Origin of the sequence: Pseudoalteromonas mucoides, from assembly GCF_049257175.1 — a bacterium.
Lineage (GTDB): Bacteria > Pseudomonadota > Gammaproteobacteria > Enterobacterales > Alteromonadaceae > Pseudoalteromonas.
This window is the reverse complement of sequence record NZ_JBMMUC010000002.1, coordinates 1-57,671: the sequence shown is the minus strand read 5'-3', so window position 1 is coordinate 57,671 and position 57,671 is coordinate 1. Positions and strand designations below refer to the sequence as shown.

General features: G+C 40.3%; 40 protein-coding genes (1 of these 40 running past the window's edge). 29 read left to right on the top strand and 11 right to left on the bottom strand.

The features are described 5' to 3' along the window. The 6 genes from AAEU30_RS01980 to AAEU30_RS01955 form a co-directional block, all read left to right on the top strand. Window positions 1–152 carry the 3' portion of a restriction endonuclease subunit S gene (locus AAEU30_RS01980; protein WP_421959075.1) on the top strand. The gene continues 1,162 nt to the left of window position 1, outside the view, so only the last 152 of its 1,314 coding nucleotides appear in the window; the start codon falls outside the window, past its left edge; it ends in the stop codon at window positions 150–152. Beyond that, window positions 153–1,391, top strand: coding sequence for an SIR2 family protein (locus AAEU30_RS01975; RefSeq protein WP_421959074.1), 1,239 nt, complete (start codon window positions 153–155; stop codon window positions 1,389–1,391). It abuts the gene before it with no gap. Window position 1,392: 1 nt separating this feature from the next. Beyond that, window positions 1,393–4,566: a type I restriction endonuclease subunit R gene (locus AAEU30_RS01970; protein WP_421959073.1), complete on the top strand. Its 3,174-nt coding sequence runs from the start codon at window positions 1,393–1,395 to the stop codon at window positions 4,564–4,566. Continuing rightward, window positions 4,566–5,126: a hypothetical protein gene (locus AAEU30_RS01965; protein ID WP_421959072.1), complete on the top strand. Its 561-nt coding sequence runs from the start codon at window positions 4,566–4,568 to the stop codon at window positions 5,124–5,126. The genes AAEU30_RS01970 and AAEU30_RS01965 overlap by 1 nt, the downstream gene beginning before the upstream one ends. Window positions 5,127–5,190: 64 nt before the next feature. After that, window positions 5,191–5,325 (top strand): hypothetical protein, encoded by a 135-nt coding sequence (locus tag AAEU30_RS01960; protein ID WP_421959071.1) that lies wholly within the window; start codon window positions 5,191–5,193, stop codon window positions 5,323–5,325. Between the two features lie 197 nt (window positions 5,326–5,522). Then, entirely contained in the window at window positions 5,523–6,470 is a 948-nt protein-coding gene (locus AAEU30_RS01955; protein ID WP_421959070.1) for a hypothetical protein, read from the top strand. Between the two features lie 368 nt (window positions 6,471–6,838). On the opposite strand, the gene AAEU30_RS01950 is transcribed toward AAEU30_RS01955, so the two are convergent. Further along, a complete protein-coding gene (locus AAEU30_RS01950) occupies window positions 6,839–7,366 on the bottom strand; it encodes a hypothetical protein (RefSeq protein WP_421959069.1) in 528 nt (175 codons plus the stop codon). Window positions 7,367–7,470: 104 nt separating this feature from the next. Here AAEU30_RS01950 and AAEU30_RS01945 point away from each other — a divergent pair, with 104 nt between their 5' ends. Together AAEU30_RS01945 and AAEU30_RS01940 are read left to right on the top strand one after the other, a co-directional pair. Beyond that, window positions 7,471–7,872: a hypothetical protein gene (locus tag AAEU30_RS01945; RefSeq protein WP_421959068.1), complete on the top strand. Its 402-nt coding sequence runs from the start codon at window positions 7,471–7,473 to the stop codon at window positions 7,870–7,872. Window positions 7,873–8,074: 202 nt separating this feature from the next. Beyond that, window positions 8,075–12,424 carry an SUMF1/EgtB/PvdO family nonheme iron enzyme gene (locus AAEU30_RS01940; RefSeq protein WP_421959067.1) on the top strand — a complete coding sequence of 1,450 codons (4,350 nt, stop codon included), beginning with the start codon at window positions 8,075–8,077 and terminating at the stop codon, window positions 12,422–12,424. 164 nt (window positions 12,425–12,588) lie between these two features. Here the strand turns inward: AAEU30_RS01940 and AAEU30_RS01935 are convergent, their stop codons facing one another. The 7 genes from AAEU30_RS01935 to AAEU30_RS01905 all read right to left on the bottom strand — a co-directional run bounded on the left by AAEU30_RS01935 (window position 12,589) and on the right by AAEU30_RS01905 (window position 20,391). Then, on the bottom strand, window positions 12,589–13,026 hold the full coding sequence (locus tag AAEU30_RS01935) for a hypothetical protein (RefSeq protein ID WP_421959066.1): 438 nt from the start codon (window positions 13,024–13,026) through the stop codon (window positions 12,589–12,591). Between the two features lie 53 nt (window positions 13,027–13,079). Beyond that, complete coding sequence (locus AAEU30_RS01930) at window positions 13,080–14,210, bottom strand: hypothetical protein (protein WP_421959065.1); 1,131 nt, start codon at window positions 14,208–14,210, stop codon at window positions 13,080–13,082. 23 nt (window positions 14,211–14,233) lie between these two features. Beyond that, window positions 14,234–14,755 (bottom strand): hypothetical protein, encoded by a 522-nt coding sequence (locus AAEU30_RS01925; RefSeq protein ID WP_421959064.1) that lies wholly within the window; start codon window positions 14,753–14,755, stop codon window positions 14,234–14,236. Between the two features lie 86 nt (window positions 14,756–14,841). Then, window positions 14,842–16,356: a hypothetical protein gene (locus AAEU30_RS01920; RefSeq protein WP_421959063.1), complete on the bottom strand. Its 1,515-nt coding sequence runs from the start codon at window positions 16,354–16,356 to the stop codon at window positions 14,842–14,844. Between the two features lie 249 nt (window positions 16,357–16,605). Further along, window positions 16,606–19,173 (bottom strand): AAA domain-containing protein, encoded by a 2,568-nt coding sequence (locus AAEU30_RS01915; protein WP_421959062.1) that lies wholly within the window; start codon window positions 19,171–19,173, stop codon window positions 16,606–16,608. Between the two features lie 2 nt (window positions 19,174–19,175). Beyond that, on the bottom strand, window positions 19,176–19,430 hold the full coding sequence (locus tag AAEU30_RS01910) for a hypothetical protein (protein ID WP_421959061.1): 255 nt from the start codon (window positions 19,428–19,430) through the stop codon (window positions 19,176–19,178). Between the two features lie 166 nt (window positions 19,431–19,596). Then, window positions 19,597–20,391, bottom strand: coding sequence for a hypothetical protein (locus tag AAEU30_RS01905; protein ID WP_421959060.1), 795 nt, complete (start codon window positions 20,389–20,391; stop codon window positions 19,597–19,599). 152 nt (window positions 20,392–20,543) lie between these two features. Here AAEU30_RS01905 and AAEU30_RS01900 point away from each other — a divergent pair, with 152 nt between their 5' ends. The 14 genes from AAEU30_RS01900 to AAEU30_RS01835 all read left to right on the top strand — a co-directional run bounded on the left by AAEU30_RS01900 (window position 20,544) and on the right by AAEU30_RS01835 (window position 40,469). Beyond that, a complete protein-coding gene (locus tag AAEU30_RS01900; protein WP_421959059.1) occupies window positions 20,544–24,506 on the top strand; it encodes an SUMF1/EgtB/PvdO family nonheme iron enzyme in 3,963 nt (1,320 codons plus the stop codon). Window positions 24,507–24,573: 67 nt separating this feature from the next. After that, window positions 24,574–25,530 carry a phospho-N-acetylmuramoyl-pentapeptide-transferase gene (gene mraY, locus AAEU30_RS01895; RefSeq protein ID WP_421959058.1) on the top strand — a complete coding sequence of 319 codons (957 nt, stop codon included), beginning with the start codon at window positions 24,574–24,576 and terminating at the stop codon, window positions 25,528–25,530. A gap of 80 nt (window positions 25,531–25,610) precedes the next feature. Continuing rightward, entirely contained in the window at window positions 25,611–26,738 is a 1,128-nt protein-coding gene (gene mltA / locus AAEU30_RS01890; protein WP_421959057.1) for a murein transglycosylase A, read from the top strand. Beyond that, the gene (locus AAEU30_RS01885) at window positions 26,735–28,552 is read left to right on the top strand and encodes a hypothetical protein (RefSeq protein ID WP_421959056.1); all 1,818 of its coding nucleotides are present in this window, start codon (window positions 26,735–26,737) and stop codon (window positions 28,550–28,552) included. Before mltA ends, AAEU30_RS01885 begins: the two co-directional genes overlap by 4 nt. A gap of 10 nt (window positions 28,553–28,562) precedes the next feature. Next, a complete protein-coding gene (locus AAEU30_RS01880; RefSeq protein ID WP_421959055.1) occupies window positions 28,563–29,081 on the top strand; it encodes a hypothetical protein in 519 nt (172 codons plus the stop codon). A gap of 1 nt (window position 29,082) precedes the next feature. Beyond that, window positions 29,083–29,673, top strand: a complete 591-nt coding sequence (locus AAEU30_RS01875; RefSeq protein ID WP_421959054.1) for a hypothetical protein — start codon at window positions 29,083–29,085, stop codon at window positions 29,671–29,673. Further along, window positions 29,670–30,785 (top strand): hypothetical protein, encoded by a 1,116-nt coding sequence (locus tag AAEU30_RS01870; protein ID WP_421959053.1) that lies wholly within the window; start codon window positions 29,670–29,672, stop codon window positions 30,783–30,785. The genes AAEU30_RS01875 and AAEU30_RS01870 overlap by 4 nt, the downstream gene beginning before the upstream one ends. A gap of 53 nt (window positions 30,786–30,838) precedes the next feature. Further along, on the top strand, window positions 30,839–33,562 hold the full coding sequence (locus tag AAEU30_RS01865; protein ID WP_421959052.1) for a penicillin-binding transpeptidase domain-containing protein: 2,724 nt from the start codon (window positions 30,839–30,841) through the stop codon (window positions 33,560–33,562). Window positions 33,563–33,608: 46 nt separating this feature from the next. Further along, a complete protein-coding gene (locus tag AAEU30_RS01860; protein ID WP_421959051.1) occupies window positions 33,609–35,870 on the top strand; it encodes a hypothetical protein in 2,262 nt (753 codons plus the stop codon). Then, a complete protein-coding gene (locus AAEU30_RS01855; protein WP_421959050.1) occupies window positions 35,863–36,324 on the top strand; it encodes an SH3 domain-containing protein in 462 nt (153 codons plus the stop codon). The genes AAEU30_RS01860 and AAEU30_RS01855 overlap by 8 nt, the downstream gene beginning before the upstream one ends. Window positions 36,325–36,506: 182 nt before the next feature. Further along, window positions 36,507–37,379: a protein kinase domain-containing protein gene (locus tag AAEU30_RS01850; protein ID WP_421959049.1), complete on the top strand. Its 873-nt coding sequence runs from the start codon at window positions 36,507–36,509 to the stop codon at window positions 37,377–37,379. A gap of 4 nt (window positions 37,380–37,383) precedes the next feature. Next, entirely contained in the window at window positions 37,384–38,295 is a 912-nt protein-coding gene (locus AAEU30_RS01845; protein ID WP_421959048.1) for a metallophosphoesterase, read from the top strand. Then, entirely contained in the window at window positions 38,270–40,051 is a 1,782-nt protein-coding gene (locus AAEU30_RS01840) for a hypothetical protein (RefSeq protein ID WP_421959047.1), read from the top strand. The genes AAEU30_RS01845 and AAEU30_RS01840 overlap by 26 nt, the downstream gene beginning before the upstream one ends. After that, on the top strand, window positions 40,041–40,469 hold the full coding sequence (locus AAEU30_RS01835) for a DUF1810 domain-containing protein (RefSeq protein WP_421959046.1): 429 nt from the start codon (window positions 40,041–40,043) through the stop codon (window positions 40,467–40,469). The genes AAEU30_RS01840 and AAEU30_RS01835 overlap by 11 nt, the downstream gene beginning before the upstream one ends. Window positions 40,470–40,770: 301 nt before the next feature. Here the strand turns inward: AAEU30_RS01835 and AAEU30_RS01830 are convergent, their stop codons facing one another. Next, entirely contained in the window at window positions 40,771–41,595 is an 825-nt protein-coding gene (locus AAEU30_RS01830) for a hypothetical protein (protein WP_421959045.1), read from the bottom strand. A gap of 497 nt (window positions 41,596–42,092) precedes the next feature. On the opposite strand from AAEU30_RS01830, the gene AAEU30_RS01825 reads away from it, so the two are divergent. Next, entirely contained in the window at window positions 42,093–42,845 is a 753-nt protein-coding gene (locus AAEU30_RS01825) for a sulfite exporter TauE/SafE family protein (RefSeq protein ID WP_421959044.1), read from the top strand. Window positions 42,846–43,051: 206 nt separating this feature from the next. Here AAEU30_RS01825 and AAEU30_RS01820 read toward each other — a convergent pair whose 3' ends face one another. Both AAEU30_RS01820 and AAEU30_RS01815 read right to left on the bottom strand, forming a co-directional pair. Beyond that, entirely contained in the window at window positions 43,052–43,396 is a 345-nt protein-coding gene (locus AAEU30_RS01820) for a mannan-binding lectin (protein WP_087532112.1), read from the bottom strand. Window positions 43,397–43,519: 123 nt separating this feature from the next. Beyond that, window positions 43,520–44,347, bottom strand: a complete 828-nt coding sequence (locus AAEU30_RS01815) for a hypothetical protein (protein ID WP_421959043.1) — start codon at window positions 44,345–44,347, stop codon at window positions 43,520–43,522. A gap of 120 nt (window positions 44,348–44,467) precedes the next feature. Between AAEU30_RS01815 and AAEU30_RS01810 the strand changes: the two genes are divergently transcribed. From AAEU30_RS01810 to AAEU30_RS01785, 6 genes are all read left to right on the top strand, one after another. After that, a complete protein-coding gene (locus tag AAEU30_RS01810) occupies window positions 44,468–45,112 on the top strand; it encodes an aspartyl/asparaginyl beta-hydroxylase domain-containing protein (protein WP_421959042.1) in 645 nt (214 codons plus the stop codon). After that, window positions 45,090–46,343 (top strand): hypothetical protein, encoded by a 1,254-nt coding sequence (locus AAEU30_RS01805; RefSeq protein ID WP_421959041.1) that lies wholly within the window; start codon window positions 45,090–45,092, stop codon window positions 46,341–46,343. Before AAEU30_RS01810 ends, AAEU30_RS01805 begins: the two co-directional genes overlap by 23 nt. Beyond that, window positions 46,330–47,250: a hypothetical protein gene (locus tag AAEU30_RS01800; RefSeq protein ID WP_421959040.1), complete on the top strand. Its 921-nt coding sequence runs from the start codon at window positions 46,330–46,332 to the stop codon at window positions 47,248–47,250. The genes AAEU30_RS01805 and AAEU30_RS01800 overlap by 14 nt, the downstream gene beginning before the upstream one ends. Before the next feature lie 227 nt (window positions 47,251–47,477). After that, complete coding sequence (locus AAEU30_RS01795) at window positions 47,478–48,176, top strand: phage tail protein (protein WP_421959039.1); 699 nt, start codon at window positions 47,478–47,480, stop codon at window positions 48,174–48,176. A 6-nt stretch (window positions 48,177–48,182) separates the two neighbouring features. After that, the gene (locus AAEU30_RS01790; RefSeq protein WP_421959038.1) at window positions 48,183–49,007 is read left to right on the top strand and encodes a sulfotransferase; all 825 of its coding nucleotides are present in this window, start codon (window positions 48,183–48,185) and stop codon (window positions 49,005–49,007) included. Window positions 49,008–49,067: 60 nt separating this feature from the next. Next, the coding region (locus AAEU30_RS01785) for a tandem-95 repeat protein (protein WP_421959037.1) at window positions 49,068–57,671 on the top strand (8,604 nt) is incomplete at its 3' end.

Sequence of the window (57,671 nt, the reverse complement as noted above, 5' to 3'; positions counted from 1 at the left end):
CTTTACAAAATGAGTTTGAAAAACTAATTCTTCCCTTCATTGAAATACTGCAAAGTAATCAGTCAATAGAGTTAGCTAGCACAAGAGATGCTCTTCTCCCGAAGCTGCTTTCAGGCGAACTTAGTATAGACACCAGCGAAACGGAATTTTAAATGGCGATTGAAAAAATAAAGCAAAGTGCTGACTTAATTGAAAAAGTCGAGCAGTATTTACAAAATGGTTTGAACTCAAATTCCTTGTTTAATGACGCATTAGATGAAGGGGATTTACTAAGCATTCGTAGCATAAAAGATACTGAACATACCCACCAATACAAAGCCAGTGAGGTGTTGTATTGGGTTGATCGCAACGCCTATTTAGATGAGTTTGATAATTGGAATGGCGAGCAATTGCGAGATAAACACCGAGAGGCGATTGAGTATGTTGATGCGACTCAACAAGACTCAGTTGTGTCAGACTTGATTGCCCTAATTAAAAAAAAGAAAGTGGCGCCTTTTGTTGGTGCTGGGGTTTCAGCTGCTGCAGGCTACCCAAGTTGGGATACGGTACTTAAAGAGCTGGGTAAAAAGCTGACTAATGTTGATAATTTACAAGTTGAAGAACTCTTAGCTAACGAGCGCTATTTAGAGTTAGCACAGCTATTAGCAGATGCATCATCTTCGCAACTCAATAATCATATTCGTACCACATTTAGAATTAAATCGACGATTGAACAAGATAAAACTCTTGTGCCGGACGTGATTAAATTACTGCCGCGCTTGTGTGCAGGCGCTATGGTTACCACTAATTTTGATACTTTAATTGAGAGTTGGTTTAAAGCGCATAAAACGGCCTCTGAATTTGATGGAATTTTATGTGGTTTACAAGAGAATCATAATTTTGTTACTAAACTACTCAAGGGTGAGCGTTGTTTATTAAAGTTGCATGGTGACGCTTCACAGCCGGAATCTTATATTTTCACTCAAACACAATATGAGCAAGGTTATGGAAGTGGTGGTATTGATTATCGTAAGCAACTCCCTAAAGCACTGCGCCAAATATATATCAGTCATTCATTATTGTTTTTAGGTTGTTCATTACAGCAAGATAAAACCATGGAGCTGTTTGAACAGGTGCGCAACGATGGTGAGTTTGTCATTCCTGAGCATTTTGCTCTATTGGCATTACCCGTTAAACCTATTGAGCAGCCACCAACAGTAGCTGAAAATAGTGGACAGGTTGTTCCCGCCTTTGAAGCGGATGATGATAAGCGCCAAGAAATGGAAGATAGATTGTTTGAATTAGGTATTCGGCCTATTTGGTATCCAGCAACAGATAACCATAAAATGTTAATTCAACTGATTGAGCTGATGGTCGATGTGGCCGATGGTCGCTTAATGCTAAGGGGATAAAATGATCACGGAAGACCAACTAGAACAACTTTGTCTTAACTGGTTTCAAGGCATCGGCTATCAATATATTTGTGGTTATGATATTGCCCCTAATGAACCTGCTGCTGAGCGCAGTGATTATCGTCAAGTGATATTGCATGAGCGTTTATTAGCACAGCTTAAAGTAATTAATCCGCATATTCCATTGGCGACCCTTGAAGAAGTAGCGTTGAGCTTAGGTAAAGCCGAAACCACGATACTGATTCAAAATAATAAAGGCTTTCATCAAGCGTTGTTGCAAGGCGTAAAAGTAGAATACAAAGTTAATGACGATAGTAAAACTGACAATACCAGAACAGACTATGTCCAGCTGGTGGATTTTAACGATGTAAATAAAAACCAGTTTTTGGTGGTGAATCAGTTCACTATTACTGGTACTAAAGGCAATCGCCGTCCAGATGTGATGGTGTTTATTAATGGCTTACCGTTAGCGTTACTAGAGCTGAAAAACCCGATTGATAATAACGCCGATATTTGGCAGGCGTTTCAACAAATCCAAACCTATAAAGATGAGCTACCCGATTTATTTATTTTTAACGAAGCGCTTGTTGTTAGTGATGGTTTAACTGCCAGAGTGGGCTCGCTGACGGCCAATAAAGAGCGCTTTGTACCGTGGCGCACCTTAAATAGTGAAGATGACAAGCCGCTATTTGAGTATCAGTTAGAAACCTTAGTAAAAGGCTTTTTTCAGCCTGCGCTGTTTTTAGATTACTTGCGCCACTTTATTCTGTTTGAAGAAGATGATGGTAAAACTATTAAAAAAATCGCGGGCTATCATCAATTTCACGCAGTGCGCGCCGCAGTAAAGGCAACATTAATTGCCGCAGCGAAGGCGCAGCTTGCAGAGCCTCGCGCTAATTATGTTGATAAGGTTGAGGCAGGCTCCGGCAAAGCGGGGGTTGTGTGGCACACTCAAGGTTCGGGTAAATCGATTTCGATGTTGTGCTATGCGGGTAAGCTGATGGCGCAACAGCAAATGAATAACCCAACCATAGTGGTGGTAACGGATCGCAATGACTTAGATGGCCAGCTTTATAATACCTTTTGTATGGCAGCGGATACGTTAAAACAAACGCCAATGCAAGCAGGGGATCGTGACGAGCTGCGTGATATTTTAACTGCTCGTCAAGCGGGTGGCATTATATTTACTACCATTCAAAAGTTTGCCCTGTTAGCTGATGAGAAAAGCCATCCTAAGTTGAGCGAACGCCACAATATTGTGGTGATTTCAGATGAGGCTCATCGCAGCCAATATGGCGATAAAGCCAAGTTAAACAGCAAAACAGGCGAATATACCTTTGGCTATTCTAAACACTTACGCGATGCGTTGCCACAAGCGACGTTTATTGGCTTTACTGGCACACCTATTGACGCTGCCGATAAAGATACGCGCGCCGTATTTGGTGATTATGTGTCGGTTTATGATATTCAAGATGCGGTAGACGATGGTGCCACTGTGCCTATTTATTATGAGTCACGCCTTGCCAAGCTGGATATTAACCAAGCAGATATAGAAAGCTTAAATGATGACGTAGATGAAGTGATTGAGGACGAAGAGGATATTTCGAGCCGAGAAAACACTAAGTCAAAATGGGCAGCGCTTGAAAAACTAGTAGGCAGTGAACCTAGAGTCAATTTAGTTGCGCAAGATTTAGTGACTCACTTTAGTGAGCGCACCAATACTATGCAGGGCAAAGGCATGATAGTGGCAATGAGCCGCGAAATTTGTGCTGATTTATACAATGCCATAATCGCCATTAAACCCGACTGGCATGATGATGACCCAGCCAAAGGCGCAATTAAAATTGTTATGACGGGCTCAGCGTCAGATAAAGCGAAGCTACAACCACACATTTACAATAAAGAAACTAAAAAGCTGTTTGAAAAACGCTTTAAAGATGTAAACGACCCGCTGCAATTGGTAATAGTGCGCGATATGTGGCTAACGGGCTTTGATGCGCCAAATTGCCACACTATGTACATCGACAAACCCATGAAAGGTCATAATTTAATGCAGGCCATTGCCCGCGTTAATCGGGTATTTAAAGACAAGCCCGGTGGTTTAGTGGTTGATTACATTGGTATTGCCAATGAGTTAAAAGCCGCGCTGCACACTTACACGAATTCAAACGGTCGTGGCCAGCCCACTCATGATGCTCACGAAGCGTTTGCGGTATTACTTGAAAAAATGGATATTGTGCGTGGCATGCTACATAGCTGTGATTACAGTGACTATGAAACCCACGCACTGCAATTATTGCCTAAAGTGATGAATCATATTTTAAGCTTACCTAACTCGGGCGATGGTAAGCTTGACGGTAAAAAACGCTTTTTAGATGTGATGGCAGCGCTTAGTAAAGCGTACACTCTATGCGGTACGCTAGATGAAGTGGCTCCCCTTAAAACTGAAATTGCCTTTTTTGCCGCAGTAAAAAGCGCACTGGGTAAATTTACTACCGTAGATAAACGTCGCACCGATGAGGATAAAAACACCGCCCTTAAACATATCATCGACAATGCGATTATTGCTGAAGGTGTTGACGATATTTTTAAGCTGGTGGGCTTAGATAAACCTAATATTGGTTTGTTATCGCCTGAGTTTATGGAAGACGTGGCGAACATGAAAGAAAAAAACCTCGCCGTTGATTTACTCGAGCGACTATTACGTGATGAGATAAAAGCGCGAATGAAAACCGATGTAGTATCAGAGAAAAAATACTCAGAGCGCATTCTCGAAACGCTGCGTAAATACCATAACCGCGCTATTGAAACAGCTCAAGTGATTGAAGAGCTGATTAAAATGGCTAAAGACATGGCCGCCGATGCTGAAATGGCTGAAAATTCAGGGTTAAATACCGACGAAATTGCATTTTACCGTGCGCTTATTCAAAACGAATCCGCAGTACGCGAACTTGGTGATGACTCGCTGCGCAGTTTAGCGAAAGAAGTGACAGAAAAGCTGCGTAAGTCGACCACGGTTGATTGGCAGGTGCGCGATAGCGTGCGAGCCAAGCTGCGTAACTTAGTACGCAGAGCATTACGTAAGTTTAAGTACCCGCCAGATAAGGCAGATGAGGCAATTGAGCTGTGTTTAAAGCAAGCCGAAGCACTGAGTAATAGCTGGACACAAGACTAATGCATTTTAATTATGTGGATCAGCATATTTTTGCAAATAAGCGCTCTGAGCTAAATGAATTGAGTAAAAGCGATATAACCTCGCTTTTGCTCAAAGGCGGCTATTACGCAATTAATGAAGGCGTATTTAAAAACGTGCGCAGTATGTTATTTACGTTTAGCAACGGCAAAGTGCTTGAGGTTCAATTTAACGAGCACTCGTTTGATATTACAGCTGAAGAGCAACTAATCGATGGCAATGGTTTTTACATTGAATTACTAGTCGAACACAAAACGCTAAGTGAAAGTGAGCACTTCACAGTGTTACGACTTGATAAACCACTACAATTACACGAAGTGTATTTGTATAGTGAGGATATTTTTAGTGGCGATGATTCATATTTAGCAATTTGCCCAAAGGCTTTGTGTTTGTTAAGTGATGATTTTGAATGTGTATTGCTAAGGGAGAGTCATAATACATTGTTTACCTTGGCATTTAATAATGGTGATGCACAACGGTTTGCACAGTATTTACCAAGTTGTGATGCCATGACTTTGTTTGAAAGCCCAGCGGTTATATAGAAATAGTATTTAGGTCCGGACCTAAACCTTAAAGGTCCGGAGTTAAGTTAAAAGGTCCGGACCTTTGAGTAAGTATTCTGACTTAGGCTTTTTTGATGTACTCGAAACCAAACCCAACTTATTACAGCGTAAAAAAGTACTGCCCATTATTACCGATAAATTTAAACGCTTTGTAGATACGTTTATGACAGGGTTTTAAATTTTGCAGACGGTGTCTGCACAATTTAAAATTCTTTACTAGGGCATGATAATTCGTGTTTATTTTGGCGTTGTACTCAGGAAATGGGGTAGAGTTTGTTTATCTACAAGATGGTGATTCAGTGGCATTATATAAACGCAGCGTATCAGAATAAAAGCACCATTACTTAATTGGACGTAAGGTAAAAGGATTTAAGCGTGGAAGAATATTTAAAACCAATCAGTTTAGTGTGTGCAATTATTGTTGCAGGTTTAACTATTTATAAATTTTTTAAAAAATCCCCTTCAGAAAAAGAATCACCAGCGGCTTTAACAGCAACAACCCCTGATTCAGTAGTGAGTCGTTTTATCGCTTTGTTTGAATCCCACGGTGTTAAAAGAACACAAATCCCCCCGTTTTTTGGTCACGGTTTAACTTTATTTCAATGCTCTGATGATGAAGAGCTTTTAAAAATATTAACCCCCGAAATACTGAAAGCAGCTGCAGATCTCTTTGCTGTTAATTTAGATTGGCTACAAGGTGCGACTAAAGCCATTTATGAAGTACCTAATTTTTATAAGTCTCCCTCAGAGTGTATTGAATATTTAGAGTCGTTAAAACAGTTAAGTCTTGAGAATGAATTATTTACCTATGTAATTACACCAAAAACCAACAAAAATTTTGGTATGGATACATATGATGCATTAGTAATCATTACTGAAGTAATAGGGCGGTTAAATGACAGACCTGTGTACCGTTATCACTTATCTGGCACTCGTTCTGTAGACTATTGGAAATCAAAAGCTTATTTCACTGCGCAATGTGCTTTATTATTTAAATATGAATGTAGCCCAATAGGTAAATCAGCAGAGACTAAGTGGATAAATTCAATGATTGAGGGCAGTACGCTTCTCAAGTATGACTTTGATGATTTTGCAGGTGATGTTGATTTACCAATAGGAGGCACTTGGTATGTTGATGAGATGATTGAAAAACCTGATAGTTATTTAGAAAATGTAGCTCCAGAGCATAATCAATTTGGGTTGAGGTCAGCTTTGCAGCAATGGTTGGAGCTTGAGCACTACATGAATTGTTTTACTACTAGTTCGAGCCACCAGCAAACGGTGCAGCGTTTTGAAAAAAAACTAACTGAGCTTGGTAGCTAAACTAAGTATAACTGCGGTTTTATCAAATACTTTAAATCCCAGAAATAAACTATGTAGTATTTGTGTGTTTGTTTGGGCTGTTGTTCATAATCAATACGCTGACCCGTTTATTGGGTTAATGTGCTGGATTTAATGGAAATAAAGCACCCTATCGCGCATTGTTCTTTGATGAAAATTTAACACCATTAAGCTTATCGAAATCAAACAATTGCTCTGTCAATTGTTTTTGCCCATTAGACAATGGCGGCTTATTATTTGTCTCTATAATTGAGCAATCATATGATGAAATATTTGGTTCAAACCATCGCCTTTCTAGTTATGAAGACAAAGCGGTTAATTTTTAAATAAAAGCGTTTGATTTGGCAAGATTATCCTTTTTTTATGGCGACCGCTCGGCCAAGTTTTATTATATTTAATTCACCATAATTTTTTTCAGCGTCATCTAATAATTGATTCGTGAATTCACAATAAGTGTTCCATTTATCTATACTCACCCAGCTTGCATCAAGCAAATTACTTACTTTGTCATAGCATTTCAATAACCTTACAAATGAATGTTTTTGAAATATGCTCTCTCTTTCTTCGACGAAGGATGGAAATGTCATATGCTCTACTAGCTCAATAATATCGTTGTGGATGTTGCTGGGTAGAGGTAACTTAGTATCTTCTAATATGTCATGAAATATTAGTGTGATGTAACCTTTAATGCGAAGTTCTTCTATTAAAAGTGTTTCAGTCAATATTGTTGAAGCGGCCCAAATAGGGTGGTTTATATAAGGTGTTTTTTGGTCAAAAAATCTAACTGAGTCTGACTGGGTTTTAGGGTGGTCAATATGCGCCATTTTGCAATATGTTATTGCATCGACCATTTTGCTTGCGAATTCTTCAGTGTTCATTTTGATATAAACTCCTCAATTATTTTCACCAGTTTAAAGGTGCTAGTTTTTTTGTTAGGGTATTAGGCACAATAATATCAATATATATAAGTGTAAAGAATTGTATGGGGATTAAATACTCAGCATTAATGTTAACAGAAGAAAGCAGGGTAAAAATTTTACAGACATTTCGTTCTGCTTTTAGCTTGGTAAAATGTGATCATGTTACGGTAAATTACCCGGCAAAGAACGATGATGAAAAACACCAAAATCATTTTTTCACGGTGTTCGTGGTCGGGTATAAAATTGATACTGAACTTGGTGTTGAATGCTTAGTCGTCGAAGTGAATGGGAGATTAACAAGGCCTGATGGTTGTTTGTACCATTTAACATTATCTTTAGATCCAACTAAAAACGCCAAAGCGGTACTTAGCAACGAGATATTATCTGATCATCAATACCAAAAACTTAACGAGTCATTTGAAATAACAACTGAGTTCAAGCTGATAAAGCGCATAAATGTTTAAAGGCTTTAATCGTTATTTATCCAGTCTTTGATAGTTTACCTTTATAAGTGTTTAACTTATTCATCTAGTTAATTGAGTGATATTTTTTTTGTTCTTAAATATACAGATTAAACCAATACAAATCAGTGGTCTTCTAAAAGTCATTCATATAAAGTTACACTTTGGTTAAGGTTATTAATGTGTTGGTGCAAAGGGACGTGAAATGAGTGAAGTGTTTACCGTAGATGACTACGCGGTTGGTGACGAGATACGGGCTGATAATGTAAATTATATTTTGCTTGAGTCGCGTCCATCAGGCAGTAAAACCGAAGTGTGGTTAGTGGCCGATAAACTTGAAATTATGCGCACCTCGCCTAACATCCATGACCTTGGGACTTTACAGCACGAGCCAGCCTTTCATTACATGCTTAAAAACTACAACATTAACAGCGTGCATTACTACGAGAATGATAAAGCGGCTCTTAGTCGGTTTACCCGTAACCCCGCTAGGCATGTTGCAAAAATGGTCGCCCGGGTAGACCTAGGCCGCGCCATTGGTGCACGGCCAGACCCAGACACCGATGAAATTGTTGATGTGTACCTTGAAGGCTCGCGTCCGTTTATTGTGACTCAATACATACAGGGCGAGGCGCTAGCCAATTATAAAGAGATGGGTATTGAAGGAGTGCTCACCTTATTACCCCAAATGGGCGCCATGCTTAACGAGCTTTTGCAGGCGGGCATTGTTCATCGTGATATTTCTATAAATAACCTGTTACTAGACACCCATAACCACTTGTGGCTAATAGACTTTGCCACCAGTAAACACAGCGACACCCAGCATATACTCGGTGAAGGCACGCCTGGTTTTAGAGCGCCCGAGGTCAGCGGCAAACACCAAACTGTTGACGACAAAGCAGACCAATTTAGTATGGCCGCAGTCATTTATTATTTATTGGTTGGGCGTAGTGTTGAGCCAGAGGTTATTGACGCAGATGAAGTGACCACTATTAACAAAGCGGCAGAGGCGATTAGTCAGTCACTTGAAATAGAGGGGGCCACCAGCGCCACAACAGAGGTATTTTTAACGGCATTAAGCCCCAAAGCAGCACAGCGCTACAGCACTGTTGACGCCTTTATCGACGCAATGACTCAAGGGCTCAAGGCCATGGCTGCGAATAAAAGCGAGCAAGGCCCATTAGAAGAGGCGCGTAAACAGCTATTTAGACAGCAAACCACGCTGAAAGAAAAGCAACAGGCATTAAGTACGTTACATGACAATATTGTTGAAAAGAGCGCTGTACTGCACATATTTCAACAACATGGCTTATTAAATAGTGAACATGTGAGCGACCTGGGTGATGCACACGCATTTACCCCGCGTTACACGCGTTGTCATGCTGACTTAGCAAAGCAAAACAACGACATTGCCGATAGGCTCACTCAGTACGACCAAGCAATCACCGCCCTAAAACACGGTCAGCCCTATCAGCAGCCAGAGTCGTACACCAGCCAGTTAACAGCACTTACCGGCCTCATCGATGAAGGGCAAATACTGCACGTTAATTTACAAAAGGCACAAAAAAGCGCTCAGCAGGGCGTCAATAAACACATAGAAACACTGGGTAACAGCACGCATGCCGCCCTAAATAGTGCAATAGAAAAAGCGCAAACACAACTGAGCGAGTTAAGCGCGTTTATTGAGACGCAAAGCAAACAAAAACACAGCCATCCAGGCCGCGCTATTTTAGCGCAAGCCACACAATACCAATATACCCTCAGCAATGCTTTGGCGGAGAGTAAAGCCAAACAAAACGCGCCAGCGCAACTTATTAGTGACTTACAACTGCTCGCCTCATCCACCAGCAATTTAACGGATGATGTGGACCAACTAAACACGGTAATCGAGCAACTCAATACCCAGCAGCAGGCCAGTGAAGCCCACACCAAGACACAGCAACAAGCGGCGGCGGCACTGTTGAACACACTGGGCGAGCAACAAAGTCACGCAAGTTACTGGCAAGCAGCGCTAAACAACACCAAAAGCTATAAAAAAACTAAGGTTACTCTGGGGTTATTAATTGTCGCAGGGGGGCTATTGTGGGTCAGCACCTTGCTTCCTAAAGGTCCATCGCTATCAGTCAGTCATAGCGGGTTAATTCAAGGTGAAATAGGCACGGTTGAAATTAACCATGATACAGAATATCAAAATATCGCATTTACACTCACAGACGCGGATTGTAATAAAAACACTGACAGCTCAACTTCTAAGCGCAGCGTATTTAACTGTGAGTTAAACAGGGCGGGCATACAAACTTACACCATCACAGCGCAAGGCAACGTAATTAAAACCAGCACCGTTAAAGTCACTAACCCATTTTATGCATTTAACTACAGCGTAGAGCCGAGTGATGCCAAGGTGTATATCAATGGTAGACCTTATCAAAAACGTCGAGCGCTAAGAGAAGGTCGCTATGAATTTAAAGTTATGCGTGAGGGTTATCATCCGGTCATCATTACGGAAGATTATACGCCAAGCAAAGGAGTGCAGTTTAGTTTAAAGCCAATAGATAATGAGCCTCCAACCATTGAGCTTACAAACTTCAGCTTAGCAGGTGATACTCTATCATTAACTATTAATGCAGGAGACAATATTGGGCTCAGCCAGCTAAGTGTTGAAGTTAAGAAAGGCGGTGAAAATATTGAGGGCCTCGCGCAAGTTTGGGAGCTAGATAATAAAGCTGCAATCAATATTGATTGGCAATATACATTAACCAATAAACCTGATAGCAAATATATAGCTACTTTTTCGTTAAAGGATGGTAACGGTAATACTATAAATCATACACAAAGTTTAGATAGTTATGATGTCGCGGGGCGTTATATTGTTCATGCGCAATACAATAAGGCTTTGCCGTGGATACAAAAGGCGGCTAACAATAACAACGTATCGGCTCAAGTAACGCTAGGCTTAATGTATCAAGATGATGAATACGGTGTTCAGCAGGATAATGAAAAAGCATTAAGTTGGTATCGTCTTGCAAAAGCTAATGGTTCCCAAAAAGTGGAATCTCGTATAGAAAAGTTAGAGTCTGTAATGAAAAAGCATAGTAGCCACTCTGAACAGCTTTTCCAAGACGAGAGCATCACTCCAGATAAAGTTGAAAAAGAATCGTATAAAAATATTTTTGAATACGTAATAGCGAATTTACACACTGCAAAACAGAAAAAAAGGACGAATAAAAGTAGAGAATGGAGCCTGAGTATCGGAGGGTTTACAATAATCTATCAGTATATCAGTAGTATGAAAGATTACGAATATTTTCAAAGTATTACGCCGATGAAAATATATGTTCAAGGTCCACATAATGACTCTAAACTAAGTCTCTCTAATATTTCTAGTTTTGGATATTACAACAAAGAATTTGTAGATTTTTTAGAGTTAGAAATATCGAAGTTGCTAAAATCAGCATCGTTTATAAAGCTAACAACGGCAAACGTTGAAAAATATATTCTACCTACACTTCTAAATTACGCCTTTGCATATGAACATATACAAAAAAACAGTGATGAATTTGAGTACATAAAGTATAGATATAAAAAAGCGATTGCAGATGAGATTAATCCACTTTCAGTATTAGGTGAAGTGAAAAACCATGATAGTTTTGGGTATCACGAATTTTCTATACCGTATAGTTATTGGGTTAGAAGATCAATTGATGGTACTGGTGATGTATGGTTTAAAATTATTTCTGACGTAATTAAAGCTTACTCTGATAAGAATTTGAAACCTCAAGATAGATCTTATCAAGTAAATAATAAAAGTTTCACACTAAAAGCCGTTCCTGCAGGTAGTTTTATGATGGGCTGCTCGCCCAAAGATACAGAATGCTATGGTGGTGAATGGCTCGATAAAAACAAAAAAACGCGCTTAAAGGTTGCTCTACCTGCGTTTTACCTGATGGAGCACGAAGTTACTTGGGCGATGTACCAGCCCTGTATAGAGGCAGGTGAATGTCCCAATAATGATGCTAACGGTGGCGATAAGGGCTGGGGTAAGGGTAATCGCCCGGTTATTAATGTCAGTTATAACGACATTGTCAACCACTATATTCCTTGGTTAAACCAGCAAACGGGGCAAACCTTTAGATTGCCTAGTGAAAGTGAATGGGAATACGCTGCCCGCGCAGGCAGCGATACCGCATACAGCTGGGGTAACAGTATCGGTAAAAATAACGCTAATTGTAACGGCTGCGGTTCACAATGGGATTACAAAAAAACGGCACCGGTAATGCAGTTTAACCCCAATGCTTATGGGCTTTTCGACATGCATGGTAATGTGTGGGAGTGGACGCAAGATTGTTGGAACAACTCGCTCGCGAATGCGCCAAGTAATGGTGATGCGGCGACGAAGGGTGATGCGGCGACGAAGGGTGATTGCAGTCGTCGTGTGCTGCGCGGCGGCTCTTGGAACTTCTTTCCGAGGAACCTGCGTGCGTCGTTCCGCCTCAGGTTCTACCGCTCTTATCGCTGGAACGACGGCGGCTTTCGGTTGGCCCAGGACAGCCGCTAGGCGGACATCAGCGCGCAGCGCGTTCCCTTTGGCGGCGCAGCCGCTTTTGGCGCGCAGCGTTTTTTTGTGATTAAAAGACTCGGATTGTTGTGCGTTTGCCTTTGGCTTTTAATGTTAATAGTGCTTGTTATTAATGTGAATGCTGTAGGTGTTTGAAAAGCTTGTCATGCTTGCTTGTTTAGCATGGTGAGCTCTCCTTTATGCTCTGTGTGCAGAGTATTGTCAGTTAAATGTATAATGTTATGCTCTTGGGGGGTGTTTAATAGACCCGAGAATAGCTCAGTGGCATCTGCCATTACCTCTGGGTTATCAGTTAAGTATTGCTTGGTTGTGTCATCTTTAAAATCAAATTGATTTACTTCGGTTGTAATTATTTTACCTTTAAGATGCCAAGTGCCTGTAAATACAAACGACACTTTAGTGAAGGCTAATTGTTCATCAAAGATGAATAGAGATAAAATAGCAACGTAAGCATTACTTTTGTCGTAGGCTCTCACTATTTGAGTGTGAGGGAACCCTTCGTCGTCACACTCTAGGGCTTTCCAATAACCTGAAATTGCATGCAGTGCAACCTCACCGGTTTGATTTACGTACTCAATCATATTAATTACCTCTATAAAGTGGGTGAAGTAGCACACACTCTTTAATAGCGTTGCTATGTCGCAAGCGTTGCTTTGACAACGTCTTTTAATTTGTAATGTTCAATTTCATACGTGGTGTGTTTGTTTTTAATCAGTACCCAGCTTGTTGTGGATTTTTTTATTTCGGCACAAATATTGTTAAGCGAAATAGATTCGTTTGTGTTTTGGTTTAATAACACAATTTCACCGAGGTGGGGGTGGGTTGTACTGTGCAGCACAAGTGCTCGACCAACGTGGTACCCTCCCACAAAGTCAACTTTATATGCAGTGTTACCAATCGATAGCGTCACCTCTACATAACTTGTATGTGGGGCTATGTGTTGGTCAATATTAAACCTAAAATGCCCTGTAGACGTAAGTTGATTCACATCTTGTTGCTCGCCATTAAGGCTTAAATGAAGAGGTGTATAACGCGGACGAGAAAACATTAATTCTAGTTGTGGGGTTTCATCAATTATGAAGCGCAAAATACAATGGCGGCGGCTAAAGTGTTCAAAAATATTTTTAGCAACACCTAGGGTATTTTCGGTCTCGCTAAAACGCTCGCTGATAGGCTCAAATAGCCGAATGCTGGCATCTTCTCTGGCGTTTACTTTTCCTCGACCAATGCTCATTTTACCATAAAAGGCTTGCAAGCCTGTTTGTTGGCCATGCTCAGTAATTAATGCGTACAGAGGCTCTAAAATAAAGTTGCTCTTTAAGTTGTGCGTTAACTCAATGAGCCTTGTTTCTGAATTTTCACGTTTATTGTTACTCGGTATCGTTTTACAATCAACAAGTGAGATATATTTTACAGAGCGCAATATCTCTTCTGAAATTTCAGAGCCTTTGCAAATGATTTCACCATACTTTTCATCATTGTGCTGCTCTACAAATAAACTATTAACAAAGCAATTGGCGCCATAGCTCACTTCAAATTCAATAACAGAGGTAAGCATGTCGTTAAGTTGCAAAATAGCTTGCCCCAAATACCCTCTTTCTTTTTGAAACTCGATGGTTTGCTTATTTTGACCAGAAACATAAATGTGTAACCAAATGACTTCAGGAAGGGCGTTGGCATCTTCTGCTACTAGCTTAATAAGTGTAGCAAATGGTTTACCAGTTGTGAGTAACGTTGGGTATTGGATTGCTACTGCGAGTTTCATTTTAAATCCTTGTTAAATGGCATTTATGCCTTTATTGAAAAGTGTTCAAGCATGTTTGGGTCTGTGTTTGAACTATACGTAAAGTGACCATGTTTGTTAACATTTATGTTAAATGGTTTTTCAAAAAAGATATTGTGATGAGCCATTAACTGCTCGTCTATGCATACTGACTCCTCATTTAGCCATGTAATTATTTGCTCTTGGTACATCACTTTTTGCGAGCCTGTATCGATCAAGTCAGCGCCCAAACAAACACTCACTTGGTGTTCATGTATCCATTTGCTAGGGCGAATAAATAAGTTGTACGAAGATGCCCTTTTTACTTTTGGAAAAATTGACTGTGTAAAGTAATTGACTAGCTTATTGTTTCCGTTTAGGTAATTAAATTCATTCGTATTGATCAGTATTTCGATAGACATTGAGCTTACATAAAGCGGGTGAATCTTAATGCGCTCAAACTCATGGAGCACATTAATCAGCTCATCAACATCGAATTCAATAAGCTTGTTGAAATCGATTTTTTCATGGTGATAGTGTGTGATCATTTTATACCCTTAGCTAAGGCTGGCTATAGGCCAGCCTCAACAACATTAATACAGAATAAAAGTGATGTATTACAAAGGACATTAACTTATTCTGTAACGTTAACAAGTTCAAATAAGAAGGCGCCAATAAGCAGCTGGCTACCTTCTTTAATATGCACTTTGCTTGCTGTCATCGGTTTAAACATGTTGGCGTTCGCGTCTAAAAGCATGACATGTTTATCATTGATGTTAGTAATTTCAAGATGTTCAGAGCTGATTGCATTAAACGCGAGTTGGTTTCTTGAAAACGCAAAACGTGACAATGATTGGGGTTTATGTTCGCTATCTAAGCCTTTAAGCGCACTAATTTTAGTCGGAAAAGGGATGCTAGAGCGGCCAAAACTTGTGGTTGAGTCAAATATGTTAAAGCTACATTCTTCTTCAGGCTTTAACATTTGTTGCACGCCCAAGCTTTGTAATGCCTGATTAGCGGTAATAAGTGAATCATTATCGTCAACCAAGACTTCATTAATGCCTATGGTGTTGAGGTACTTTTTACCTGTTGCGACAATGCCATTAAGTGTTAGGTGAAAAAGAGGTTGTGCAATTTTATCTAAAATAGTGAACTCTTCAAATACTTCTTCACCGTTGGTATTTTTATCAACTTTGGACAGCGTCATTGATTCTAGCTCTAGTTCTACCTCCACCTCTACCTCTACATCATTAACGCCATTGGCATCGGTAATTACTTCTGATTCTGGCAAAGGCGCAAAACCATCAGGTACTTTTTCTGAGCTCGAATCGTTTTTAGTTTGTTTGATTAGCTCACTGGCAATACGTGGCCCTGCAAGTTTGCTGTTTTCAGTAGGTTGCACTTTAAAAATAAGCTCGGCGGAGTCTTTATTTTGTTGATCACTTAACGTGAAAGTTAATTGATCGCCTTGCCACTGTTGGGTATGAATTATTGTATTAGTAAACTTTGCACTCAGGCAGTTAGGTTCTATCTGTAGGCAATGCTCTCCAATAATATTTGCAGCAATAAACTCTTCAGCTTCGACTAAGGAGATTGCATCTACAATGAAATAAGGTTGATCGTCATATAACGTGGCTATTTTTGTTTTAATATCGCCATTAAGTAAAAATAAATGGTGCGTTTTAACAGACATAGAACTTTTATAACTTTCGCCAATTTTGATAGTAAAGGCATCATCTGATGAAAGCGAGTTATCAATGCTTAAGTTTATGTTGATTGCATTTATATCAAACTCTTCCCCTTCAAACGTATGCTTAAGAGATTGTTCTATTTCTGGTTTAATCTCATTATTGAATAAGCCTTTTCGTGTTAAATCTTCATTCATATGGTCACGCACACCAATATTGATAGTTAGCATATTATTATCAATAACGCGATTATATAAAAATTGGTCGTGTAGAGTACCAGCTATGTCTTTGCCTATCAGCGTTAATGTCTCATGGCTATCACCGCGAGGGTATGTGAGTTTTAAAAAATTGGTTGCTGAGTAGTCAAATTTAGCATTAGAACGGGTTGTCATGCTATTTTCTAAAATTGCTTTAGAAGTCGGTGCACTGTTAAGAAAGTTTGGTTTTTTAAATAGTGACATAATCATCTCCAAGAGAATTTAATAAGGGTTTGTAACAATTATGCCTTTGCCAAGAAAAGTCAGTTTTTTAAGTACTAGGGTGTTATTGCGAAGTGAATAGTTAAGTTTGTGCTCTGAGTGAAATGAATAGCTAACAATGGCTAGCTATTCATGAGTAAATGCCAACTCCAGTTAAAAGCAGTAAATGTGGGTAATGTGGACCAACTGCGATTAAGAGCTGAACCATACCGCTATTGTGTTTGCTTTATTCTACAAATAACTAGGCTGAGTCTGCTTTGCTATAAAGCGTTTGATGTAATTTACGCCAAGGGGCGTTTGGCTGCTAATGTTGATATCACTGTCACTGATGTTACTAAACCATTCAACGCGTTCAGTAGCACGGCTAAGTAACACATTTAATCTGCGCTCTCCCGCGGGTTGTGAAAACACACCAAATTGCTGAGACAACTTGCCGCAAAGCTGCTTGCCGTAAGTGAAACTTATAAATACCCAATCACGCTCTAAGCCTTGTGCGCTGTCTAAATTGCCAATAATTGTTGGCTTTATAGCACTAGCAATACTCATCCACTTTGCAAACTGTTGATCGTTTAATTTTGCGTTGCGCAATACACTTTCAACCGTTTTAACTTGCTGAATATTACTGCAAATAATTGCTATGCTCTTTGGTTGGCTATGTTTACTCAGTGACACCAAACGCTCAATAAGTTTATTAGCCTCACCTTCGTTGATGCAGTTAGGTGCTGGTGTGTAAGGTTCTGTATGTTGGTGCACAAATAGAGCTTGATGTTTTTGCAGTGAGGCCTCAACACACTTAAGCTTGTTTTGATAAAAGTGTTTATTTGAAAAATCAATAAGTTCACTCTGTTTACTGCGATAATGCTCTGTCAGCATTTTTGTTGGTACAGAATAGCGATAGCAAAAGCCTAATACGGACTCACAGTTAGCATTGAGTTCGCTGTCATGGCTAAACCATTGTGAAGGTGGCATTTGTTGCTCGTCACCAAACAAACACACTTCTTTACACATACTCAGTGCAGGGAGTACTTCATGCAGTTGCAACTGAGAGGCTTCGTCAGCAACTAAGTTATTAAATGAAAAACCTAAATCACCTAGCAATTTGGCTGTTTTAGGTGTCACCATGATATAGGGGAATAAAGTTTGAATTTGACTACTTAGCGTATTTAGCAGGTTGACGCTGTCTAAACTTGGTGTTTTTTCTGATAGATAAAAGCGAAGTTGGCTTTGTTGATGTTTAGGTAGAGGGTTTGTTTGCATCATTGCAGCAACGCGATATTTAGTGTGGTAAGCAATATCGGCCACAAGCTTTTTATGCGCTTGCTCGAGCTCAGTAAGCGTTTTAAGTGGGAGTTTAATGTTGTACTGAGTCAAAAATTGTTCAACGCATATTTTATGCTTTAACGCATTTAATAACTCATCTGCTTTATTACATTCAAGTGACTCAAAGAATAGCTTATTAATTTCTTGCGGCAATGTTTGTAGCCAATTGCTAATGATAATAAACCCTTCAATCTTTTCGCTTAGTTCACTTGCGTGGCTAATTAAATCGGTTAAGTTTTTATTTTGAATTGACTCGCAAAGAGGGCCATTAAACTCTTTTAGAAAACGCTTAAGCTGGTTTATAGACTGCACCAATAAAGAGTATTCTGCGTTTGTTAATTTAGGAAAGTATTTTTCAATATACGACAAAGCAGAAATTTGTTCGGTACTAAGTTTAACTAATTCAGTATCTAACTGTAGTGCTAAACGGTCTGATTTTTCTTGTAATCTTTTTTGCTGAACAAGAATAGAACATGCTTTTTTTACGGGGATTTCACCTGCTGAGTCTTTAAATGCTTGCGCTGTTTTTTTATGCATCCAACGCGCATACCATTTACTTTGCTGCCAGCTTTGTATCAATGCGGTTTCTAATTGCCAAAACGCATCCGTAACTTGCCCTTGCCAAAGATTTTTATGTGTAATGCTTTGCGCCGTGGTTTTGTGATATTCGGCGACTTTTTTTAGTTGTGTTTTACTGGTTTGCCAATCAAATTTATTGGGTAAATCGGTATCAACAAGAGTATGTAGCTGTTTAAGGTTTTGAGATTTATAGCAGCCGAGTAAAGGCAGTTTTGCTAGGCATAAAATAAGCGGCTGTACATCAGTCATCTCTGCAAATAGATTTAATTGCTTTGCTAATTTTGATTGAGCAAAACAAGGTAAAAAGCGCTCAATTTTTTTGAGTTGCGCAAAAGAGTTAGGTACAGCTATTTTGCTAAGGCGTTTTTCAAAATTGCTTTTAAAATACAGTTTAATAAGTGCTTTAATGCTTAAATGCGTATTAGGGCAATGTGTATCTAATAGCTTAAGAAGTGTTGACTGCTCATTTAAACTTTTTTGTGCTTCATTAAAGTCAAAATTATGGGGTGCAACATAAGCACTATGATAACGAGACTTAAGTTTATCAAGCAGTAAGCGAGGGCTAGCTATCTCTGATAGGTCCAGTGCAAGGTCATGAATATTAGCCTGTGATAGCTTTTCAAGCACAGCATGGTTCCCTTGTGCTTTTGCACTTAACCCAAGTACGGAATTTTGTTGGTTAAGTAAGTTAGCAACAAGGTTAACCAGTGTTTGTGTTTTACCTGTGCCTGGTGGCCCTTGAATAACGCTTGCTATTTGAGTCATCGCAAAATGAACTGTTTGTTTTTGCTCATAGCTCATAGGTAATGCACTTACGAGTGTATTAATAGCTGCATGATTAACCACGGGTTCAATTGCATTTGCTTGATATTGATTTTGCATGTGTGTGTAGAGTGACATATTTAAAACTCCTCCAAAGAAACAAGGTAACAATTGCACCAGTTTGTATTTTTTTGTTTAGCACCATCGTGCAGTGCCGCTTTAATAGTGGCTACGGTAGCCTGCCCATAAACTTTTGTGCTAAACATATGAATCATTTGAGTGTCTTTGCATTCAAACTTTGCTTTAAAGCCAATAGGGTTGCTCTTTATGCTTGCGCTACTGCAAGCGCTTAAAAAGCTACTGATAATTAATAAAATAGGCATACCTAATTTCATGTTTACCTCCGGCATATGACTTACTTAGGCTTTGCCAATATTTGTGTGTCAATGTAGTCGCGAATGTGATCACGCTATAAAAAAAGCACGAGAGTGATCACTAATAAATCAACATAAATTTGCCATATGGCGAGCTTTGCTTTCGTTTCATGTTTATGCATACCTGTTACCCTTCTGAATGAGGAAAAAAGTGAACAAAAATGAGTGCTGCTGCTAAACAAAGCATGCCTAAAAAGGAAGGACCACACATTACCCAGCGTATGTACTCAGAGGATTCAGAACCTTTATTCATCAACGCCCAAAAGCTCGACATCACACCGAAAACGGGCGCAATATCGGCAAAAAAAGCTGTGTTTTGCATTCGCTTATTAGGCACGTGGTAAGGTGCTTTGGCGGCAATAGAGCCAAACCAGTGAATACCACTGACGATATAGGCATACACTAGGTAACCGGCAATGAGCACCGTAGGGTATGAAAAATAAAAGCTCAGTAATTTAGCAACCACAAAACGACTCGCAGAGCTTTGTTGTATTTCGCTGGGCAAAAAAGGACTTAATTGAGAGACGGGTAACTTAAACATTTCGTTATAAAATGCACTTTCGTAACTCACCCAACTAAATAGCACCAAGTAGCCATAACCAACAGTGATCAGTGCAACTGCATATGCAAGCCAGGCAAATGATAAGCTAGGAGAGTGTTTGGTTTGGTTATTAAAGCTAGTCGGTTTCATAGTGTGGCCTGTAGGTGATTGTTGTTTATTATGGTAATTAACCGCTTGCTTGGCGCCATTACTACTACTTGCCCCATCAGCTACTGGCATTACAGTGGGTTTGGCGGGAGCAGGTGTTGTTTTAACAGTAGGAATGGGAGGCGCACCACTTGGTTTTTTAGTGCTTGCACTTTGGCTGTTAAAGCTTGGTTTTTTGTTGGGTGCAAGTAACGATAAAAGTAATCTGAGCATAGTTGTAACCAATTAAAAGTTGATACATAAACGTTTGCCAAGAAAGTGCCGTATGCTGCGTTAGCTCAAAAATCAGTGGCCTTACAAAAGCCATTCATATAAAGTTACAATTTAGTAAATGTTGTAAATGTATTGGTGCAAAGGGACGTGAGATGAGTGAAGTGTTTACCGTAGATGACTACACGGTTGGTGATGAGATACGGGCTGATAATGTAAATTATATTTTGCTTGAGTCGCGTCCATCAGGCAGTAAAACCGAAGTGTGGTTAGTGGCCGATAAACTTGAAATTATGCGCTCCCCGTTGTTTAACATCCATGATATTGGCACTTTACAGCACGAGCCTGCTTTTCATTACATGCTTAAAAACTACAACATTAACAGCGTGCATTACTACGAGAATGATAAAGCCGCTCTTAGTCGGTTTGTCCTTAACCCCGCTAGGCATGTTGCAAAAATGGTCGCCCCGGTCGACCTAGGCCGCGCCATTGGTGCACGGCCAGACCCAGACACCGATGAAATTGTTGATGTGTACCTTGAAGGCTCGCGCCCGTTTATTGTGACTCAATACATACAGGGCGAGGCGCTAGCCAATTATAAAGAGATGGGTATTGAAGGAGTGCTCACCTTATTACCCCAAATGGGCGCCATGCTTAACGAGCTTTTGCAGGCGGGCATTGTTCATCGTGATATTTCTATAAATAACCTGTTACTAGACACCCATAACCACTTGTGGCTAATAGACTTTGCCACCAGTAAACACAGCGACACCCAGCATATACTCGGTGAAGGCACGCCTGGTTTTAGAGCGCCCGAGGTCAGCGGCAAACACCAAACTGTTGACGACAAAGCAGACCAATTTAGTATGGCCGCAGTCATTTATTATTTATTGGTTGGGCGTAGTGTTGAGCCAGAGGTTATTGACGCAGATGAAGTGACCACTATTAACAAAGCGGCAGAGGCGATTAGTCAGTCACTTGAAATAGAGGGGGCCACCAGCGCCACAACAGAGGTATTTTTAACGGCATTAAGCCCCAAAGCAGCACAGCGCTACAGCACTGTTGACGCCTTTATCGACGCAATGACTCAAGGGCTCAAGGCCATGGCTGCGAATAAAAGCGAGCAAGGCCCATTAGAAGAGGCGCGTAAACAGCTATTTAGACAGCAAACCACGCTGAAAGAAAAGCAACAGGCATTAAGTACGTTACATGACAATATTGTTGAAAAGAGCGCTGTACTGCACATATTTCAACAACATGGCTTATTAAATAGTGAACATGTGAGCGACCTGGGTGATGCACACGCATTTACCCCGCGTTACACGCGTTGTCATGCTGACTTAGCAAAGCAAAACAACGACATTGCCGATAGGCTCACTCAGTACGACCAAGCAATCACCGCCCTAAAACACGGTCAGCCCTATCAGCAGCCAGAGTCGTACACCAGCCAGTTAACAGCACTTACCGGCCTCATCGATGAAGGGCAAATACTGCACGTTAATTTACAAAAGGCACAAAAAAGCGCTCAGCAGGGCGTCAATAAACACATAGAAACACTGGGTAACAGCACGCATGCCGCCCTAAATAGTGCAATAGAAAAAGCGCAAACACAACTGAGCGAGTTAAGCGCGTTTATTGAGACGCAAAGCAAACAAAAACACAGCCATCCAGGCCGCGCTATTTTAGCGCAAGCCACACAATACCAATATACCCTCAGCAATGCTTTGGCGGAGAGTAAAGCCAAACAAAACGCGCCAGCGCAACTTATTAGTGACTTACAACTGCTCGCCTCATCCACCAGCAATTTAACGGATGATGTGGACCAACTAAACACGGTAATCGAGCAACTCAATACCCAGCAGCAGGCCAGTGAAGCCCACACCAAGACACAGCAACAAGCGGCGGCGGCACTGTTGAACACACTGGGCGAGCAACAAAGTCACGCAAGTTACTGGCAAGCAGCGCTCAACAACACCAAAAGCTATAAAAAGACTAAGGTTACTCTGGGGTTATTAATTGTCGCAGGGGGGCTATTGTGGGTAAGCACCTTACTTCCTAAATCTACGCCTATAACGGTTATTCCGAGCTCTGAAGGGCTTTATCAAGGACGTAAAGGGACCGTTGTAATTACTCATGATGCAGAATATCAAGACGTCGCGTTTACACTCACAGAGGCAAACTGTTATAAAAACACCGATAACTCAACTCCTAAGCGCAGTGTTTTTAGTTGTCAATTAAATGCAGCGGGTGAGCAAACTTACACCATCAATCATCACGGTGATGTGTTAAAAACAGCGGTATTGACCGTTGCTAAACCCATTAATACATTTACTCACCGTGTGGAGCCCAGTGATGCGTCAATTTATATCGATGGAGACTATCACCCTAAGCATATCGGGCTTCAAGAGGGGCGGTATGAGTTTAAAGTAACACGCAAGGGCTATCACACGCTTATCACCACAGAAGAATTTACATGGGCTAACGGAGTTGAGTTTAAATTAGCGCCAATTCTTTACCCAGTTACATTAAGTATTACGCCAAGTGATGCAAAAGTGTCAATCGCTAATGATAAAACCCAGCTTAATTACCCTATTCAACAGTCACTCATCCCCGCGGTGTTTACTCAAACCGAAGCGGGTTTTTTAGCAAATCTTCCACAAGGCCAATACCAGCTGCGTATTACGCACCCTGATTTTGAGCCAGTAAGTCAATCATTAAACGTAACAGACCGAATAGCTGAGCAAATAAACCTCACGAAACCGCTTACTCGACTTACGCTTAATGTCACACCTAGTGACGCGCGTATTTTAGTCAACAACCAAGCATATACATCAGGCGCTCCTGTTAAATTTAGCGATGGTAACGCCCACAACGTGGCTATTAATATAACCAAAGCGGGTTACAAGAGCATTAATGACACAATCACAATACAAGGCGCTAAAACGCGCAGTTTCACCTTGTCAAAAGAGCCTAAACAGACTGAAGCTAATCAGGCCAAGAGTGGTCAGGTTAAGGGTAATCAATTAGCCGATAAAAAAGTGACACTGGGCAGTCAGCAATTCACCTTAAAGGCCATTCCTGCGGGTAGCTTCATGATGGGTTGCTCACCAAGCGATGCGCAATGTGATGGTGACGAATGGCTCGATAAAAACAAAAAAACGCGCTTAAAGGTTACTCTACCTGCTTTTTACCTGATGGAGCACGAAGTCACTTGGGCGATGTACCAGCCCTGTATAGATGCAGGTAAATGTCCCAATAATGATGCTAGCGGTGGCGATAACGGCTGGGGTAAAGGGAGTCGCCCCGTGATAGAGGTCAGTAATAACGACATTGTTAACCACTACATTCCTTGGTTAAACAAGAAAACCGGGCAAACGTTTAGATTGCCCAGCGAAAGTGAATGGGAATATGCTGCCCGGGCAGGCAGTGATACCGTATACAGTTGGGGTGATAAGCTAGGAAGCAATAACGCTAATTGTGCTGGGTGTGGTTCACAATGGGATAACAAAAAAACGGCACCGGTGATGCAGTTTAAGCCTAATGCTTATGGGCTTTACGACATGCATGGTAATGTGTGGGAATGGACGCAAGATTGTTGGAGCAACTCGCTCGCAAATACACCAAGTAATGGCGGCGCTGCCAACAAAGGTAATTGTAGTGTGAGTGTGAGTGTGCTGCGCGGCGGTGCTTGGGACCTCAATCCGAGGACCCTGCGTGCGTCGACCCGCAACTGGTACATCTACCCTTATCGCAGGGACTTCTCCGTCGGCTTTCGAATGGCCCTAGATGCTGGTGTAGATAGTGCTAATTCATACTCGATTTATTTTGATTATGATCGAGCAACTATAAAGGAAACTTACGGAAAGATATTTAACAATCTAGCATCTAAACTTATTGAGAATGAGCAAAAAAGAATTTTGATTGAATCATACTCATCGAAAGAAGGTACATCAGCTTATAACTTAGCACTATCTGAGCACAGGGCTAACGCTGCTAAAACCTATTTGTTATCTCTAGGTGTGAAAGAGTCACAGATTAACGTTAGGGTATTCTCAGAGCTCGGGGGGGAGGAAAGTCAAGCTAGAAAAGCTGTATTAACACTTTTTGAAGATAAATAACGTTTCATTTTTGGCGTAAAATTGAAGTTTATTGGCAAAGCACTTTTAGTTTTTACTAGGGGTGCTTATGCAAATGATGATTATACATTTTGAAGTTATTTACTTAATTACATTCGCCGTGGCCTTTTTGGCCTTTATTGCGGCGATGCCGGTTTTCTTAAAAGTATTACGCCATATTCAATGGCATGAGCCGCTTAAGGCTGATAACGCAGATTTACATGGTCATAAAGCCGGTACTTTTAGCTCGGGCGGTTTTTTGATTTTAGTGTTAACCTTATTTGTGTTGAGGGTGTTTAACCAGTCAGGTAGTCAATTAACGCCTCTGCTATTAGTATGCATTGCTATGTTTGGTTTTGTTGGCCTAATTGATGATGGGTTGAAAATAAAAACAGGACAAGGGTTACGCAGTAAAACCAAGTTCTTATTGTTATGCTTAGTGGGTATAGCTGTCTATGTTTTACTCCCCATAAATCCCCATTTTGAATTTGCAGCGTGGCTATTCGCATTAAGTGTTTTAGTGGGCAGTTCAAACGCCGTAAATTTAACCGATGGCGTGGATGGCCTTGCCACCAGCACGGTAATTGTGGCCCTCGTTATTTTTACGTTATCTTTGCTTGGCGTAAACCATTGGTTTTCGCATCTTCCCGTAACAACTGTCAGTTTATTAATAACGATTAACTTTGCTTTAATGGGAGTGTGCTTAGGTTTTTTATGCTTTAACAAACACCCTGCAATAATATTTATGGGAGATACTGGTAGCTTAGCGTTAGGTGGGTATTTAGCTATATTGGCGTTGATGTCTCAGTCACCATGGTCTTATGCATTGGTAGGGGGAGTGTTTGTTTTAGAAGTGTTGTCGGTCATAGTGCAAGTTGCAAGTTTCAAAATAACTGGGAAGCGCGTATTTAAACGGGCACCGATTCATCACCATTTTGAAAAAATTGGTTGGGATGAAAACACGATAGTAATATGTTTTTCGTTTATTGGGTTATGTGGCGGTTTAGCTGCACTGTTCTGGTTTTAGCTGTTGCTTAAGGTGGTGCATATTTTCATAAAGCATATTTTCTTGGCAAAGCATAAATAAGTTTAATCAGGAGATAACTTATGAAATGCACTATTCAATTAATATTACTTTTACTTTGTTTTTATAATGCTTCAGCTATTTCAAGTACCGATAAACCCAATGTGCCTGCAGAGCCGGTTATTACAGGGTACGATTTTACCGGTAATGGATGGGTTGAGAGTTTAGCATGCACACCTCTCATTTTAATGGCTGATACGCCTAATGTGTCAGAGGTGAGCGTAACCTCTGAGTTTAAACGCGCACTTACTGAGCAAATTAAACTGCTTGATAAAAAAGTGGCTGCTAAAACCATTCATGAGAGCGAAAAACAAGTACTTGCAAGTTTAATTAGCGTATTTAAGTTAGTTGAAAATACCAATAGTTTAAAGTTGAGTGGCCTCAACTTTAAGCGCTTTGCTGGTGAAAAGGGTTGCGGCAATGTGCTTTATACTGGGTACTACACGTCAAGTATTCAGTTAAAACGCCATGCTGACAATGATTTTAAATTTGCTATTTATCGTATGCCAACAAGGTTGCCGAATGAGCAGTTGCCTACGCGTGCGCAAATAGATCATGACCATGCTTTGTGGGGGCTTGGTCTTGAAATTGGGTATGCAAAATCGTTACTTGATGTTTATTTAATGCATATACAGGGTTCGAGCTTTGCGCATTTTATTGACACCGATGAAGTGCTGACACTGGGAGTGGCCGGTAAAAACGGCTATCCTTATCAATCTTTAGGAAAGTATATGGTTGAGCAAGGTTACATTACGAAAAAGGACATTAGCCTTGCTAGTATTAAAGCTTTTTTTAAAGAGCATCCTGATAAGCTCTCTTTACTTAACATAAACCCCAGCTACGTGTTTTATGAAGAGCAATCAACCCAACCTAAAACAGCCTCTGGCGCAACTGCTTTTAAACAAGCCACCGTGGCTGTAGATAAAGCAATTATTTCCTTAGGCTCTGTATTATTAATGAACTACCCACAGTTAAATAAATCTGATAATGTGGTTAAAAAGCATCAGTTTACCCTGGCTATTGCCAGCGATACAGGCAGTGCAATAAAAGGTGCAGGCCATATTGATGTGTATTACGGAGCCGACTCAAGCAAAGCCAGTCATTTTAAACATTATGGACAGGTATGGGTATTAATTAAGGAGCAAGAATGACTGACAATTATAAATATTCACTGACAAATACAAGTGTATTGATAGAGCACACGTTGGTTTCGCCAAATTGGTGGCAAACAAAAACATTGTTATGCCAGGCTTTGCGTATTGCCTATGATTCTAACAAGCTTGATCGCACATGGTTTTCTCGTGCAATTAAAGCGCTTAATACGTTAGCCAGTCAAGCCAAACCAGATAAGTTAGGCATTTATGAGCAGGAGCAATGGGCTGATAAATATGCACATGGTTTACAGTTATTACAATTTTTAGCATCCCCGCCTGAAAACATAGACCACTACCCCCAAAAAAAATACGATGATTTGCTCAAAGCTATAGAAGTAACAAATATAGCTGAACGCGCTAGTATGAAGTCAAAAAACAACCCTGAGAGTAAAGCCAATTCGTTTGATAGGCCAATATCTGAACTTGTGCGAATTTACAACAGTTTTTATTTTTTTAAAGCGTATATTCAAGAAGATTATATTAATTACGAATTAAAACTAAAGGCTAATAAAGAGAAAAAAGTAAAAGGTGATGGTGTTGCTTATCGAAGCCCTTGGCCAGGCGCTAATAAGCCTTATGTAGCGCCTAGTGCATTTTCTGCGCTTGATGATACTGACCGAATTAGTAACTTTATGATTAAGGTTGTTAATGTATTAATTATAAAAGGGGGGCTTGAAAAGTCGGTTTACAATCCTGCTAGATTAAAAATGGCATTGTACAATGCTAGTGATGATATTGAATTTACTAAGTTTGACGCGTTATGTGAGGCATCAAGTGAGAGTAAGCATGTTATTTGGTTTGTTGCATTATGGGTGTACCACTCTAAAGAGCTATTTGATGTGACCAGTATGAAGTCAGCCTTATTGGCAGTGCTCCAGCCAAATACTTTTTATAACATGCTTGAGTTTACAGGCAGTATTTTTGAATGTTGTGACTTTAATACCGAGCCAACAACGGCATCTTTAAATAAATTTAATCAGGTTATGCAGCTGCATCAAGCAATGCGAAAGGCCTTAAGCGTGTTAAAAGTAGAAGAGCGCTTGATTAACGATGTGGCAAAGTGGATTGAATCGGTCAGTGAAAAAGCTGACGCAGATAAGATTAAAGCGTGTTTTCGTAATTACGCTACCGTTAAAGAAAAAGGGTTAACCGCTTCATTAAACTGTATTAGTCATTTTTCAAGTAGTCACTTACGAACACTCAATAATCTTGAGAGTTCTCATTTATCTAATGAGTTAACAGAGATATACCACGATTCAATTAATCATAGTGTGCTTACGGGGACTTTTTTTAACAGTCTTGATTGGCCAAGTATTCTTCAAGAAATTCACCAAGGTTATGGTATTGAGCTGCCAGTTGGGTACTTTATTTTGCATCGCTATTTTCCTGAGTTGGAGCAGTTTATTAACAAAAACGATGAGCATGAGTTTGATGAAGCCCCCATGCTGATGTTGAAGTATGATCAAGCGAGCCTTAAAGTTTATTTTGAAGAGATGAAAACGTTTTATCAAGATTTAGATAGCATACATACGCTCCTACTTGAAATAGAGAGTTTGTGCGAAAATAGTTCGTTTAAAGATAAGCATTTACACTGTGAATTGAGCATTAAATATTTACTTGAGAACGCAAGCTCTGATGCTATTAGGCGCGTTACTAGTATAATAGAAAGTAAAATGCATACTGGATTAAAGGTTGCTAATTCACCGAGTGATACGGTGGTTCTACCTCAGGATTTCTTGGCAAAGCTAGATAAGCAAACGTTGGATATTAAATCACAACATTCAACTTTGTTGACTGAAACTAAATTTTGAGGATACGCATATGCAATTAACAAATATTGGAAAAATAGTAGAAAAGGTAGTTAACCAGCAGTCGCTTACTGCGACAGAGCAGCTTTTGTTAAAAGAGAACCGAGGCGTTGCAATTCAGCTTAAGCTTTTACTTAATGAGAAAAACCGCGGGGTTTCAAGCCGATCGCCTTATTTTGAGAGTGTTGAGTTAGAATTTTTAGCTGCGTCGAGCGGGATTGACTCATTTAGCTTTGAATATCCACCACAAAAAAGCCGTGACTCAAATGCTGCGCCTTCATTTACCGTTTTATTTACGCAAAGGCAAGATAAGTGGTTTGCAAATTGGCATTTTAATGTTGATGAATTTTATTTAAATTTATGCAGTAAAACCGATCAGTTTGCAGATGCGCAAGGCGTGATTTGTATTTACGATAACAGAACAGGTATTGAAATAAGCGAAATATCTCCAGACATAACCACGACAAGTTATGAAGTAGAGTGTTTGTCGCCTATTGAAGGCTATAAGCATTTGAGTTGTGGGTTTAAGTAATATGGGCTTTTTAAATCGTTGGTTTAGTAAAAGCGCACCAAAAGTTTTTAAACACAGCGATTGCGCAGTGACTGAGTCTCAAGAAGAGACAATCGATTGCCAAATATTGGGTACACGGATTTTGCTTATAATCACAGCCAACAAAGATGTATGTGAGCAGTTTACTTTACTAAATAATAAACTGCCTACACCACCAGCGTTGTATATGAACAATAATGACTATCGGGATTGGTTATTAAGTTTATTGCCTAAACAATTTGCACATTCAGCAATAAAGGTCAAACCTGTAGTAAAAGCTACTAATGGTGCGGATACTGACTTAACTAAGCTTTTTGGCGATTTATATACAAGCATTGCGACAACACAAAAGATCAACGAGACGAAGTATTCTTTACAAAGTAAGTTAACTTACTTACTTCGTAAGATAGATTATTTATCTGGTGTTAAAGAGCGATTAAATAAAAACCATTTGCGTATATTGACGATGTTTTTAAGCCAATTAGATAACCATATCGAAAATGGCACTAGTTTGCATTGCCTTAATGGAATAGAGCAGCAAATAGAGACTATATGTCATGAGGTTGTGTTATGAGTACATACCTCGAAATTTCTATTCCTACCACTAGCGAAACGTGGTTAACATTACAATTTGAACTGATTGATGAAGTTTATAATAGCGGTGTTATTCAGGGTGATAAGTACAACACTCATTTAGCAGAGGCAAAGCTTGAGCAGATATTTTTGGAGTTGCGATTTTATCTCGACTATGAATATACACGTTTTAAACTTAAGCTAAGTTCGCACGGTAGTGAGCAACCAAACTTAGAGGCGCTCACTATGGCTATTTTGCTCGCTGATTTGTACTTTTCTAATACTGCTACACCTTTGCTTAATAAGCTTTGTGATGCGCAAAACGTACTGCAGGTTGGTTATAAAATTAATGAAGGTATAGTACCTTTAACTGCATTAACACCTCCGATAAGTAAAAAGCCTAATGCGTTAAATAATGAACTACAGCGAACGATTCAAGTGATTAAATCTCCAGAAGTACTGCTGGGTTATCATGCCAATTACGATCATAGTATTATAGAATTTATAGATTCATTATTGCCTGCAATGGCTCCTACCTTGACTGTGGCTTATTATCCGATTGTTGATCAAAGGCAATTAGCCAAAATTAAGGTATGGCATAAAGCCATACCTATTGACCCGAAATTTAGCATTGTAGGTGACTTTCTTAAAGTACGTAGGGCGACATTATTATTAGATAAACAGTGTGATTTTAAGTCTTGGCTTTTTGGTGAATTTTTAATTTTATTTGAGCATGCTAATGATAAAAATGGCGAGTCTTGGCAGCTTGCCTTGATGAGTGCCATAAACATGGCTGCAGGGTTACAACCAAAACCTGATAAAATATGTATTTTTACCGGGCAGGTAAGTGAAGGGCTTTGTTTTTCAGTCAACGATATTGATTTGAAACTTGATATTATTTTGCAGTTACAGCAACACGATGCCGCATTGATGTGTGCTACTGGAAAAGCAATTAAAGGCTGTGACTGGCAATTTTACATGAGTGATTTACCGCCACTTAAAGGTGAGAGTAATACATCAAATTATCACACGTTATGCCGAACTAACGTTTCAAGTATCTCTTTTATAGCTGTAAATGGTTGGCAACCGAGCGACATGTATTTACGTAACTAAAAAATAAACTTTTATTGGCAAAGCATGGTTAATATCCATTATGGGAATTAATCATGCAAATAAAAAAATTATACTTAAGCTTATCAGCAGCTGCATTGGGGTTACTGTTGTCTGTGTTTACGATAAACAGAGTGCAAAATTTACCTCAAGTCTCTGATCCTGTCATTGTAACCTTACCGGCTCCTTTAACTGCGTTAAATAAAGATTATACGCTTGATATTAATCAATCACTCGATGTGTCAGAGCAAGTGTTGGGTAATAATAAGCTACTTTTAATAAAAGGAAAGCTACTCAAAGAAGTTAAATACAGCCTGCAGGAAACAGGTTACAAAAATAGCGTTTATCGCGCTACTTTGGGTTTAAATGCAACGCAATATAAAGCGCATTTTGAACTTGCTCCAAAACTTGAGCGCTACCCTATACTAGATACTAAAGATCTGGACCTACCAGGATTTACATTTAGAGGGCAAACGAATGCACTTGCTATTTCGGCATTAGAAAATACAAATGTTATTGGGCTAAAGCAAAGCAATGGTTTTTATTGGTTTAATGATAGTCTTAAAGCCATTGTGCATAACGACAAGCATGCGCTTTTGTTAGCGCGTAAAAGTAAAACGTCAGTTAACTTTAATATTAAAGTGTTTGAGTTTGTACAATATCCAATCAATCGTTATTTTGTTCTCACAAATAAGTTAACTGATAACTCGGCCAGTGGTTGGGTTAAATCTGGCTACTACCCTGTATTTAGTAAGCAAGATTATGTGATAAATGTTCTGCAAAAAAAATTAGTATCTTGTAATTTACTAAAAAAAGATGATGTAGAGCAAGAGTTTAAGTGGGTTTACGCTAACGCATATCAGTACAAAGTAAGTCATCATGTTAGTAATTATTTTATGGATAAAATCGTTACTGAAGATTGCCGAGGCGCACTTAAGTCTTTATGGCATTCCCCATCAGGAAATGCTTTGCGAAAAAGAGTTGATTCAATCAATTTGGCCAATAGTAACAAGTTTATAATTGGTATTGAGAGTGCAATGAAGGCACATTTTCATGCTGAGGCATCACTTCTTCAACAAATTGAATTAAGTTTCGAAGATTTATTAACCGACTCTAATGAACCACTTACTTGGTATCGTGGCTTACAAAGTGCTCGTCTTAAATTTAACACTGATCGTGATATAACAATCTATGGCTTTAATAAGCAAATTAACCTAGAGCAAGGCTATTTAAAATCTCAAGTAAACATGTGCTTACCTAAACTCTGCGATGAAGACTTGCTTTATAAGTTTATTTTGGCGCCAAAAAGTGATTATGTTGTTATTAATGTACTGGCAAAAAGTAATATTAAATTAGTCAATCAATCGAATATTGCACTTGATGCTGCACCTCAGCCACATGAATATTTGTTTTTTTCAAAGCCAAGCGATAATGCTTTTAAAAAAGCACTAGGCACACACTCAATTGTAAAAGATCGCAAAGGTAAAAATATTTCAATCAATCAGCTACCAACGTTACTAGCTCCTTTTGGTGGCCGATTGCAAAGTGCGGGTAAGTCTAATGTTACGTTAACGTTAGATTTAGACCTGCATTTAAAGCTCCAAAATTCACTAGAACAATACGAAGATAAACAGGCTGCTCAAGCGATATCATTAACAGTGGTTAATGATGAAGGCGAAATTTTAGCATTGCCGCAAACCTCAAAACTTACAATTACTAATAACAATATTGCACGCCAGGGATATGCCCAGAGTTGGCAACAGAACGGGCACCCACTTACTATGCTGGCTGGTTTCCATGATGACTCGATAAAATCCACTTCAGGCTCTACCGTTAAGCTGCTCACTGCATTGGCATTGGTCGAAAAGTTGGGTGTAAATAATGACTATATATCTGGCCTAAGCCTTGCTAATTGGCAGAATCAAAAAGATGAGTTGAACATTTCCGTAGAGCATGGTTGTTACCCTTTCACGTATGATAATAAAAATGATAGGTATAGCTGTAGCAAAAATGCTGTTACCAATTTTATTTGGGATGGCCAAACGCAGACTATTTTTAACCGTATGGCGAGAAACAATGATAAAAATTACGGTCTAAACGAAGCGATGCGCGATAGTTTAAACGGCTACTTTGCTGCGCTGGGAGATCACTATCTTGCAGAAAGCTTAACCGAGCACTTGAGTTTTAGCACGTACGAAGCAGAAAGTTCACAGCTACGTGCATTGGCATCTCAATTCGGCTTTTATCAAAACATGGACTTAAGTGGTGGCTTATTAAAAGAAGCTGAACTGAAAGCTTCAATTTTAAATGTGCGGGCTAGTCGTTACAAAAATTACCGCAATAAAAATCAATTTCATCGCGCTTTAATTGGCGAGCAAACAACGGTCACACCGCTCCAAATTGCACAAATGACACTTGCATTTGCTAAGTCGGGTAAATCCAAAAAAGTCACACTTTTAAAATCAATTGAGGGCAAGCAGGCTGAAGCAGAAAAACTTAAGGTTAATGTGAGTGAGTCGAGTTTTAAACGTGTTAATGAGTCGCTACTCTTTGCTGCGAAAAGCAAAAGCTCACTGAAAGATTTTGATTTTGAAATGTTCGCTAAAACAGGAACAGGTGAGCGTGGCGATGAACATAATAATGCGTGGCTTACTGCTTGGTTTTATTATAACGATAAACCAGTCGTACTTGTTTGCCAGGCGCTAAAAACCAAAAAGGTGGGTGGCGAGATCTGTGGCCCAGTAATTAGTTCTGCAATTAAAGAGCTGTTGAAGCAATAATCTTGGCAAAAGCTAAGTTATTATTATTTAATTAGGAACATATGTAATGGCTAAGTTTTTTTCGTATATTGCGGTTTGTATTGCGCTTTTGCTGCCAACTTGGCAGCAAAAAGTATATCAGTTCGAAAGTACCACGCTTGATGGAAGCTCGCATACATTGGGTAAAGGGACCTTGCATAGCCCGAAAATGCGTATCCAGCACCTTACATTGGCAGCAAAAGGCAACAGTTTTGTTATTTTTGATTTGGCAGCTGACCGACGAGTTACTGTCAATATTGATGGTAAAAGCATTGATGCCGCCACAAAGGCGCTTGTGCCTGATGAGGTTTTATATACTTTAATTAATAACCAACAAGTGACTCTTAAATCTAAAGGAGCTAAGGGCGTCGAGGTTACAACGCCTTATGGTAAGTGGTTTTTTAATGGTGCATTAGAGCATGAGATTGAAGGCGTGCTTGCAAGTTGTAAAGGGCCATATTCACAGCAGAAATTTATTCACTCTTTAGCGCAGCATCGCGCTAAATTAGAACGAGTGTTTAAAACGAACAAGGTGCTTAGGGTTGGTGGGAGTTTTAATTGTGCAACTCAAGCTGCATTACTTGGCGAGGATAGAGCCTCTATTGTGTATATTAAGGGTTATGGTTGGTTATTAACCTCAAAAACGCCTCACAAAATATTTTTGAAAAAAGACGGCGAGGCTAACTGGCAGCCACTGTCTGATTTTGCGTTATTTAATGAGGGGGTTTTTACTGCTGGTGTAACAACTTATAAAGCGAAATTTAATGCAAATAGTGGCAAAACCACAATACATGCAATAGCAAGTAAACCTCTTTCAACTTTTAATCATGAAGTGCCTGCTAATGAAAAATGGCAGCCATTAATCCCTGCTTACGATGAATTTTCAGTTTTAAGTGTCAAAAGACTCTGGTTAGTTATTGGTGTTGGCTTTATAGGTTTGGTTATAGCTCTATATTACTGGCGTTCTGTACTTAGTTCCTATCAAGTTGTTGAGTTATTATTCTCTGCTAGCTGCTTTGTTGCAATTAGTTTGTTCGCACTTGAAGCGCTCCGTTATTCTTTCGCTTTATATGTTGCATTATTTGCTGCATTGATTGTCATGAGTATATCTAAGACAAGACATTATGTATTTGTGTTATTTCTGATATTGGGCACATTAAATCAGTTGTTATTATCTTTGACCTCAGAGACTAATGCTCCATTCCTAAAATTTAACGAACAGGTTTTACTTGTCTCTGCTTTTTGTACTGCTGTAATATTTTCTACTCGATTAAAGCTTACGTTATTGTGTGTTTACAGAAGCCGCTATTTTCCTGGGGTTGTAAAAGTAACCGCTGGTTTGTTGTTATTGCTTATGGTTACCCATTTTCTTATTGGTTCTGAGGTTGGTATATCGGGTTTCATCAATCCTGCTGAGCTTCTAAAACCTGCAATCGCAGTGGTATTTGCATATCTTTTATCGCAAATGCTTCCGTTTCAGCAAAGCTATCTCAAGCGTGATTTAAAGCGCTTTACGCTTTGTTTCGCTTTAATTATTAGTTTCTCTTTTTTTTATATGGCTAGCTTGTCTGATCATTCGCCTTTACTAATTCTTATGGCTATGTTTTTTATGTCTTTTTTATACAGTGTTATTTTACTTTCATCTCGTGAGGATCGAAAAGTCAAAAAAACCTTACGGATTACACTAGGCATTACTTTTATTTCAAGCGTTGCTGTCATTTATTCAGTATTTACAGCTTTTAATCAAATTAGTATCGATACGTTTGCGTCTGCGGTCCCAGCTTTGGAGCGCATGAAAAGTTACTTGTTTAACGATTTGGCACTCATTAATGGGTACCAAATAAATGGCGCATTTCAGGCATTATCGGAAGCTGGCTGGTTACCTAATCATTGGGGAGCTGCGCTTAATTTACCTGCTATTCATAATGATTTTGCTATCACTCATGCTTTTTTTAAGCTTGGCTTGCTCCCTGTCAGTCTGTGTATCTCATTGCTGGTGGCATTTTGTATTTTTGCAATAGCCAATAGCCTAATTAATGCGTCTAACCTAGTAAACAGCAATGAAAAATTATTTATCGAGCGTATTCCAAAATTAGCGATCAATATTAGCGCGGGCATGCTATCAGCAGCCCTGTTAGCGCACGTAGCGATTACACTGGGTTCAAATATAGGGGTGCTACCTGTGATGGGTCAGCCTTTGGCCCTGTTTTCGTTTGCAAACTCGCACCTACTATTCTTGGCAACAGCATTAACAGTAATTAATGCGTCACTGGAGAATAAATATGCTTAATTTTATATCTTTGCCTTTTGATTGGCAGCACGTTTTGATGATAGGTGTGTTTGCTTTTTGTGCCTACATCATTTGGCAATTATTGGCACCTTATAAATTTAGACAGTCTTTTGGCCTGGTACATGGATGTGTGTTTTTGATCTGTGGTTATTTAATATGGACGCTTAGCTTTTTTCTTTTTGAGTCAGCTAAGCCTTTACCAACTATTGCGAAGGTGAGTGTTCAAAGTTCAAACAGTAAATCAGAAGCAATCATAATGGTTGCAAGGGCATCCTTACACATTCGTAAATGCGCGAACACAGCTTGTAATTCTATAGGTATTATTGAAAAGGGTGAGAAGCTTACGGTTATACTTGGTTTTGATGGTGATTGGGCCAAAGTTATATGTCCAGATTCAGGTTTTATAAATAGCTTGTGGTTGGAGGCGCCTAAGCTACAAGGAGACTCGCTATGAACATGACTGGCTATAAAAATGAATACATAGTAGTAAGTAAGTCAGGTTGTAACCCCACGTTATTAAAGGCCGCTAATCAAAGTGACTTACTTTATTTTTTATCTAAAAGTAAGTTAAATGCTTCCGACTACTTAGTTAATCACGATGGGTTTTATATTCATGAGCTAAAAAGTGAAAGCTTGGTGCCTAATTCAAACTATACACTCGTAGAAATTTTGGGTTTGGGTTCTTTTTCCAATGTGTTCTTGGGTTTGAATGCAGATAAAAATAGAGTTGCAATTAAACAACCGAAAAAATTAAGTGACATCCCTAAAGGTGAACAAAATAGTGTGATTTTAGAAATTAAAAATCAAATTCATGAGAACAGCTATTTTGACTTAGTTCAGGAAGGACTTGAAAAGTTAACGTACGAAAAGCTTACTATGATTCTTTATTACTGTCAGAAACAAAAGTCGCAGAAGTTGAGTAGACAATCACCACCACCTGGTATTTTGAAAGCGGTTGCTTTTAATGACTCAGATTTGTCTGTAATTTACCCTTTGGCTGGTAGAGGCTGGGTTGAGCAAGCAGGCTCATCTTTATATTCTTTGATAAATACCTTTTTTCAATTGGCTGAAGCATTAAGTTACTTACACGATTTAGGTATGTACCATAATGATATAAAAGTGAATAACATCGTAACAGGCCCAAATGGGCCGGCTTTTATTGATTATAACCTCAACGAAAAGGTGCGTGGAGTAAATCAATACTATAAAGTTGATGGTAATGAGCAAGATGAATTTACAGAGGTTTTTGCTCTTGGCTCTGTTTTTTATTTTTGTATTGCTAATGCAAAGCTATCAGCAAATAATAAATTAAGGGAATCATGCATGTCTGTTAAACAGCTATTACTATTGAAGCAAAGTTTACGTAATTTATGCAGTAGCAGTAACTATTCACATGCTTTTAAGCTTTTCAACCTAGTTAACAAAATGTTAAGCTCAAAAAATAGTAGGCCGACAGCTAAACAAGTTAAAGCTGAGCTAGCTTGCTTATTAATTGAATTCAAGGAATGAAACTATGCGCTGCTTAATTTACTCTGATCTACATTTAGAATTTGAACACGTTTGTAATGTCCCATTATTATCCTCTATACCTAGTCTCCCCGACCTTGATTTATTTGACGTTATTATTTTAGCTGGGGATATTGGCAAAATATACAGTGATAATGATCATCTTTACCATTTTTTAAGTTATTTAAATCAATTAGATAAACCAGTTGTTTTTGTTTTAGGTAACCACGAGTACTACGATTGTAAGGATGGGTGGGATGAAGCGCCTGCATACCTTAAAGAGCAAGTTAAGGCTCTGAAAAATGTAAATGTTTTACATAAGGATACTTTCGAGTATAACAATTATACTTTTATAGGCGCTACGCTGTGGACTCGTTGTGGCGAGCAGGAGCAAAATAATGGTGAATATAGCCGTTGCTCTTCTGGATCTAATGACTTTTGCAAAATCACCAAAGCAAATGGTGAACCAATTACAGCTGATGATGTGTTTGCTCGGCATATTGATGAAAAAAAATACCTCAAGCAGCAGTTAGAGTTAGCTAATCTTGAAAATAGAAAAACGATTGTCGTTAGCCATATGAGCCCTTTGGCTGTAGATACTCTTGTTAAAAATGGTGTATGGCAAGATAGAAATATAGATAAGCGCCTCACTAACAAAGAAATAAAATCTCCCTTTAAATTTTATACTACAGATTTATCAGAGGAGTTGATCAGAAGTTATACGCCTTCGTTGCTGGTTCATGGGCATATTCATTACAGTTTAGATGTAATGGAATGCTCAACCAGGGTCGTTTGTAATCCCAGAGGCTATATAAAGGATAATCGCACAAATAAATCATTTTCTGATACAAAAATAATAGAAATTGGTACAAAACCAAAATTGCAGGAGCTTTATGATGAACCAACCCTCTTTGAATAGTGATTTAGTATTTAAACGATATAACCGAAGTGACTGTGTCGAGTTTCCTGTTATTACGGGTTTTAGTTTGTTTGCTATTACAAATAATGGGAGCTTATTACCAAGTAATGTGATGCTCGAAGGTAGAAACCTTATTAAAAAGCTCGCTTTTGGTAAAAATGAGCAAGAGGATGTTTGTTATATAAATAGCGGTGTACATAATCACAATGTATGCATGGAAATCGTTGTTAATGAAGGGAATTCTGAGAGATTATATACAGCTAATTTTGTAATTGGTTTTAAATTTCATCGCTCAAATATGGAATTGTTAGTAAATGAACAAGCCCATTTATACGAATTAACAGTAGATCAATTTTTAAAGAATACATTGTTAAAGGAAGAGTTAAAAGTAAGTTTAATCGGTTTAAAAACAGATAGAGCCAATACAAATGCCGATATACAGGGCTACTTAAGCTCTAAAGCCAAAAATATTCTCAATGAGCATAATGCAACGTTGACTAATTTTTCTATTATTTGTGAAGAAAAAAGAGATCATGAGCTTCTAATTGCTAAACAAAATTACAATCGTTTTATATTTGAAAAAGAGCTAAACGAGAAACTATTAGAGGCTGAATCACAGGCTGAGAGGGATGGTATAGCTAGGCACTATGAGTTAGAAGCTCATAAAAAAATTCAATCAGGCGAGTTTAATAAAAAAGTAATATTAGTGGATGAAAGTGTAGATACCCAAAAAATTGAATCAAGCTTGCGACTTGAACTTTTACAAATTGAAGGGAAAGCCAAAGTAAAACAGGCAAATCATGTTAACTACTTAATAGATATTCAAAGTAAAGAAGAAGCTACGTTAAGAGAGTTAAAGGCTAAAAAGAACACTAAGGTTACTGAAATAAAAACTGATGATGACATCGACGAGGCAGAGCACCACTCACGCTTAAATAGAGTAAATAGGCATGGAGAAATGCTATCACAAGTAGAAAAGTCATTTCCTTCAAGTAACGCTGAACCTGAGAGTAAAGCGCTCGCTGAAATAAATAGCGAGCCGTCTTATTTCTTGAAAAAGAACTCTATAAGTTTTGATGTATTAGCTGAGTCTGATTTTAGCGTGAAGGTAAATTCATTCGGTAGCTATTTTTGGGAGTTGTTGTGTGAAGAAAATAAATATGTAGCAGAAATGCTTCAAAAGAAGACTCTTGAATCGGTTTCATACGGTGAAAACTATCTACTCATTGACTCTGAGCTAAAAATGCTTATCTCGGTATTGAAACACTTAGCCAAACAAAAATGCTTTAAAAAAGGCACTGAATGCCATATTGTTTTTGGTAAGGCAAAAAGAAGTGAATCTAAATTTGATAAATTTAGAGGCGCAGAGTTTAATACGAAGCAACGTAATTCATTATTAATTTCTGTTTTACAGGAACATTATTTCATTAAGGCAGGAACGAATCATTTAGATAGTAAACATGCAAGAGTTTTGACTCTTAGGTTTACTGATAATACGTTTATCAAAATTAATTTAGATTATGGTTTTGGATTTTGGGTTAAAGATAGTCAAAGACTGCAGCTTACCGAGCAAGGTACACTTGAAAGATTGGTTAATAGTACACGGTATGATGCAGAAGATGTAAAAGAGTTTAACAACGTTAATTTTGATATAGTTCACCATCGGGAAGTGAAGTTTACTAAAATCACGATAGATGCTTGGCAGTTAGAAGTAATTAAACATAGCCAAAAAATTGGATTGTGTGATGGAATTTAAAATTTTTGAACAAGCTCAGGCTATTACTTACGAAGCTGCTTTGGTGGAGTTAACCAAAGGTCATAAGCAAAAACACTGGATGTGGTTTTTTTTTCCACAACTTGAAGGCATTGGAAAGAGTGAAATATCACAAAAATTTGCACTTGACGATATACAGCATGCGCGAGATTACCTAGCACACCCGCTTTTAGGTGAGCGACTCTTGAGGTTTACCGAAGTATGCTGCAGTCATGAGGGTTTAACAGCAAAAGATATTTTTGCTCATGATTCGATAAAATTTCATTCGTGTATGAGTCTTTTTGCGTTGTCACATCCTGATAATGAAGTATTTAATAGGGCAATAAAACAGTTTTTTGCAGGACTTTATTGTCAGAAAACATTGCAAATACTCAGAGACCATGGAGAGTTGGAGTACTAAGTTATTATGGTAAATAACCTAGTAACTGCTGGATCGACTCTGCTTCATCATTAAAAACTCTGATCCTAACAACAATCACAGAGCTAATCTCAATAACGGTAATAATCCCGCGCATCAAAAAGCGCAGGATAATCGTGGTAATTAGTTAAACTCGAATAATCCTAATTACCAAGGCAAAAAATAACGGAGGTACAGTGGGTACGGCTTTATAGCCGTACCTTTTTCATCCAGAGCAACTTTCGTATTACTGGTAATTTAGTAAAGGGAGGCGACATTAATACCAAAACCATACAAAGACCTGTTACCTCGACTCATAATACTCTTTTACCGCAGATGAGGTTTTTGGCGGCCAAACTTGGTTTGTAATGTAGCTATTGAAGTTAGAGATCCATTTCAAAACGGCTTCAGAGGTTTCGCTAAACGGTTGGAGTTGTGCCCTTAGTTCTGGTGTGTTTTGGATGTGCTCATTGGTCTTATCTTTTATCACTTTTGCAGCACGCGCTTGGCTATGCTTTGAATTCATATAGTTATTTTCGTATTCCCTTAAGACAAAAAACACAACCTCTTTTTGTTTATGAGCTTTGCTTTGACCACCTAGTCTGCCGCGTTCAATAGCTTGGGCATTTAAATATTTTAGCCCGCCTATTTTTTCAAGTTGAATTTGTGTTTGCTCGCGAATCATAATTTCAATTCGCTTTGCTTTTATAGCCAATCCCAAGTTTGGAATTCCCAGCCCTCTAAGTAAATCACCCGCATAATCAAAAATGTCTAAGTTATTATGATTGAGCTCATTTGCACCTAGCTTCGTATCAGCCTCACGATAATCTTCAATAACTTGTAGTATGGTACTTTCTTCTTGTAATACAGCTATAGAGTCCGTTTCTACGTGCCCAAGATAAGTCGTTACAGCGTAATTAATGAATTCATCAACCATTTTATTAAAGACATCCGTTGCTGCTGTTAGATTAGCGAGTTGTTGTATTTCCTCTACTAAATAGTCTTCAAGCTCATCCCGCACTAAATTTGTAAAAAACGCATCAGGTTCTTCTATATCTAAGGGGTGAACGAGTTGACCATCAATATAAATACTTTCAATTTCATTTGCAGTTGGTAGATCACTTGTCATAAAAACACCTCATTATGAAAAAATACACGGTTTAAAATCGCTGTAAAAAGCATAAATATTGCTTTGAATAGGAACAGCATCTATAATCTTCGAACATACACGATAATATACAACTGCTGAAAGTATTATTTGTTATTTTTCATTTGGTTAAAGTGCTTCAGACGGCGGTTCATATCCCTTTCCGACAGCGAATTGGTAGTACCACAGCCAGTACCATATTATGAAATTTAAAATATAGTAATCTCTTTAATAACATAGGGTTATTTGGTTGGTTGGGCTTCCCCCAGCTCCACCAATATCGGTTTTTAAATTCGTTGATTTAAAAACCCTAAAAAAACCGCAAATTTGAGTAATCGAATTTGCGGGTTTTTTTATGCCTGTTTTAAAGCGGCTATGTATTCAAAGGGGGGATAACTGTTAGCTCTTTTGGCTCTCGTAACTTGTTTTGTCTCATGGTAACTTTGCTAGCATGTTGTTGTATTGCTAAGTAGTGTTACATGGAATTTTTAGCCGGTGATTTATTAACGACGTTCAGCGTTATTGGGCTTATTATTTTGTCGGCTTTAACGTCGATGGTGTCGGCGGCTTTTGGGGCTGGTGGCGGGTTGATGTTATTGGTGGTGATGGCGTCGTTATTGCCGATGAGTATTGTGATTCCGGTGCATGGGTTAGTGCAATTGGGGTCTAATGCCAATAGGTTTATACTGACTTTTAAACACCTTGATAAAAGTATGTTTGTGTTTTTTTCGCTCGGTGGGATTATTGGTGCGCTTGCGGCGTCGTCTATTGTGGCACGTATACCACTTGAATTGATGAAAATTTTGGTGGCGGGGTTTGTACTTTATTTACTATGGGGCGTGACACCCAAGCTCCGCGAAACCTCAAAGTTATGGCGTTATATGGCGGGAGCTGTCACCACATTTTTATCTATGTTTGTTGGTGCAAGTGGCCCGTTGGTAGGCAGTTGTTTGTACGTTAACAATTACGATAAATTAAAGTATACCGCTACCTTCTCTGCTTGTATGAGTGTGCAGCATACTTTTAAAGCTATTTTGTATGGCTTTGTGGGGTTTTCTTTTTGGCAGTGGTTGCCGTTGGTGACGGCCATGATTATAAGTGGTGCGCTGGGTACTTGGCTTGGTTTAAAGCTATTACAGCGGATTTCGGCGGCTAAGTTTAAAGCTGTTTTTCGTACGGTATTAACGTTACTTGCGCTGCAATTAGCATGGCAAGGTTTTCAAGCGTTTTAGTTTAATTAGTTAAAGCGCTATAAGCCTAGGTTTTATAGCGCTTTATGCTACCAAGGTGGAAAAGTAGACTGTTTAGCAAATGTTATTTCTTCACAAGGTTAAAACTCATAATAAAGCGAGTCTATGGTTTAACCTTGAGGTTGAATTCATTCCTTTTCACACTATTCGACCATTCACTTTACCGGTTTGGTTTAGCTTTTTACTGATCAGAAGTTATATTGAATTTCAATAACACTCATCACGCCTTCTACAATGGTTTTCCACTCGCCGGTAAATTCTGCGCCGTATGAAGCAGCGATTGTTTTACCTATTTTTTGAGCTTCGTCGTTGCTCCAAAGTGGGCCGGCCAATACATTGGTTTTGAATGAGTTGCTACCAGTGTTTGTTACTTCAAGTTCAACTTCAACAACACTCATTTGGCTCTGTACTACGGTGTTCCATTGACCCGTCCATTTACCTTGGTGGGCAGCGGCTACGGCGGGGGCTTTTTCTTCAGCATCTTTTTGATCCCAGATTGGGCCTGCTGGGATATTCACTTTAAATGTACTCATAAATTTCTCCTTAAATTGTTTATTGAATAGGTTTTGAGCAAAGCTCATTGCTGTACTCAATATGGAGTATATGAATAACGTCAGGCTTTTCTATTACAGGGTATTACATTGTGTGGGCTTAGATTAGAGTGATTTTGGCAAGCTCGAATACGCAATTACGGCACCATCGCGCTGTGCAATATCTGGGTGGTGTAAGCTTTGCTGATACTGGCGGCAATAATTAACAGGGTTGCCATGATTAGCTAAAAATGGGTTGTTATTTGATGAGGCTAATACGTTCGCCCACCGTGCTTTTATATGTTCCGGAGGACTTGGTAATGTATTAAGAATCGCTATGGATGCTTCAAATTGACTATCGACTGCGAGCGATAGCATATCGTCATTGGCGGCTGCTAACCAACTTACGCCATTTTTACCTACACACAGCAATGGCATGTATGGCGCTAATGCAGGGCAAATGTCATTTTTATAGATGTCTACTTGCCAATATGAACGGGCAATTTTGGTAAATTGAGCAAAGCTGGTTATCGCTGAAAATTGTGATGTGGCGAGTGGTAACATTTCGACTCGTGGTTTATTTGCATTAACCGTGTCGTTGGCAACATCGATATACCAGGGGCCAAAAATCAGGGCATTTTGAAAATATTCATCCCGCAGTGAGCCCCATGCTTTTTTTATAACATGACCTTGCGAGATGCCATCTCTTAACAAACTTAATCCTGGTTTTTGGCTTTGCTGTAACGCTACCTGTAACAGATTAAACATCTCGTCACGAATTTCTCTACAACGGCCTATCGGGTATGGCTTATTTGCAAAGTGCGGCATTTTTGGTGCTAGGGTGAGGTCGGCCTGTAACCGCAACGTTGCTAGCTCATTGCAAATTAAAGCCAGATGTTGAGTGGTGAGATCTTTAAGCTGCAAGTTTGCCTCAACCTTAATGAATGTTTTCATCAGTTTAGACTACAAAGCCATTGTTTTCGATTTATTACAGCGTTGCTGTAATACGCTGTAATATTTTAAAACAAAGAATTTGTCTATCCTCAGTAAACATAGTTCAGGGACTGCTTAAATATGTTTACTCAGCCGATTACATTTACTCAATTACCTATCCCACTTAGTGAGTTTAACCTTGCTGATGACCTGTTAATTGCTGAGCAGTTAACTTGGATGGAGCATGTTAATACCGATGAATATCAGGGTAAGTGGGATGTGCTTGAGCTTAAAGTGCCTAAAGAGCATCGTTACAGCCATCGTATTTTGCAGGCATTCGCTATTGAAGCTGCATGTGAATGGATTGACGGACCCAATTTGGAGTTACTGAATGCATTTGAGAGTCTGCTTGCTAGTTTTGAGTGTGAGATTTTGTCGGCTCGTTTAATGCGTTTGCATCCAAATTCTTTTATCAAACCCCATCGGGATAACGGCTTGTGTATTGAAAAATCACAGCAGGCCCGTATACATATTTGTTTAGGTTACTCTGCCAATATTGAGTTTTATGTTGATGGCCACCGCGTGCCCATGAGCAATAATAGTGCATGGTATATAAATGCAGATGCTGTTCATAGTGTAAAAAATGCAGGCTCAACACCCCGTATAAATTTGGTTGTAGATTGTAAAGTAAATGACTGGCTTAAAGGGTTGATCTGGGCATTACATGATTCAACGCAATTCAATGTTAATGCAGGAGGTTGTGATGACAAACCCGCATTTGCCTAACTCAGCTACTGCTTATATGACAGAAGAGCCGATGGTTACGGGGCTACTAAACCAAGCATTACGTAACCAAATTCGTTCGCTTACTCAACAACCGACAACTGCAATAACCTTGCAGCAATCATTTATAGCCATTGCCAGCCAAGCTGTGGCCCAAGCTCATAATGATGCATTAACTAAGCGTTTATTTTCAGACGCTTATGAGCAAGCAATGCATTGCCTTAATCAAGCTCAGTTGCAAGAGTCAGAAATAACCGAGCAGTTTATTAATCAGCATGGTTTGGTTATGTCGGTTTTAAATTGCACCACCACAATTAAAGATGTGCACCGCAATAGCTGTTTTTATAAGGCAATATTTGAGTTGGTAACAGACTTATTAAAACGCAGTGCGCAGATCAATATTGCCTATCCGGCATGCGGGCCTTTTGCGCCGTTATTGCTACCCATTTTGTTATACATGGATAAACAAAACCTGATCTCGCCAAAAACAGTGCGAGTTTCACTTGTCGATATTCAACCCGGTGCTATTAAATCTCTTAATGCGTTAATAAATGAGTTAGAACTCAGTGATTATTTTGATGGCGTATTTTTAAGTGATGCAGTGTTATATCAAGGGGAAAAACCATACGATATTTTTATCGCAGAAGCATTTCAGCATGGTTTATCAAAAGAGGCGCATTTAAGTATTTGTAAAAACTTTGCGGCTCAATTAAGTAGTCACGGTGTGATGCTGCCTTGTAAAACCACTATTAATGCAGCATTAGTTAAGTGCCAACGTGAGTATATTGAACAATGGCAAACTTCAGCACAGGGGGAGGTGAGTGTTGAACCTAACCCAGAGGTGTTAAATGAAAGAATAGAATTAGGAAATGTACTGACCCTTGACCGCTATAGTTTATTAAACCTTGATATTCTTAATTTAGAACAGCAGCAGGTTGTGTGCTGTAACACATTAGCAATTCCTGAAAATACGCAAGAAGTAAGTGAGCATGTATTGGTGCTTTATGCCCAAGTGATGACTTATAACGGTCATTGGCTGACTCAATACCAATCAGGCATTACCCACCCATTACCTTTACTCAATGTATGTATCGATTTTGTGCCGCAAAGCTCAACCGCGGACGACTTACTACTGAATTCGACAGATAAAATTACTTTTTATTACAAGCTAACTGGATTAACTGGGTTTTTGCCAACTAAAGCCGAGCAACAGGTGAGTTATGCAGCAAGTTAATCGTGTTGTACTTTTTACTTCAAGTTGTTTGGCTATGCCTACAATCGATTTGCTGTTGCAAGCCAAACTGCTGGTTGCGGTGGTTTTTGTTGATGATGAAGCACAGCACCAACAACATGAGCTGCAACAGTTACACGCCCAATGTGAAGCATTAAATATAAGCCTTAGCAGTTGGAATAATAATGAGCAATTGATAGCACAACTTGACCAGTGGCATGCATCAATCGCAGTTTCGTGTTTTACAGCCAGAGCATTGGATGATGAGCTTATTAACTTTTTTCATGGCCAAGCTTATGGGCTGTGTTGTGGTCTGGCTAAGAGTCATCAATGGGCCAATAGTTTATATTGGCAAATTAGAACACTGCAAAATGAACTGCCTATCACTTTGCATAGACTCAACAGTAATGAAAATACAGCGCTGCAACCTGTTGCGATTCACCCGTTTGATACCTACCAAAGTTTGTCGTTACGAGTTGCCTCAGTATTAGCGCCTGCTTTAGTAAATGTAATGACGAAGCTCAGCACTATTACTTGGCAGCCATTAAATGAAAAGAATGACGCGTCAGATACTGCAAAGCCAATCACCCGTGAAGACATAACTTTATCTTTTAAAAATCATAGCGCTAATGATTTTGTTGCTGCAGCAAAAGCAGGTAACCCTCTATATGGAGGTTTTATTTTGGTAACTAAGCTTGGTGAATTTAATGTGCTGCAAGCTTCAACGATTGAGCAAAATGGGTTTATTGAGCCTGCGGGGACGATTTTAACTATCAATAAATCAGCAGGGTTAGTTGTACAAACTAAACAGGGAGCGGTGGCACTAGATATTATTTCTAGCCAGTTTGGTTGTATCTCTGGTTATCGGTTTGCATCTTTAGCGAATGTTAGCGCTGGAATGCAATTATAACTAACCTGAACTCTGGTTAAGAGATGTACTAATGTATTGATATTAAATCACAAATATATTTATTAGTCTCCAGCCGGAGACTTTTAGCGATAACAAGGCGAATTTACGCGTCAATAGCTAGCCTATTGCAAGTAAATTCAACGCAGTTAGCGTTGAAAGTAGCCGTTGGAGATAGATTTATTATCCAGAGTTTAGGTTAACCATATAAAATTTAGAGGAAATACATTATGAGTGCGGATCCATTTATTGGCGATGTAGAAATATTTGCGGGGAACTTTGCCCCAAGAAGCTGGGCTATGTGCGACGGGCAGTTATTGGCAATTAGTAGCAACACTGCGCTTTTTTCTATTATTGGTACTATTTACGGTGGTGATGGTCGTACTACTATGGCGTTACCTGATTTACGTGGGCGAGCCCCAATAGGCTTTGGTCATGGCCCTGGCTTAAGCAGTTATAAGCTTGGTCAAAAAGGAGGCGTTGAATCTGTACATATTTTACAACCCTATTTACCTTCAATGCAAAGCACAGTGTCATTGCCAAGTACTACGCAGTCAGTCTCAGTCAGTATTCCAGGACAAACCATAACCGATGTGACCGGTAGTGCAAATATTGCAACTACACAAAATGCTGATACAGGTGAGCCTGCAGCAGGTGCGGCATTGGCAACGGTTGTTGCTGGTGGCGGCCCTGATAAACAAGAACTGATCTATCAAACTGCGCCATCGTCCTTACTTAGTCTTGGTAATGTGAGTGTTGATTCGTTTGATATCCCAGCACAAGAGAATGTTGCATTAACATTGCCTGCTAATAGCTTGCAAGGGACAGCTTCTTTCCCTGGTGGTAACCAAGCTATGGATGTTCGCACACCCTATCTTGCAATGAACTACGTCATTGCTCTGCAGGGATTATTCCCGAGTCGGAATTAATTATTTATGCAGCATAATTATCATTTTATCGCAGGTTTGCCCAGAGCAGGCTCAACATTATTGGCGAGTATATTACGGCAAAACCCCGATTTTCACGCTGATATGTCAACGCCTGTTGCGGGCTTTGTCACTAACCTATTGGAACAAATGGGCTCTGGAAGTGAATTTGCTTCGAGTATTACTTCGGCCCAGCGGCTGAATATATGCCGTGCTGTTTGCTCTGGCTATTATCAGGACGTTGCAAAGCCAATAGTGTTTGACACCAACCGATTATGGACAGCAAAGCTTAACGTATTAAACACTTTATTTGGCAATGATTTTAAGGTGATTTGTTTAGTGAGAAACCCTGCATGGGTGATGGATAGTTTTGAGCGTATTTACAGGAAAAACAGCCTTGAGTTTAGTCGTATATATTCTGCAGCAGCACGGCAAAACGTGTATACCCGCTGTGAGCATATTGCGTCTAACCTTGGGCCGTTTGGTAGTGCGTGGGCAGCGTTAAAAGAAGGTTTTTATGGTGAGTTTTCAGAGCAATTGTTGTTGCTCGACTATGACTTGTTAGTGACTAAACCAGAAAATAGCCTAGCGCTGATCTATCAGTTTTTAGGCTTGCCTAGTTATCAGCATGACTTTGAAAATGTCAGCTATAACGCCAATGAATTTGATAAGAACTTAGGCGCAGAGGGATTACATGCGGTGAAGAAAAAGGTGGAATTCACTGGCCGCAAAACGGTGCTTCCCCCTGAATTATTTAAAAAATACAGCGATATGGCTTTTTGGTTAGATCCACAAGGCAGTAACGCAAGCTTGATCACGCAAAAAGCACCTTAACGTTTCAAATAAGTAGTACTAAAGCAACGCTTTATACAATATGGTTAGAGGACTAAACCAATGCTGCATTTCTCTTTATCCCCAATTTCTATCTTTGTCGGCTCTGCTCTGGGGCTTACTCAAGCGGCTGATGTTGTCGCTAGTGAATACGTTCAATTACCCGTGCAGCCTCAGCACAGCGTAAGTATGTTCAAGCCTAGTCAGGTTAACGCAGGTAAAGTAAAAAGTGAGCAATTGGTTGCGCCAAGCAAGAATGAGTTGGTGCTCGAAAGCGCCAATGTTATTAAGCATTTGATCATTATTGATGCAGCAGTCCCTGATAAAAGTTTACTTTACGGGCAGCGTCAGACAGGTACAGAAATTGTTGAATTACAAGCTGATGAGTCCGGTATTAAGCAACTTGAAGCACTACTGGTTGATTATCATGATCTACAGAGCGTGAGCATTTTTGCTCATGGGCGCAGTGGTGAAGTCATTCTTGGTAACAGCTCAATAAATACCGCGGTGGTTGAAACAAATACACAATTCATGCGGGCGTTTAAGGGGGCGGTTAGATCCGGTGGTGACATATTTTTTTATGGTTGTGATGTTGGCAAAGATACGCAAGGTGAGCAGTTTTTAACTATGTTTAATCAAGCAACAGATTTAGATGTTGCAGCTTCTGATGATTTAACGGGTAATGCTAGCAAAGGAGGTGATTGGGATTTAGAAATCGTCAAAGGCGACGTTGATTTTGCTAACCGACCTTTTTCAGAGCATGCACTACAGGACTTTTCAGATGTATTGGCGTTTGATGGCACATTAACATTTAGTAATATGCCTACCGGGTATGCGAATAGCAAAAGTTATCAAATACCGACGACTAGCTACAGTATTAAAGTTAAATCTGGGGCTGATGGTGTTAATGATTTATATAATTTTTCAACGGGCTATGTTTATATATCGACAGGCACGTCAACGCAGACTTACAGTAAAATATATTTCACAAATAACGAAGAGTTTAATCTATCTAGTCTACTTGTTTATAACTCAAGTGCCAGTAATAAAGTTATTCGGATCACATCAGATAAGGGAGGCGAAGCGGAAAGCGGGAGCTTAGGGAGCTACAGTGGTGAGACTGTCAATGTGTTTGGCGCGCCACTATTTACTGGAATAAAGTGGCTAAAAATATCTTATCCTGATAACTCACCTCTTGATTGGTTGAAAATAGACAATCTAGTTCTCAATAACTTGTCTGCACCACCTGTTAACTCTGTTCCCGTTGTTGATTTAAATGGAGGAGGAGCTGGAGCCGATAGTTCTGCTTCGTTTACTGAAGGCAGTGGTGCGGTAAATATAGCATCTAGCGCTAACGTAACTGATAGCGATGCAGACACAATAACAACAATAACGGTGTCATTAACTAACGACCAAGATGGTGCCTTAGAAGGGCTGAGTGTTTCAGCGGCGGCACAAAATGCACTTGGTGGTATATCAGGTGCCTCAGACATTACTCTGCAAGATACAATTTCTCTTACTGGTGCAAGCGCAAGTACCGCAGAGGTTGCTAGTTTTTTACAAGCAATAACCTATAACAACACCAGCTCTACACCCAATACCACAGCCAGAAATATCACAGTTGTCATTAACGATGGTACAGAAAGTAGTGTAAGCCGAAGTGCAAGTATCAGCGTTGCAAACGTGACCGCAGCAAGCTCAACAGCCGCTGGTTTTAATACTTCAAATGGCACAAATTTAAGCCCTGCAATCACGTTTAGTAACGACAATGAAACTCTAACTATTAGTAACGCATTACATATTGCGGGATCAACCGCCGATGGTGGCGGTGGAACAGACACTATCAATATTAGTGATGGTGCTGACCTTACCGGTTTTGCATCGTTGACCGGTTTTGAAACCCTCACACCCTATAACGATGGTTCATTGACTTTAAGTGAAACGCAGCACGAGAGTTTCACCACCATAAATGGCACAGGTACAAATCAGTTCACTATCTCTAGTGCGAATGGCGATCAAACACTCACTGGCGATGCAGATATTGAAACCTATGTGCTTGGCGCAGCAATGACCTTTACTCTTGGTAGCACAGCGCAAAATGTAACGGGTAGCAGCGCAGATGATACGGTTAATATTAATGGCTTTACAGTTACTGGAACACTAAACGGTGCTGCAGGCACCGATGTATTACAGGTCGGCGCTGGGGCTGATTTTAGCGGTGCAACAATTTCTGCTTTTGAATCGTTAACGCTTGCCAGCGGTGCAAGTGTAACGATGACCGAATTGCAGCACGATAATTTTTCAACGTTTACGGCACCGGGTAGTGAAACAATAACTATTAGTTCAGCAACGGATGGACTAGTAGGTAACAGTGCGATTGAAACGTATGTGCTTGCTGCGGCAAATACATTCACTCTTGGCGCTGTGGGGCAAAATTTTACGGGTAGTACAGGGGATGACTCTCTTAATGTGGGGTCGTTTGCTGCAACGGGTATTTTAGCGGGCAACACCGGTACTGATACGTTATCTATTGGTAGTGGTGGCAGTATTGTTGGTGCCACGATTAGCGGCTTTGAAAACTTGGCTGTAGCCAGTGGCGGTTCAGCAAGTATTGCTGCATCACAATTAGCATTGTTCTCCGGTACGGTAATAGGTAGTGGCACAGAGACACTGACTATTTTAGGTGACGGTAATTTTGCAACAGTCTCTGCAATTGAAAACTATACAATAGCTGATGACAGCAGCAACGCGCGAACGGTTGCTATCAGTAGTGCAGGGCACTCAGTAACAGCGAGCTCAGCAAGTGATGCTATTACGTTTGATATTGGCACACTAGCTTATTCGGGAACAATTACCGGCGAAAATAGTGTTGCTGATACGTTATCGATGAGTAATGGCGCAAATATTAGTAACGCGACCATCAGTAATGTGGCTAATTTAACACTTGCATCGGGTGCATCAGTGTCGATGACGGCCAGTCAGCATGGCAACTTTACAGGCACCATAACAGCACCAGGCTCAGAAACCATTACTATCACCGGTGATGGTGATTTTACAACGTTAACTAGTATTGAAAGCTACGATGTAGCTGATGACAGTACAAATACCAGAACCATCATCGTATCAACGGGGACGACTAATGTAACCGCCGGTTCATCGACAGATGCAATCACTTTTGCAATTGGTAGCAGCGCATACACAGGCACCTTAATTGGTGAGAATAGTGTTGCAGATAAAGTACAAGTAACTGATGGTGCGGACATTAGCGGCGGTGGATTTTTAAATATAGGCACTCTTTCGTTAGCTAGCGGCACAACAGTGGCTATTGATGCGGCTAATATTGGTAACTTTAGCACTGCGATAATGGGGAGTGCGGGTACTGAAACACTGAAACTGATGGACGGTGGGGCGTTTGATTTCACAAGTACTTCAGTGTCTGCGGTTGAAACAATCGCAATAGGGACTGACAATAATACGACGATAATTTTAACTGATAATTTTAATGCAAATGGCCAAACTGTATCAGTAGCAAATGCGAGTGGCGGCGCAATTACAGCGGATCTAACAATAAATGCTTCAGCTTTTAGCAGTGACGTATTAACGATTTCGGCCAGTAATTTTAATGGCGATGATACTATTACTGGTGGTAGCGGCGCAGATACCATTCGCCCTGGCGGTGGTACTGATTCGATGACAGGCAATGCCGGTAACGATAACTTTGTTGGTAGTGTGGCACAATTATCAGGGGATACAATCACTGATCTAGCCGTAGGTGATACCTTAACTATTATTGGTGTGACAGGGCTTTCAAGTGCCAATGTACGATTTAATGGCACCAGCACATTAGAAGTTGATACAGATGCCACTGATTTTAACATTTCAGAGCTTACGCTGGCGCTAAGTAATTCACCTGCGGCAAATTTAGCTTTAAGCGTGGCTGAGAGTGGGAGCGATACTGTAATCACTTTTGTTGAGCCAAATAGCGCTCCCGCATTTAGTAATTTGAATGGCGGTGCGACCTTTACTGAAAATGGTCCGGCGATTGTTATCGACTCTGATGTGACGATTGCTGATACTGAGCTTGATGCTCTTAATGGCGCGATAGGTAATTATAATAATGCCAGCTTAACCATTAGTCGAAACGGTGGAGCAAGTACGCAAGATGTTTTTGCGAACAATAGCTTATTGGGGGTGCTAATTGAAGGGAATACATTTACTTATAATTCGACCACAGTCGGAACGGTAACCACTAACTCATCGGGTACGTTAGTACTGACCTTTAATGCGAATGCGACCTCTGCCATTGTCGACTCAGTGCTGCAAAGTATTACCTACCAAAACAGTTCAGAGTCACCATCATCATCAGTGACTTTAGATTATGTTTTTAATGATGGGATAGCAAACAGTACGGGCACAAATCAAGCTGTAGTGAACATTACAGGGCTAAATGATAGCCCAACTGATATTTCTCTATCATCGGCAAGTATCAATCAATCATCAACTGGAGTGGGGGCTAATCTAGGATCGCTTTCTACCTCAGATGTAGATACTAGCGACAGCCATAGTTATACGTTTGTAAGCTCAGGTGCAAGTGTAAGCGGCACATGTAGTGCTGATACAAACAATAGCAGTTTTCAAATCAGTGGCAGCTTAATTCAAACGCAAGCGGCACTAAATGCAGGAAGTTACATTATCTGCGTACAAAGTAATGATGCAACGACCACTTTTCAAAAAGCGTTTACTATCACTGTTACTGATGATGTTGCGCCTAATGCACCTTCAACTCCTGATTTAGACGCGGCTTCAGATTCCGGAATATCAAATACAGACAATATTACCAGTGATACCACGCCAACATTTAGTGGTACTGCTGAGAGTGGCTCAACGGTTGCTTTGTATAGTGATCAAGTTGGTGGCGGAGCAACAATAATAGGAACAGGTACAGCGATTGGTGGTAATTGGCAGATCACAACCAGTGCTTTAACTAGCGGTTTAGACCATGCTATTTCAGCAAAAGCAACTGACGCTGCAAGTAATGTGAGTAGTAGTTCAGGTGCGTTGACTATAACAATAGACACTGCTGCGCCGATGGCACCGAGTTCGCCAGACTTGTCAGCAGCAAGTGATAGCGGTGCTTCTAACACAGATAATATTACAAACGATACCACACCGACCTTTACGGGAACCGGTACTACTGGTGACACCATTACGCTTATTTCAAGTATTGATGGCTCAATAGGGAGCGCAGTTGTTATTGGTGGAGTATGGAGTATCACAGCAAGTTCAGCTATGTCCAGTGGCTCGCATGCCATTATGGCGCGTGCGACGGACTCTGCTGGTAATATTACCAATGGTACGAGTACTACAATAACCATTGATACGAATGTGAGTACTCCGAGTATTACCACGCCCATTGAAGTAGATGGGCGGATCAATGCTGTAGAAGATGGGCATGTGCTTATTCAAGGCAGCGGTGCTGATTCTGGCGCTACGGTTAACGTGACTATCAGCGATGGCGCGAATAGCTTATCGCGCAGTGTGATAGCTGATGGCTCTGGTGCATGGACTATCAGTGGTAATGAGTTTGATGTGAGCAGCTTTAACAATGGCACGCTCACCGTTAGCGCCACACAAACTGACACGGCGGGTAATACTTCCAGCGCAGCCAGTACCTCCGTTATTTTAGATAACGCTGCACCAAGTGCTTTGACGATTGCCACCCCGATTGAGAGTGACGGCATAGTCAATGCAGCAGAAGATGACAGTGTGTTGATCACCGGCTCTGGGGCAGAAGCCAATGCCAGCGTGAGCGTCACTATCAGCGATGGCGCGAATAGCTTATCGCGTAGTGTGACGGCTGATGGCTTTGGTGCATGGACTATCAGTGGTAATGAGTTTGATGTGAGCAACTTTAACAATGGCACGCTCACCGTCAGCGCTACTCAAAGTGACGCGGCGGGTAACACGTCAAGTGCAGCCAGTACCTCGGTGGTTTTAGATAACTCAGCGCCAAGTGCAGTGATCATCACTACGCCGATTGAGGGCGATGGCATAGTCAATGCGGCAGAAGATGACAGTGTGTTGATCAGCGGCTCTGGGGCAGAAGCAGGTGCGACTGTTAATGTAAATATTGCAGGGGTCAGCCGTACAATAACGGCAGATGGCAGTGGTAATTGGTCTCTTAGCGGCAGCGAGTTGGATATCAGCGGCTTGACTAATGGCTCATTAACGGTATCAGCAACGCAAACGGACAGTGCTGGTAATACTTCACCGGCTGCAACTACTAGTATTACATTAGACAATATAGTGCCTACAGGGCATGCTGCGAGTGTTGATCAGAGTGTAATAAATGCCAGTAATGAATCTGCAATGAGTGCTTCTTTGTCTGGTTTGGAAGGGACTGGCACAATTAGCTATCAAGTAAGCGACGGCAGTAATTCAATCAGCGGTACGGCAACTATTAGCGCAGCAACGCTGCAAATTACAGGTCTTGATGTGACCTCATTGGCTGAAGGAACGTTAACCTTCTCAGCAATAGTTACAGACACCGCAGGTAATGCTAGCCCTGCTGTTACTGCGACAGTAACCAAGCAATATAATGTTGCGCCAGTTTTAAGTGGAACACCTAGTACAACAACAGCAGAAGATGCAGCTTATAGCTTTACACCAACACTGACCGACAGTGATACTGGCGATACTCATACCTTTAGCATTATCAACAAACCAAGCTGGGCGAGTTTTAATACCAGCACAGGTGAGTTATCGGGCACACCGGATAACAGTGATGTGGGCAGCTATGCAAATATTACCATCAGTGTGAGCGATGGCACGGCCAGTGCCAGCTTAGCGCCGTTCACGTTAGAGGTAACCAACACTAACGATGCGCCTGTTGGACAGAACTTTAGCTTTAACCTTGATGAAGGCGCAACACTCACGGTGGCGCTGGCCAATGGCTTATTGAGTAATGCCAGCGATGATGACACTGGTGATACCCTGACAGCGGTCGGGGTGAGCCAACCGCAATTTGGTAGCTTAACGCTGAGCGGTGACGGCAGCTTTAGTTATCAACATGATGGCAGTGAAAACCATAGCGACAGCTTTACCTTCCAAGTACGTGACAGCGATGGGGCATTATCGGCGGTGCAGACAGTGACACTAACGATAGCAGCGGTTGCCGATGCGCCAATAGCCATGGACGACAGTGCAACAACGGATGAAGATACTGCCGTTAACTTTAGCTTGGTAGCGAATGACCTTGATGCTGAAGATGATTTGGTGGCGGCCTCAGCGGCGATTGTATTACCCGCAAGCAAAGGCTCAGTGAGTATTACTAATGGCATTGCCACGTATACACCGAACGCCAATGAAACCGGGGTTGATACCTTTACCTACACGGTTAAAGATGCGGCGCTGAATACCTCAGCCGCGGCCACAGTGACAGTGACCATTACCCCAGTGAATGATATTCCTGAGGTACAGGCGCTCAATATCAATGTGGATGAAGATACGCCTTCAACAGCAACGGCGCTGCGCAGTTTAGCAACGGATGTGGAAGACACCACACCCACAGGGGATATCTCCCTTGTCAGCGGGCCAACGTCAGGGCAAGTGGTGTTAGACCAAGCCGCGGGCACCTTTGTGTATACCCCAGATGCGAATGTGACAGGGCAAGACAGTTTTACCTATACGATTACCGATAGCGAAGGTGGGGTGTCATTACCAGGCGCTGTTACGGTAAATATCGGTGCAGTGAATGACCGTCCTGTAGTCGTGAATGATGCAGTGACAACCGATGAAGACACGGCGACAACGATAGCTATTTTAGCCAACGACTCAGACGTGGAAGACAGCGGCTTTAATGCGGCGAACGTTAGCTTAGAGAGCAAAGGCTCAGGCGCCGGCATGTACGACTTTGCGGACGTGAGTGTTAACCTTGATGGCAGTTTAGCGATAACACCTAAACAAGATGTCAACGGCGAGTTTAGCTTTACCTACACACTCACTGATAGTGAAGGCTTAAGCTCAACGCCAGCGACCGTGACACTGACCATTAATGCGGTGAATGACGCCCCCGTTGCCATGGACAACACCGCGCAACTACAAGAAGAAGGCTCATTTGAGGTCAACGTGCTGGGTAACGACAGCGATGTGGATACTGGCGACAGCTTAGATGTCAGCAGTGTCAGCATCGTCACAGATGCTGACAATGGTCAAACCCAAATCACCGCAACGGGCGCGATTATTTACACCGCCAATGCTGATTACTTCGGCAGCGACAGCTTCACTTATACTGTTAAAGACAGTAACGGCGCAACCTCCAACGTGGCTACTGTGACCATGACGGTTAACCCAGTGAATGACGCGCCAGTCGGCCAAGCACAAATCTTGGCACTCGATGAAGACGCCAGTTTATTGATCACTTTACTTGCCACCGACATTGAAAACGACAGCTTAACTTATCGCATTGACAATGATGTAGCACAAGGAACTTTAGTACAGCAAAGCAACGACAGCTGGTTATATACACCAAACGCTAATTATAACGGCAGTGACAGCTTTAGCTTTATTGCTAATGATGGCGAGTTAGACTCAGCCCCAATGAGCGTAAACTTGACCGTCAATGCCATCAATGATGCACCGGTTGCCAGCAATGATACCGTGTCCGTT

Excerpts from the sequence above, each read along its gene's own strand:
- AAEU30_RS01830 (WP_421959045.1), bottom strand. The coding sequence starts at position 41,595 with ATGACAAGTGATCTACCAACTGCAAATGAAATTGAAAGTATTTATATT.
- AAEU30_RS01795 (WP_421959039.1), top strand. The coding sequence starts at position 47,478 with ATGAGTGCGGATCCATTTATTGGCGATGTAGAAATATTTGCGGGGAAC.
- AAEU30_RS01845 (WP_421959048.1), top strand. The coding sequence starts at position 37,384 with ATGCGCTGCTTAATTTACTCTGATCTACATTTAGAATTTGAACACGTT.
- AAEU30_RS01875 (WP_421959054.1), top strand. The coding sequence starts at position 29,083 with ATGGGCTTTTTAAATCGTTGGTTTAGTAAAAGCGCACCAAAAGTTTTT.
- AAEU30_RS01925 (WP_421959064.1), bottom strand. The coding sequence starts at position 14,755 with ATGATCACACACTATCACCATGAAAAAATCGATTTCAACAAGCTTATT.
- AAEU30_RS01900 (WP_421959059.1), top strand. The coding sequence starts at position 20,544 with ATGAGTGAAGTGTTTACCGTAGATGACTACACGGTTGGTGATGAGATA.
- mraY (WP_421959058.1), top strand. The coding sequence starts at position 24,574 with ATGCAAATGATGATTATACATTTTGAAGTTATTTACTTAATTACATTC.
- AAEU30_RS01920 (WP_421959063.1), bottom strand. The coding sequence starts at position 16,356 with ATGTCACTATTTAAAAAACCAAACTTTCTTAACAGTGCACCGACTTCT.
- AAEU30_RS01790 (WP_421959038.1), top strand. The coding sequence starts at position 48,183 with ATGCAGCATAATTATCATTTTATCGCAGGTTTGCCCAGAGCAGGCTCA.
- AAEU30_RS01905 (WP_421959060.1), bottom strand. The coding sequence starts at position 20,391 with ATGCTCAGATTACTTTTATCGTTACTTGCACCCAACAAAAAACCAAGC.
- AAEU30_RS01800 (WP_421959040.1), top strand. The coding sequence starts at position 46,330 with ATGCAGCAAGTTAATCGTGTTGTACTTTTTACTTCAAGTTGTTTGGCT.
- AAEU30_RS01870 (WP_421959053.1), top strand. The coding sequence starts at position 29,670 with ATGAGTACATACCTCGAAATTTCTATTCCTACCACTAGCGAAACGTGG.
- AAEU30_RS01950 (WP_421959069.1), bottom strand. The coding sequence starts at position 7,366 with ATGAACACTGAAGAATTCGCAAGCAAAATGGTCGATGCAATAACATAT.
- mltA (WP_421959057.1), top strand. The coding sequence starts at position 25,611 with ATGAAATGCACTATTCAATTAATATTACTTTTACTTTGTTTTTATAAT.
- AAEU30_RS01820 (WP_087532112.1), bottom strand. The coding sequence starts at position 43,396 with ATGAGTACATTTAAAGTGAATATCCCAGCAGGCCCAATCTGGGATCAA.
- AAEU30_RS01825 (WP_421959044.1), top strand. The coding sequence starts at position 42,093 with ATGGAATTTTTAGCCGGTGATTTATTAACGACGTTCAGCGTTATTGGG.
- AAEU30_RS01855 (WP_421959050.1), top strand. The coding sequence starts at position 35,863 with ATGCTTAATTTTATATCTTTGCCTTTTGATTGGCAGCACGTTTTGATG.
- AAEU30_RS01945 (WP_421959068.1), top strand. The coding sequence starts at position 7,471 with ATGGGGATTAAATACTCAGCATTAATGTTAACAGAAGAAAGCAGGGTA.
- AAEU30_RS01965 (WP_421959072.1), top strand. The coding sequence starts at position 4,566 with ATGCATTTTAATTATGTGGATCAGCATATTTTTGCAAATAAGCGCTCT.
- AAEU30_RS01805 (WP_421959041.1), top strand. The coding sequence starts at position 45,090 with ATGACAAACCCGCATTTGCCTAACTCAGCTACTGCTTATATGACAGAA.
- AAEU30_RS01810 (WP_421959042.1), top strand. The coding sequence starts at position 44,468 with ATGTTTACTCAGCCGATTACATTTACTCAATTACCTATCCCACTTAGT.
- AAEU30_RS01815 (WP_421959043.1), bottom strand. The coding sequence starts at position 44,347 with ATGAAAACATTCATTAAGGTTGAGGCAAACTTGCAGCTTAAAGATCTC.
- AAEU30_RS01865 (WP_421959052.1), top strand. The coding sequence starts at position 30,839 with ATGCAAATAAAAAAATTATACTTAAGCTTATCAGCAGCTGCATTGGGG.
- AAEU30_RS01915 (WP_421959062.1), bottom strand. The coding sequence starts at position 19,173 with ATGTCACTCTACACACACATGCAAAATCAATATCAAGCAAATGCAATT.
- AAEU30_RS01835 (WP_421959046.1), top strand. The coding sequence starts at position 40,041 with ATGGAATTTAAAATTTTTGAACAAGCTCAGGCTATTACTTACGAAGCT.
- AAEU30_RS01910 (WP_421959061.1), bottom strand. The coding sequence starts at position 19,430 with ATGAAATTAGGTATGCCTATTTTATTAATTATCAGTAGCTTTTTAAGC.
- AAEU30_RS01880 (WP_421959055.1), top strand. The coding sequence starts at position 28,563 with ATGCAATTAACAAATATTGGAAAAATAGTAGAAAAGGTAGTTAACCAG.
- AAEU30_RS01840 (WP_421959047.1), top strand. The coding sequence starts at position 38,270 with ATGATGAACCAACCCTCTTTGAATAGTGATTTAGTATTTAAACGATAT.
- AAEU30_RS01860 (WP_421959051.1), top strand. The coding sequence starts at position 33,609 with ATGGCTAAGTTTTTTTCGTATATTGCGGTTTGTATTGCGCTTTTGCTG.
- AAEU30_RS01935 (WP_421959066.1), bottom strand. The coding sequence starts at position 13,026 with ATGATTGAGTACGTAAATCAAACCGGTGAGGTTGCACTGCATGCAATT.
- AAEU30_RS01940 (WP_421959067.1), top strand. The coding sequence starts at position 8,075 with ATGAGTGAAGTGTTTACCGTAGATGACTACGCGGTTGGTGACGAGATA.
- AAEU30_RS01970 (WP_421959073.1), top strand. The coding sequence starts at position 1,393 with ATGATCACGGAAGACCAACTAGAACAACTTTGTCTTAACTGGTTTCAA.
- AAEU30_RS01885 (WP_421959056.1), top strand. The coding sequence starts at position 26,735 with ATGACTGACAATTATAAATATTCACTGACAAATACAAGTGTATTGATA.
- AAEU30_RS01975 (WP_421959074.1), top strand. The coding sequence starts at position 153 with ATGGCGATTGAAAAAATAAAGCAAAGTGCTGACTTAATTGAAAAAGTC.
- AAEU30_RS01930 (WP_421959065.1), bottom strand. The coding sequence starts at position 14,210 with ATGAAACTCGCAGTAGCAATCCAATACCCAACGTTACTCACAACTGGT.